The 57,671-nt window shown below is 47.2% G+C and carries 48 protein-coding genes (2 of these 48 only partly in view); 12 read left to right on the top strand and 36 right to left on the bottom strand.

The features are described 5' to 3' along the window. The 3 genes from E6W40_RS03000 to E6W40_RS02990 all read right to left on the bottom strand — a co-directional run. A protein-coding gene (locus E6W40_RS03000) for a Na-translocating system protein MpsC family protein (RefSeq protein ID WP_136604123.1) crosses the window boundary here: on the bottom strand, positions 1 to 265 show its beginning. It extends 413 nt beyond the left edge of the window; only the first 265 of its 678 coding nucleotides appear in the window; the start codon lies at positions 263 to 265; its stop codon lies off the left edge, out of view. 171 nt (positions 266 to 436) lie between these two features. Continuing rightward, positions 437 to 1,522: a DUF4349 domain-containing protein gene (locus E6W40_RS02995; protein WP_168928807.1), complete on the bottom strand. Its 1,086-nt coding sequence runs from the start codon at positions 1,520 to 1,522 to the stop codon at positions 437 to 439. A 129-nt stretch (positions 1,523 to 1,651) separates the two neighbouring features. Next, positions 1,652 to 2,404 carry an SDR family NAD(P)-dependent oxidoreductase gene (locus E6W40_RS02990; RefSeq protein WP_136604121.1) on the bottom strand — a complete coding sequence of 251 codons (753 nt, stop codon included), beginning with the start codon at positions 2,402 to 2,404 and terminating at the stop codon, positions 1,652 to 1,654. A gap of 309 nt (positions 2,405 to 2,713) precedes the next feature. Between E6W40_RS02990 and E6W40_RS02985 the strand changes: the two genes are divergently transcribed. After that, positions 2,714 to 3,367, top strand: a complete 654-nt coding sequence (locus E6W40_RS02985; protein ID WP_136604120.1) for a TetR/AcrR family transcriptional regulator — start codon at positions 2,714 to 2,716, stop codon at positions 3,365 to 3,367. Between the two features lie 89 nt (positions 3,368 to 3,456). Here E6W40_RS02985 and fba read toward each other — a convergent pair whose 3' ends face one another. From fba to E6W40_RS02910, 15 genes are all read right to left on the bottom strand, one after another. Then, entirely contained in the window at positions 3,457 to 4,323 is an 867-nt protein-coding gene (gene fba, locus E6W40_RS02980; RefSeq protein WP_136604119.1) for a class II fructose-1,6-bisphosphate aldolase, read from the bottom strand. 46 nt (positions 4,324 to 4,369) lie between these two features. Then, entirely contained in the window at positions 4,370 to 5,353 is a 984-nt protein-coding gene (locus tag E6W40_RS02975; RefSeq protein WP_136604118.1) for an ROK family protein, read from the bottom strand. Between the two features lie 30 nt (positions 5,354 to 5,383). Further along, complete coding sequence (locus E6W40_RS02970) at positions 5,384 to 6,172, bottom strand: DeoR/GlpR family DNA-binding transcription regulator (RefSeq protein WP_136604117.1); 789 nt, start codon at positions 6,170 to 6,172, stop codon at positions 5,384 to 5,386. A gap of 20 nt (positions 6,173 to 6,192) precedes the next feature. Next, positions 6,193 to 7,254 (bottom strand): SIS domain-containing protein, encoded by a 1,062-nt coding sequence (locus E6W40_RS02965; RefSeq protein ID WP_136604116.1) that lies wholly within the window; start codon positions 7,252 to 7,254, stop codon positions 6,193 to 6,195. 243 nt (positions 7,255 to 7,497) lie between these two features. Next, positions 7,498 to 8,478 carry an ROK family protein gene (locus E6W40_RS02960; protein WP_246072824.1) on the bottom strand — a complete coding sequence of 327 codons (981 nt, stop codon included), beginning with the start codon at positions 8,476 to 8,478 and terminating at the stop codon, positions 7,498 to 7,500. Between the two features lie 8 nt (positions 8,479 to 8,486). Beyond that, complete coding sequence (locus E6W40_RS02955) at positions 8,487 to 9,194, bottom strand: copper homeostasis protein CutC (RefSeq protein ID WP_136604115.1); 708 nt, start codon at positions 9,192 to 9,194, stop codon at positions 8,487 to 8,489. After that, the gene (locus E6W40_RS02950) at positions 9,191 to 10,651 is read right to left on the bottom strand and encodes a leucyl aminopeptidase family protein (protein ID WP_246072823.1); all 1,461 of its coding nucleotides are present in this window, start codon (positions 10,649 to 10,651) and stop codon (positions 9,191 to 9,193) included. Before E6W40_RS02950 ends, E6W40_RS02955 begins: the two co-directional genes overlap by 4 nt. 38 nt (positions 10,652 to 10,689) lie before the next feature. Continuing rightward, complete coding sequence (pepV, locus tag E6W40_RS02945) at positions 10,690 to 12,117, bottom strand: dipeptidase PepV (RefSeq protein WP_136604113.1); 1,428 nt, start codon at positions 12,115 to 12,117, stop codon at positions 10,690 to 10,692. Beyond that, entirely contained in the window at positions 12,104 to 13,138 is a 1,035-nt protein-coding gene (locus E6W40_RS02940; RefSeq protein WP_136604112.1) for an ABC transporter ATP-binding protein, read from the bottom strand. The genes pepV and E6W40_RS02940 overlap by 14 nt, the downstream gene beginning before the upstream one ends. Beyond that, positions 13,138 to 14,145 (bottom strand): ABC transporter ATP-binding protein, encoded by a 1,008-nt coding sequence (locus tag E6W40_RS02935; protein ID WP_136604111.1) that lies wholly within the window; start codon positions 14,143 to 14,145, stop codon positions 13,138 to 13,140. Before E6W40_RS02935 ends, E6W40_RS02940 begins: the two co-directional genes overlap by 1 nt. Before the next feature lie 12 nt (positions 14,146 to 14,157). Continuing rightward, on the bottom strand, positions 14,158 to 15,084 hold the full coding sequence (locus tag E6W40_RS02930) for an ABC transporter permease (RefSeq protein WP_136604110.1): 927 nt from the start codon (positions 15,082 to 15,084) through the stop codon (positions 14,158 to 14,160). Positions 15,085 to 15,088: 4 nt separating this feature from the next. Beyond that, positions 15,089 to 16,024: an ABC transporter permease gene (locus E6W40_RS02925; RefSeq protein WP_136604109.1), complete on the bottom strand. Its 936-nt coding sequence runs from the start codon at positions 16,022 to 16,024 to the stop codon at positions 15,089 to 15,091. Positions 16,025 to 16,131: 107 nt separating this feature from the next. After that, entirely contained in the window at positions 16,132 to 17,775 is a 1,644-nt protein-coding gene (locus tag E6W40_RS02920) for a peptide ABC transporter substrate-binding protein (RefSeq protein ID WP_136604108.1), read from the bottom strand. 121 nt (positions 17,776 to 17,896) lie between these two features. Next, positions 17,897 to 18,895: an asparaginase gene (locus E6W40_RS02915; RefSeq protein WP_136604107.1), complete on the bottom strand. Its 999-nt coding sequence runs from the start codon at positions 18,893 to 18,895 to the stop codon at positions 17,897 to 17,899. Between the two features lie 43 nt (positions 18,896 to 18,938). After that, positions 18,939 to 20,123 (bottom strand): ROK family transcriptional regulator, encoded by a 1,185-nt coding sequence (locus E6W40_RS02910; RefSeq protein ID WP_136604106.1) that lies wholly within the window; start codon positions 20,121 to 20,123, stop codon positions 18,939 to 18,941. Positions 20,124 to 20,405: 282 nt separating this feature from the next. Between E6W40_RS02910 and E6W40_RS02905 the strand changes: the two genes are divergently transcribed. Next, a complete protein-coding gene (locus E6W40_RS02905) occupies positions 20,406 to 21,635 on the top strand; it encodes an MFS transporter (RefSeq protein ID WP_136604105.1) in 1,230 nt (409 codons plus the stop codon). Positions 21,636 to 21,804: 169 nt separating this feature from the next. Here the strand turns inward: E6W40_RS02905 and E6W40_RS02900 are convergent, their stop codons facing one another. From E6W40_RS02900 to E6W40_RS02870, 7 genes are all read right to left on the bottom strand, one after another. Further along, positions 21,805 to 22,818: an endo-1,4-beta-xylanase gene (locus tag E6W40_RS02900; RefSeq protein WP_136606802.1), complete on the bottom strand. Its 1,014-nt coding sequence runs from the start codon at positions 22,816 to 22,818 to the stop codon at positions 21,805 to 21,807. Between the two features lie 92 nt (positions 22,819 to 22,910). Beyond that, entirely contained in the window at positions 22,911 to 23,870 is a 960-nt protein-coding gene (locus E6W40_RS02895; protein WP_136604104.1) for a carbohydrate ABC transporter permease, read from the bottom strand. Positions 23,871 to 23,872: 2 nt separating this feature from the next. Next, entirely contained in the window at positions 23,873 to 24,838 is a 966-nt protein-coding gene (locus E6W40_RS02890) for an ABC transporter permease (RefSeq protein ID WP_136604103.1), read from the bottom strand. 117 nt (positions 24,839 to 24,955) lie between these two features. Then, complete coding sequence (locus E6W40_RS02885; RefSeq protein WP_136604102.1) at positions 24,956 to 26,659, bottom strand: type 2 periplasmic-binding domain-containing protein; 1,704 nt, start codon at positions 26,657 to 26,659, stop codon at positions 24,956 to 24,958. 127 nt (positions 26,660 to 26,786) lie between these two features. Beyond that, a complete protein-coding gene (locus E6W40_RS02880) occupies positions 26,787 to 28,325 on the bottom strand; it encodes a response regulator transcription factor (RefSeq protein ID WP_246072819.1) in 1,539 nt (512 codons plus the stop codon). Positions 28,326 to 28,341: 16 nt separating this feature from the next. Beyond that, the gene (locus E6W40_RS02875) at positions 28,342 to 30,141 is read right to left on the bottom strand and encodes a sensor histidine kinase (RefSeq protein ID WP_136604100.1); all 1,800 of its coding nucleotides are present in this window, start codon (positions 30,139 to 30,141) and stop codon (positions 28,342 to 28,344) included. An 18-nt stretch (positions 30,142 to 30,159) separates the two neighbouring features. Then, complete coding sequence (locus E6W40_RS02870) at positions 30,160 to 31,698, bottom strand: response regulator transcription factor (RefSeq protein ID WP_136604099.1); 1,539 nt, start codon at positions 31,696 to 31,698, stop codon at positions 30,160 to 30,162. A 278-nt stretch (positions 31,699 to 31,976) separates the two neighbouring features. On the opposite strand from E6W40_RS02870, the gene E6W40_RS02865 reads away from it, so the two are divergent. The 6 genes from E6W40_RS02865 to E6W40_RS02840 all read left to right on the top strand — a co-directional run bounded on the left by E6W40_RS02865 (position 31,977) and on the right by E6W40_RS02840 (position 38,504). Next, complete coding sequence (locus E6W40_RS02865; RefSeq protein WP_136604098.1) at positions 31,977 to 33,749, top strand: histidine kinase; 1,773 nt, start codon at positions 31,977 to 31,979, stop codon at positions 33,747 to 33,749. Continuing rightward, positions 33,739 to 34,536: a response regulator transcription factor gene (locus tag E6W40_RS02860; RefSeq protein ID WP_211146960.1), complete on the top strand. Its 798-nt coding sequence runs from the start codon at positions 33,739 to 33,741 to the stop codon at positions 34,534 to 34,536. The genes E6W40_RS02865 and E6W40_RS02860 overlap by 11 nt, the downstream gene beginning before the upstream one ends. Before the next feature lie 120 nt (positions 34,537 to 34,656). After that, positions 34,657 to 36,000 (top strand): extracellular solute-binding protein, encoded by a 1,344-nt coding sequence (locus E6W40_RS02855; RefSeq protein WP_136604096.1) that lies wholly within the window; start codon positions 34,657 to 34,659, stop codon positions 35,998 to 36,000. 78 nt (positions 36,001 to 36,078) lie between these two features. Further along, on the top strand, positions 36,079 to 36,960 hold the full coding sequence (locus tag E6W40_RS02850) for a carbohydrate ABC transporter permease (protein ID WP_136604095.1): 882 nt from the start codon (positions 36,079 to 36,081) through the stop codon (positions 36,958 to 36,960). Positions 36,961 to 36,978: 18 nt separating this feature from the next. Continuing rightward, the gene (locus E6W40_RS02845; protein WP_136604094.1) at positions 36,979 to 37,863 is read left to right on the top strand and encodes a carbohydrate ABC transporter permease; all 885 of its coding nucleotides are present in this window, start codon (positions 36,979 to 36,981) and stop codon (positions 37,861 to 37,863) included. Between the two features lie 17 nt (positions 37,864 to 37,880). Beyond that, positions 37,881 to 38,504 (top strand): polysaccharide deacetylase family protein, encoded by a 624-nt coding sequence (locus E6W40_RS02840; RefSeq protein WP_136604093.1) that lies wholly within the window; start codon positions 37,881 to 37,883, stop codon positions 38,502 to 38,504. A gap of 147 nt (positions 38,505 to 38,651) precedes the next feature. Here the strand turns inward: E6W40_RS02840 and E6W40_RS02835 are convergent, their stop codons facing one another. The 3 genes from E6W40_RS02835 to E6W40_RS02825 all read right to left on the bottom strand — a co-directional run bounded on the left by E6W40_RS02835 (position 38,652) and on the right by E6W40_RS02825 (position 43,996). Further along, positions 38,652 to 39,179, bottom strand: a complete 528-nt coding sequence (locus E6W40_RS02835; RefSeq protein ID WP_136604092.1) for a YcxB family protein — start codon at positions 39,177 to 39,179, stop codon at positions 38,652 to 38,654. Between the two features lie 146 nt (positions 39,180 to 39,325). Beyond that, a complete protein-coding gene (locus tag E6W40_RS02830; RefSeq protein ID WP_136604091.1) occupies positions 39,326 to 42,751 on the bottom strand; it encodes a DUF5704 domain-containing protein in 3,426 nt (1,141 codons plus the stop codon). A 27-nt stretch (positions 42,752 to 42,778) separates the two neighbouring features. After that, on the bottom strand, positions 42,779 to 43,996 hold the full coding sequence (locus E6W40_RS02825) for an S-layer homology domain-containing protein (RefSeq protein ID WP_136604090.1): 1,218 nt from the start codon (positions 43,994 to 43,996) through the stop codon (positions 42,779 to 42,781). Between the two features lie 429 nt (positions 43,997 to 44,425). On the opposite strand from E6W40_RS02825, the gene yhbH reads away from it, so the two are divergent. Both yhbH and E6W40_RS02815 read left to right on the top strand, forming a co-directional pair. Further along, complete coding sequence (gene yhbH / locus E6W40_RS02820; protein WP_136604089.1) at positions 44,426 to 45,586, top strand: sporulation protein YhbH; 1,161 nt, start codon at positions 44,426 to 44,428, stop codon at positions 45,584 to 45,586. Continuing rightward, entirely contained in the window at positions 45,583 to 47,022 is a 1,440-nt protein-coding gene (locus E6W40_RS02815) for a SpoVR family protein (RefSeq protein ID WP_136604088.1), read from the top strand. The genes yhbH and E6W40_RS02815 overlap by 4 nt, the downstream gene beginning before the upstream one ends. 117 nt (positions 47,023 to 47,139) lie before the next feature. On the opposite strand, the gene E6W40_RS02810 is transcribed toward E6W40_RS02815, so the two are convergent. From E6W40_RS02810 to E6W40_RS02785, 6 genes are all read right to left on the bottom strand, one after another. Further along, entirely contained in the window at positions 47,140 to 47,712 is a 573-nt protein-coding gene (locus E6W40_RS02810) for a Uma2 family endonuclease (protein WP_425464907.1), read from the bottom strand. A gap of 191 nt (positions 47,713 to 47,903) precedes the next feature. Next, on the bottom strand, positions 47,904 to 48,482 hold the full coding sequence (locus tag E6W40_RS02805; protein ID WP_136604086.1) for a restriction endonuclease: 579 nt from the start codon (positions 48,480 to 48,482) through the stop codon (positions 47,904 to 47,906). Positions 48,483 to 48,722: 240 nt separating this feature from the next. After that, positions 48,723 to 49,415, bottom strand: coding sequence for a response regulator transcription factor (locus E6W40_RS02800; RefSeq protein WP_136604085.1), 693 nt, complete (start codon positions 49,413 to 49,415; stop codon positions 48,723 to 48,725). A gap of 131 nt (positions 49,416 to 49,546) precedes the next feature. Then, positions 49,547 to 50,557: a LacI family DNA-binding transcriptional regulator gene (locus tag E6W40_RS02795; protein ID WP_136604084.1), complete on the bottom strand. Its 1,011-nt coding sequence runs from the start codon at positions 50,555 to 50,557 to the stop codon at positions 49,547 to 49,549. A gap of 157 nt (positions 50,558 to 50,714) precedes the next feature. Then, positions 50,715 to 51,722, bottom strand: a complete 1,008-nt coding sequence (locus tag E6W40_RS02790; protein WP_136604083.1) for a globin-coupled sensor protein — start codon at positions 51,720 to 51,722, stop codon at positions 50,715 to 50,717. Positions 51,723 to 51,883: 161 nt separating this feature from the next. Further along, entirely contained in the window at positions 51,884 to 53,779 is a 1,896-nt protein-coding gene (locus tag E6W40_RS02785) for a PrkA family serine protein kinase (protein ID WP_136604082.1), read from the bottom strand. A gap of 333 nt (positions 53,780 to 54,112) precedes the next feature. Between E6W40_RS02785 and E6W40_RS02780 the strand changes: the two genes are divergently transcribed. Then, positions 54,113 to 54,862, top strand: coding sequence for a DUF2161 domain-containing phosphodiesterase (locus tag E6W40_RS02780; protein ID WP_136604081.1), 750 nt, complete (start codon positions 54,113 to 54,115; stop codon positions 54,860 to 54,862). Here E6W40_RS02780 and E6W40_RS02775 read toward each other — a convergent pair. Continuing rightward, on the bottom strand, positions 54,859 to 56,082 hold the full coding sequence (locus tag E6W40_RS02775) for an aminotransferase-like domain-containing protein (RefSeq protein ID WP_136604080.1): 1,224 nt from the start codon (positions 56,080 to 56,082) through the stop codon (positions 54,859 to 54,861). The genes E6W40_RS02780 and E6W40_RS02775 overlap by 4 nt on opposite strands. A gap of 103 nt (positions 56,083 to 56,185) precedes the next feature. Then, the gene (locus E6W40_RS02770; protein WP_136604079.1) at positions 56,186 to 56,842 is read right to left on the bottom strand and encodes a response regulator transcription factor; all 657 of its coding nucleotides are present in this window, start codon (positions 56,840 to 56,842) and stop codon (positions 56,186 to 56,188) included. Positions 56,843 to 57,272: 430 nt separating this feature from the next. Here E6W40_RS02770 and E6W40_RS02765 point away from each other — a divergent pair, with 430 nt between their 5' ends. Next, on the top strand, positions 57,273 to 57,671 hold the 5' portion of the coding sequence (locus E6W40_RS02765) for a hypothetical protein (RefSeq protein WP_136604078.1). It continues 9 nt past the right edge of the window; the window shows 399 of its 408 coding nt (coding positions 1–399); its start codon is at positions 57,273 to 57,275; its stop codon lies off the right edge, out of view.

The following is a 57,671-nucleotide window of genomic DNA, read 5'->3' as shown; positions in this document are numbered from 1 at the left end:
GTTTAATATCCATTTCACGCTCAAGGTATCCGGTCAGCTCAGGAAGTAAAGACTGCATCATCAGTTCCCGCGTATAACGGAAGACCTGCTCTTCCTTCTGATTTAGAAGAAATTGTTCCACAGGGCCGATAAAATTCCGCAGATGCATCGTAATACACTGCTTGTTTACAGATACATATATCGACTCAGGGCCTTTTCCAAATCTATCACGGAGAAGCTTGGCGGTGTAAGAAGCAATCTGGTTGGTATGATCTGTTGTATACATAACTAATCTCTCCTTCTTATAATAGTGCAATAAAGTTGTTAAAGCAATTAATTTCGAAGGATCACCACTTATATAGCATGCTCCGTCTCTAGACGTATATACCCAAAAAATAACCGTACACAATCATATTGCGTACGGTTATTTCGATATTTAATATGATAAGACCCATGATCACTGCTCATCCTTTGGTTCTTCGCTTATACTTGTTTCACCATTCGGCTCTGCCTTTGAACCAGCATTCAGTTCCCTTCGCCTTTTGGCCGCTTCCTCCTGGTTACGATGTCTCGATCTTCTCACCAGCCAAAGGACAAGCAATACGATTGCAGCGATAATCAGAATAGGCATAGATCCCGAGAGGATAACAACGATCCACTGAATGACCTGAGTGATGACATCTATACTTCCCTGAAAAGCAGTAGAAGCCCGTTTGCCAAGAGATGCCTGAATCTCATTTTCTTTTTGTTTTTCAGGTTCCTTAACCTCTTCAAAGATACGGATTTCTACGGTTGAATAGGATACATTCTGGTTGATATAACGCATCCGTCCCTTGATTTGCTCGATTTCTGATTGTATACGCTCGAGTTCATTAGCAAAGGACACAAGGTCATTGGTCTTGGTTGCTTTTTTCATAAAGGCGACATACTGTTCCTCCATGATCTGTTTGGCCTTGAGTCTGGACTCCAGATCAACATATTCTTCGCTTACATCCTGACCCTCAATATTCCGCTGAAGATTCTCATGCTTGATTTTCTCAAGGCTGTTTAAGAAAGGAGAAAAGCCGGTAGCAGGCACCTTGATGACAAACGTCCCGCCTTTTTCACTGATTGACTGGGTTTCGCTGAAATTGACGATATATCCGCCGGACAGCGTAACCATATTACGGATCTCCGACTGCGCCTTTCCGTAATCCAGAATCTCCATCACAATATTGGCCCTGTACATCAGCTTCTTATTCAGCCCGCTGGACAGGTCCTGGGAATTAAATCCTGCTGTCCCTTCCATGGTCTGAGCTGATGAATCAGGAAGCTTGGGATCTGGACTGGCAGGCGCTTCTTGCTTGCTTGCGCTATCCTTACTTGCAGCTTCATTTTTACTCTGAGAGTCTCCTCCATCTGCTTTACTGGCCGCTTGGTCCATGGAGGTCTCTACAGCCTTCGCTTCAGTTCCGCTGCTCTTGTCCTGTGAAGCCGATGAGCAGCCGCTAGCCAGCATGACAATAAACATTAACCCTGCAATCCATGACCCCCACTTTTTCATAAATAGCCCCCCTGAATATTTGTAGTTTTCTCTTATATTTACTAACGAAACCAGCATTTGGAAGGTTGCAGGGATATAAAAAAAGCCCCCCGGGAACATCCCGAAGAGCTTTGCTTATTATTAAAGAGATTATCGTGCAGACACGCCGCCGTCGATGGCAAGCTCAGCGCCCGTGATAAAGGAAGATTCATCGGAAGCCAGGAATAATACGCCTTGCGCGATGTTTTCCGGTTTACCCAAACGTGGGAGCGGAGTGTTGGAGATGAACCATTTGGTCATGTTGTCGTCAGCGAGCAGGTCTTTTGTCATTGGAGTTTCGATATATCCAGGGTGAATTGAGTTACAGCGGATGTTGTCCTTACCGTAATCAATTGCTACGGCTTTCGTCAACATGCGAACCGCGCCTTTACTTGCTGTGTATGGGCCAGCGCCGTTGCTGCCTGTCAGACCAGCGATCGAAGAAATATTGATGATAGAGCCGCCGCCGTTCTTTTGCATGACAGGGATCACATGCTTCAGTCCGAAGAATCCGCCAGTCAGGTTGATTGACATGACTTTGTCCCAATCCTGGGCAGTTGTGTCTACAAGCTTCTTAGCCAGAGAAATACCGGCATTATTAACGAGAACGTCAATTTTGCCCCATTTTTTCACGGTTTCGTCAACGATATGCTGCCACTCTTCTTCGGAGGTAACGTTATGACGGAATCCGATGGCTTCGCCGCCGTTTTTGTTGATTTCCTCAACAACCTCGTTAACCTTGTCTTCCTGAATGTCGGTTACAACGACCTTTGCTCCTTCTTGAGCCAAAATCATAGCGTCCGCTTTACCCATGCCGCCTGCTGCGCCTGTAACGATTGCTACTTTGCCTGATACTCTACCCATTATCAAAAACTCCCTTCAATGATTAGAACTATTGGTTAGGTTTACCTGTCTATACCGAAATATTTGTACAAATTTTAAGGATCCGGGTACAATATTCCGGAGTCGTGATATAATGACTATCATTACGATATCGATTATATCACCACATCAAAACAATAGCAATGACATAACTCGGCGCAAAACAGGGGATAATTTACAATTCATTGACTTTCAAAAATCTGTCTGATAGCATTCTACAAATCGAGCGCTACGTCAGGCACTGTATTATAATAAGTAAGAATTCATTCCAAAAGGTCGTGAACGTATATTATGGATCCAAAGAGCAGATGGGAGCAGGAGCGTCAGGAAGCCAAGCAGCAGCGGGAAATCAGCATTATCGAAGCGGCTGAACGTGTTTTTGTCAAAAAAGGCCTGGATAAAGCCACCATGCGTGACATTGCTGCCGAAGATAATGTTGGGATTGCCACGGTCTTCAGATACTTTCCCAAAAAGGATCGAATTGTGGTAGCTGTAGCATCAAGGATCATCGACATGGAGGCCGAAGCCTTTAAGTCCATATCTGAACAGTCCGAAATAGGTATCAAAAAAATTGAGATGCTCTTTGATCACTTTATTGCAGATACCTCCTCAGCATATCTTAACCGCAACAAACTGACCGAAGCATTTGAAAGCTATGCCGCCCAGCAGGCTGAGCCGCTGGATGGAATTGAAGATTACCATGAGGCTACCCGCAAGGTTTACCTCATCTTTAAAAAGATCATTCAAAACTGTATCGATGACGGCTCTATCCGTTCCGATATTCCAGTACACGAGACGCTGGCCACCTTGGTGAATGCTTTGGGCATTTTCTCCAAAAAGCTGTCTCTTCAGAGCAATATTGTCATGTTTGAGGCTGATCCGGATATGATCATACAGCTCACGATTGTGAAGAATATTTTTTTGGACTACCTGAAGCCGCAATAATTTAGTGTAAAATGGAAAAAGCCTGTCTCGCCCTGATATCGAATCAGGATGAGACAGGCTTTTCTTACAATACCATGCTTTATTTTTGATTAACGGAAGTCGCTAGCGCGTCCGGCACAGCCACAAAGCTGCATTTTTTCCATAGCCGCTTTTTTCAACGCCTGTTTTGCCGGCACCATATATTTACGCGGATCATTTTCCTCCGGATTTTCAGCAAAGACTGCTTTGATTGCATCCGAGAAAATGATGCGCAGCTCGGTTGCCACATTCATTTTGGCCATCCCCAGCGATACAGCGCGCTTCACCTGCTCCTCAGGAATACCGGAGCCGCCATGCAGAACGAGAGGAACGCTCACCACATCGGCAATGCGTTTGATACGGTCAAAATCAATGTTTGGCGTACCTTTATAAATGCCATGCGCCGTTCCGATCGCAGGAGCAAGCGTATGCACGCCTGTACGTTCCACAAACTCTGCACATTCAGCCGGATCAGCGAGCAGTGCGTCTCTTTCGTCCACGACGATATCATCCTCTACGCCGCCAACTTTGCCAAGCTCAGCTTCTACGTTGATACCAATCGCATTCGCGGCTTCCACAACCTTTTGCGTGATGGCTACATTCTCTTCAAACGGTGAATGGGAAGCATCAATCATGACGGAAGTATAGCCGGCACGGATACAGCTCATGATCACAGCAAAATCGGAGCAGTGGTCAAGATGCAGCGCGATGGGCACACTGGCACGATTGGACGCTACGGTTGCTGCGGCAGCGATATAGTCCGCTCCCAGATGCTTAACCGTACCTACCGTGGATTGAATGATCAGCGGAGACTGAGCTTCTTCAGCCGCTTCCACCACAGCCTGCAGCATTTCAAGGGTATGCACGTTGAACGCGCCGATTGCATATTTATTTTGTCTTGCCGTTTGCAATAAAGAAGTAGAAGAAACGAGTGCCATGTTAATTTCCCCTTCATGTTTGGATTCGTTTATATGATAGAACTACTTATATTGTTGTGCTGATATGCTTCTGCTTGGCATACATGGCGCTTCCGGTCACACCGGCATCGTCATTATTCAGAGCTGTTACCACTTTCAGATGATCTCGGTAGTCCGGCAAAATCCGGCTGAAAAGCTCCTCTTTCAGCGGCGACAGCAGACGGTCCCCAGCCAAGGCACCGCCCCCGCCCACGATGATCAGTTCCGGACTGACCATTGAAACAGCATAGGACAAGGCACGTCCGAGCAGGGTTCCGGCCTTTTCCATGATGGACTTGGCAAATGGATCACCAAGATCATAGGCGCGTGAAAGATCCGCTGCGGCAAGCTCCTCCAGTTGTTCACCCGGAAACCAGTTCTGCAGAATAGATGCTTCCCCACTCCGGAGTCCCTTCTTGGCCTGACGTACCATACCGGATGCCGAAGCATACGTTTCCAGGCATCCATGCAGACCGCATGGGCAAGGATCGGTAAGGCCTTCCATCACAATGTGTCCGAGTTCTCCGGACATATTGCGGAAGCCGTAAAACAGCTTGCCGTCATTCACCATAGCAGAAGCGATGCCGGTACCCACAGTGATTCCGAGTACGTCATTGTAGCCCTTGCCCGCTCCATACATGGCTTCTCCGTATACGTATGTGCGTACATCATTGTCGATATAGACCGGTAGATTCAGTCTGGCCTGCAGCCTCTGCACTGCCGGCAAATTCCGCCAGCCGAGATTGCCTGCAAACCGGGCGATTCCCTCATCAGGATCCACGAAGCCCGGCAGGCCAATGCCTGCTGCGACGACAGAAATATCCGAACCTGATTGTTCGGCATAACCAACCGCCGCCTCTTCAATCATGGCTGCGATTTTTTCCAAAACCGCGTCCGGTCCCTTCGAGACTTCCGTTGCGCGTTTGATTTGATACATGACCTCGCCGGAAGAGGTGACCAAACCGCATACAATGTTGGTTCCTCCAACATCCACGCCAGCATATACTTCCATCTTCACACCCGCCCTGCATTGATCGATATTTTATTTGGCTGTCACAAAGACTTTTACTTGCTCCGACGCGAGCCGTTCGCGAAGCTCTTCTCCGGGCTCCTCATCAATAATGATCCCGTAGAGGGCTGTCACCGGAGCTACCTGGAACAGGGAATTACGTCCGGCTTTCGTATGGTCAAATACGGCGATCGTTCGCTCTGTCCGCTTCATCATCATTTTGGCCGTATTGGCTTCGAGTTCCGAGTACGTGCTAACCCCTTGTTCAACAGAAAAGCCGTCAATGCCCATGAACATCGTATGGATATTCAGCGCTTCCAACGTCCGCTCAGCCAGCGGTCCGCATAACTCAAAGTTCTTACTGCGAAGCATACCGCCGGTCAATACGACTTGGACATCCTCATTTTCAGACAGTTCCATTGCAATATTCACGGCATTGGTTACCACAGTGATGTTGCGGCGGTTTTTGAGGGCACGGGCAATCAGATAGGTTGTCGTGCCCCCAGTCAAACCGATCACATCCCCTTCTTCGACAAGGGATGCCGCCAATTGGGCAATGCTTTCTTTTTCCCGATAGAGCTTGTTTTGCTTTTCGTGAAATGGAATCTCCCTTCCAGAGACCAGTCCCGCAGGCTTCGCTCCGCCGCCCATCGTCCGGATAACCCTTCCTGCCTTTTCCAAAGCTTCGAGGTCCCGTCTGGCCGTCGCCTCCGAACACTCAAAATGCTGGACGACCTCCTGAAGTGAGATAGAACCGTACTGTAGGATATATTCAAGTATTTGTTCCTGACGTTCTTCTTTCGATCCATTTCGTTCACGCAAAACTGTTCCGCTCCTTTAATTTAGATTTTGACCACCTGGGTCAAATTCCGCGGGCTATCAGGATTTCTTCCTTCCCGCAAAGCTGTATAGTAACCGATATATTGAACCAGCGGCATATTCAGAGCCGATCTGGCTTCATCGCTGAGGCTGCGGCCGCCTGTAGCAAAGACCAAATCGGCAAAGGATGTGTCTTCTCCCGCTTCGGCTGTCACAATAACCACAAACGCACCATATTCTTTCATTTCTTGTGCTACTTTCACTTCATAGGCTCTGGCATTCTCAGAGAGGAACAGGCATACCATCGTACCCGGTTCCACAACGGATTTAGGACCATGCCGGAATTCCATTGTACCAAAGCTTTCCGTCCATACACAGGACATTTCCTTCAGCTTAAGGCAAGCTTCCTGAGCAAGACCGTTATAAGCGCCCATACCAAGGTAGATAAACTTGTTAAGCTCCGGATGACCGTCAATAACCGCCTTAGCTGCTGCATCTCCATTAGGCACGATATCCTTGCTGAGCTCCAGCACTTCTTTCAGTTCGGCGAGATGAGCTTCGCTTCCGGCTGCCTTCGCCATCGCTGCCTGCAGCATGAAGGTCATACTGCTGAAGGATTTCGTCATGACGGTACTTTTTTCCTTGCCTAGCGGAGATACGAGACATGGCACATTTTTGGCCATTGTGCTCTCTTCATCACAGGTCATGCCGCAAGTCGTCCAGCCGGCAAGATCCTTAACCGAATTCAGCGCCAAAATCACTTCAGAGGATTCACCGGAACGGGAAATTCCAACGAGAAGCACTTCTTTCTTTGCAGCCACGGCCTGCTCTCTAAATAGATAAATTTCAGAAGACGGATGCGCGCTTGCGCTCTTTCCGGTCCATTTGCGGAAGGTGCTTGCCGCAGTCAATGCAAGATAGTAAGAGGTCCCCGATCCGATAAAGAGCACCTCGTCATATTTGTCGCTCTTGAAATATTGGTCTACCCAGTCCTGCTGCTGCTCCAGCTGCTTCCAAGCGGCAGCCAGTGCTTCGCTTTGTCCTCCGATTTCCGGATACGTCAATACACCATACTGTTCTGACACTAAATATCCACCCCAGTCTTTAATAATGTAATGATGAGTCGTTATAATGACATTATATTTCATCATTATGAAATATTCAATCATAAATATGATTTATTTTTGCATATGAAGATGAAAAGTGACCTTGTTGAACACTTTCCTAAACAATAAAAAAGGAAGCCGCAAGTTATGAACCCTTGCTGCTTCCTTTTTTGGTCATTCAACTTTATTCAAGCTTGTCATGAATTGATGTTGAATTGATGATTAATCAACAAATAATGCTGCTGCACCGATAATGCCCACATCATCACGCAGCTCAGCCGGTTTGATCGTACATGTTCCCCGGTAAGGCTCCAGGATCAGCTCCTCCGTCTTACGGATCAGCGGTTCAAAGAATGCATTCCCTGCCTTGCTGACTCCACCGCCAATGACGATCCGATCCGGGTTGAAGCTATGAATAATATTCATGAGTCCGAGCCCGGTGTAGTGGATAACCTGTTCCAGTGTTTCGGCAGCCACCTGATCTCCTAGCGCGGCAGCCTGAAACACATGCTTCGCACTGAGCGGCACTCCTTCCGCTTCAGCCAGCACCGTCATATGCGTTTCAATTCCGGCTTCCGCAATAGCTTCCCGGGCGAGGCGGGCAATAGCTGTGCCCGAGGAATAGGTCTCCCAGCAGCCCCGCTGGCCGCAGCCGCACTGAACGCCGGCTGGGTTAATCACCGTATGCCCCAATTCCCCGGCAAATGAGGATGAGCCTGTAAAGAGTCTGCCATCCAACACAAGACCCGAGCCGATTCCCGTGCTCAGCGTCACATAGACCATGCTCTGCGATCCGCGGCCCGCTCCGTATACATATTCACCCCATGCAGCGGCATTTGCATCATTAATCAAACAAACCGAAATGCCGAGCCTCTTCTCGAGCTCCGATTGCAGGGAAATCCCATCCCAATCTGGCAAATTGACTCCATTTGAAATGATGCCATTCTTGCTGTCCACCATACCCGGTGAAGCCACACCTACACCGGCAATATCTTGCTCTCCGCGTACTTCATTAATGGTATCTACAATCGTAGAAATGACTTCGTCAGCGCTTTTCAAGCCTGCTGTTGCCTTCTGGCTGCGTGCCAGCAGGCTGCCGGACTGATCCAGCATTCCCGTCGCAATCTTTGTTCCTCCCAAGTCTACACCGATAACCGCTCTGTTCTCTTTTTCCAATGTTGTATTCACCACAATAGTCATCATTTTTTTATCTATCCTGTCATTCCCTGTAGTAAGTCATTAATGATCTGTTTGGCTGCTTGGACCCGGAAAGGATCTACCGGCTTCAAGTTATCACCGTCAATGCGCAGGGCAGATCCGAAGTGAACTTCCTCCACACCTGTCGTTTGTACAAACTTCTGAAGCACCGGCACGCTAAGTCCATATCCAGCGAGAATGCGGATTCCCGTCCCTTGGGCTGTTTCTACAAGCCTCTCAATCTGCGGTGCAGATTTCGGAGCCGGCAGAGGGCCGCCAGAGGTCAGAATGCGGTTGATTTGCGGATAGCGGGAGAGAACCTTTAATGCGGGCAGTTGATCTTCTATCTCGTCAAATGCCCGATGAAAGGTCACATTCAATCCCGCCGTATCCTGAAGCAGCAGATCAAGTGCCTCTGTATCCACCGCTCCCGCAGGAGTCAAAGCGCCAAGTACAATGCCTGCCGCTCCGCTCTCCTTGATAAAAGCGATATCCTCCCGCATCGTTTGCAGGTCATGCTCATCATAAACAAAAGACTGACTATGAGGACGGACCATGACATGAACCGGAATATGTAAATGACGCACCGCTTCCTTGATTAGCCCAGGTCCCGGGGTGAGCCCTCCCTCCATAATACCGGTCACGAGCTCGATCCGGTCCGCACCGCCCTGCTCAGCTAAGATTGCATCCGTCAAATTCGTTGCAATGACCTCCAGCTTCATGAATTCCCTCCTCTTTCACCTGCCGAAATCTGTTCACATACAAAATCGGCAAGAAGTCTTACTCCATAACCTGTTGCTCCTAATACTTTATAGCCGCGGGTGGAAGGCACTTGTGCCGTATTAGCCATGTCAATATGGCACCAACGCGCTTTTGAATCTACAAAACGGCGTAAAAACAGCGCAGCCATATTCGCACCGCCATATGGATTGGATGCCAGATTGGCCAAATCCGCGTAAGGACTGTTCAGCAGCTCTTCGTCTTCATCCACAAGCGGCAGTCTCCAGATCCGGTCGCCGTTGCGTTCACCGATCTGCATCAGCTGTTCGGCATATTCCGCATCTCCCCACACGCCGGCAACCTTCAGCCCCAGCGCATGACCGACAGCGCCTGTTAATGTAGCTACGTCAATGACCTGCGTTGCGCCGCTGCGGATGGCATGCAGAATCGCATCTGCCAGAATCAGCCGGCCTTCAGCATCCGTGTTAACCACTTGTACAGTAAGTCCATTCGGATAGCGGACGACATCGGAAGGAAGAAATGCGCCTCCATCCGGCACATTGTCCACAATCGGGATGATGGCACTGATCCGTGCTCTAACCTTCAGGCGTGTTAAAACATCCATTGCGCCGATAATGGCTGCCGCACCGCCCATATCAAACCGGGCATCACTCAAATCACGGGCATCCTTCAGATTCATTCCGCCCATATCAAACGTGACGCCTTTGCCGATCAATGCAAGATGTTCAGCATCAGGATCACTTGTATAGCTAATCTCGACCATGGCAGGAGGATACTTGCTGCCTGCACCCACGGCCAGAAGTCCATTCATTTGCCGCTGCTTCAGCTCTTCGCCTTCATAAACATGAATCTTTACGTCGCGACCGGCAAAAATATGCTGGATGCGCGAAACAAAGGCTGCCGGATTCAAATCACTTGCTGCCTCGTTACACAAATCACGGGCCAGGGATGTCGCTTCGGCGCGGATTTGTCCCAGCTCAGCGGCATTGGCATAATCCTGCTGCTGGTCCGGGCTTAACTGAATCCATTCAACCGGCGGCTGTTTTTCGACGGACTTATATTTATTGAAGAGATACGTCCCGAGCTGCCAGCCCTCCACCCATGCAGTAACCGCCTCTTGCGGCCATAACGTGGAGCCAAAAAGTTCATGAAGACATGACGGATTTACCACAGCCGTCTTCTTCCCGATATCTTGAATCGCGCGGCCTGCACTCCCGGCGGCCTCGCGCAAAATTTCCATACTAAACCGATTGCGGGCTCCAAGCCCAATAATTACAATATCCTGTTCACCGGGACTGCGGCCGTAAAACCAGGCCTGAGCCCCGCGTTCTTTCATTTTTGCGGAGACCGGAAGTTCGGGCGCATATCCTCCATCACTGAATACCAGTTCAATCAGCACTTCTGCCTTCTGCTCTGTTCCCGTTTTAATTTCCATCATCCATGCATCCCTTTGCAAAAAGATTTGTTATCCCAAGCCTAAAGCTTCAAATTCCCGAGCTCGCTCACCGCTCTCGCATAAATGGCCGTCGAGCGAAGAAGCAGTTCAATTTCTATATATTCATTGGGCTGATGTGCCGTAGATTCCATCCCCGGAAATAACGGTCCAAAGGCAACACCCATAGGGAAATGGGCAGCGTAAGTCCCGCCTCCTGTGGACAACAGTTTCGCGGTTTGGCCGGTTTCCGCCAGATAGGTCTCCTGCAGCACCCGGATCATCGGGTGATCCTCCGGCACATGATGCGGCTTCTTCAGGCTTGGTGGCTCCATCTCCAATTGATGAACGGCGATTTTTGCTGATATCTTCTTCAGAAGCTCATCATAGGTGCCGCAGATCGGAAATCTCAAATTGATATGAAAGAAGCTCTCTCCATGCGGATCATACTGAAGAAGACCGCTGTTAACCGTGAGTGGGCCGCTGATGTCATCCTCCATGGCAATACCGAGTGCATGTCCATAGACATCATCATATAGAAGCGTATCGACGGTATTCAGAAAATGACCCGAGCCTTCGTTCCATGAGTAGTCCTTCAGAAAATGGATTAGCGCAAGGCCCGCATTTATTCCTAAATGGGGTTCCATGCCATGAGCTGCTTTTCCTGCCATATGCAGCACAATCTTTTGATCTACTTGCTCCATGCGGCCAATAAGCTTCATTTCGCCGCAGTAAGCGTGATATGCCTGCTCCAATGCGTTCAAACGATCCGCCTGGCCAGCCACAACGGCCTCAGCCGCTTCCGGAACCATATTAGCAACTACACCTGAATGAAAAGATACCAGCTTGTAGTCTCCGTTTATTTCTTGACCCTGCTGTGTGGTTGGGAACATGATCCTTGTATTGATCTGTCCCTTCTCGGCACATACAATCGGGAACTCGGCGTCCGGTGTAAAGCCGCATGCCGGCATCGGTTCAAGCTCCTTGTATTTCTCCATGCAGCGGTGCGTTCTTTCCTCATCGGTGCCAAAAATCAGGCGTATCCGGTGCTTGAGCGGCAGTCCAAGATCCTTCACGATTTTCAATGCATAAAAGGAAGCCATAGCCGGCCCCTTATCGTCAATGGCACCGCGGGCATATAATTTCCCATCCCGGATGGCAGGCTCAAAAGGAGGCGTTATCCATGCACCTGACACAGGCACCACATCCAAATGACTCAGTACTGCGATGTAATGCTCCGCATCTTCCGGTCCGTACTCGGCATACCCGACCAATCCATCATGATTGCAGATCCTGAAGCCCTCTGCTTCGCACAACCCCAGCATAAAGCGCAGAGCTTCGGCAATTCCCTCACCCATCGGCTGCCCTGGAGCTGCTGTTTCCGGATCAAAGATGCTTTTAATGCCAAGCAGTCCTTTGAGATCATGCAGAATGGCGGCTTCACGGCTAACTGCCTGCTCATACCAATTCATGTACGTCAACTCCTTGCGCTACCGGTTTAGAAGCCTTTCCATCCAAGTCGTTATTATAAAGATGACAGGCTACAAAATGTCCCTTGGCTGCCTCCTGCCACTTCGGCGTCTCAGAGGCACATACCTCCATAGCAAACGGACAGCGGGTACGGAAGCGGCAGCCGCTTGGTGGATCGATCGGGCTTGGCAAATCGCCCTGCAAAACCATGCGTTCCCGGCTTCGCTCAAGCTTCGGATCCGGCAGCGGAATAGCTGACAGCAGCGTTTTCGTATACGGGTGAAGCGGGTTATCGAACAGCTCGTCGCTTTCGCACAGCTCCACCATTCCGCCCAAATACATCACACCGATCCGGTCGCTGATATGCTTGACCATGGATAGATCATGCGCAATGAAGAGGTAAGTGAGACCGCGTTCGCGCTGAAGCTTTTTCATCAGATTGACGACCTGAGCCTGGATGGAAACATCCAGCGCGGAGATCGGCTCATCGGCAATGATAAAGCTCGGATTCACGGCAAGCGCCCGGGCAATCCCGATCCGCTGACGCTGTCCGCCTGAAAATTCATGCGGGAAACGTTCGGCATGACTGCGGTTAAGCCCTACCGTATCGAGCAGTTCATGTACCATTTGAAGGCGTTCCTTGCGGTTTTTGGCCAATCCATGGGCATCAATGCCCTCCGCGATAATATCGGTAACCGTCATCCGCTGGTTCAGCGAAGCATACGGATCCTGAAAAATCATCTGGATATCCCGTCTCAGCTGTTTCATCTCGGACTTCGATTTATGTCCATGTATTGGGCTTCCTTTAAACGATGCCGTACCGGAGGTAGCGTCATAAAGCCGGATGAGCGTGCGACCTAGTGTCGACTTGCCGCAGCCGGATTCACCCACGAGGCCAAAGGTCTCACCCGGGTAGATTTCGAAGCTGACATCGTCGACTGCCTTGAGAATCTGGCCCCTTCCGACATCAAAAAAACGTTTCAGATGGCTGACTTCCACCAGCGGTTTCTTTTCCATATGCATTACCGTTCACCTCCTGCAAGCGGACGCTCCACCTTCGGTGCTCTGCTGTCCTGCAGCCAGCACGCGGCTCGGTGGGTTCCTGAATGTTCTGTATAAGACGGCATTTGCTCATAGCATATTTCCATCGTGTATGGACAACGGGCCGCAAACGGACAGCCCTTTGGCGGATCGCTTAAGTCCGGAGGCGTACCCGGAATGGCCAGAAGCTCTTCGCTTTTCTCATGCAGCTTCGGCATGGAGGCCAGCAGGCCCCAGGTATACGGATGTTTCGGCTCATAGAATATTTCATCCACCGTGCCTGTTTCCACAATTTTGCCCGCGTACATGACCGCGACACGCGAAGCCATATGAGCTACAACACCAAGATCATGGGTGATCAGAATAATCGAGGTTTCCATCTGCTGCTGCAGCCGGTTCATCAGCTCCAGAATTTGAGCCTGGATCGTTACGTCAAGTGCGGTTGTCGGCTCATCGGCAATAATCACTTTAGGATTGCAGGCCAGCGCAATGGCAATAACGACACGCTGTCGCATCCCTCCTGACAGCTGGTGAGGGTATTGTTTCAGACGTTTTTCCGGATTCGGAATTCCGACCTGGTTCAGCAGCTCCACGGCTCTTTTCGCAGCTTCGTCCCTGCCCATGTTCCGGTGCTTGCGCAGGACTTCGGTAATCTGTCTGCCAATGGTCATCGTCGGATTCAGAGAAGTCATGGGGTCCTGAAAAATCATGGAGATTTCTTTTCCCCGAATGCCCTGCATCTGTTTCTCCGGGAGAGAAGCAAGCTCTTTTCCTTCAAACCGGATCGATCCATTCTTGATCTTCGCGGACTTGGCCAGCAGTCTCATAATACTTTTCGAGGTGACCGATTTACCGGACCCCGATTCTCCCACGATAGCCAGTGTTTCTCCTTTGCCGAGGGAAAAGCTGACGTCACGCACCGCCTGAATCTCGCCGGCATATGTGTAAAAGCTTACCTGCAAATCTTTAACTTCCAGCAAGCTGTTCATGGTCATTCCCTCCTATTTCCGCATTCTTGGATCGAGTGCATCCCGTAACCCGTCACCCAGAATATTAAATGTCACCATAATCAGGACAATGACGATTGAAGGATACAACAGCAAGTAGGCCTGCGTATTGAGTGATGCGAATCCGTCATTAATCAGCACGCCCAGAGATGACATCGGGGACTGAAGTCCGAGACCGATAAAGCTCAGAAACGCCTCTGTGAAAATCGCCGACGGAATCGTAAACATCGTATTGATGACAATAATGCCGATTGTATTCGGAATCAGATGCTTCCATATAATGCGGGTATTCGATGTTCCCAGCGTACGGGCGGCAAGCACGAACTCCTGGGATTTCAGCTTCATGATATGGGCCCGTACCAGGCGCGCCATATTCACCCAGCCCGTAATGGACATAGCGATCATAATCGTGATAATTCCGGGCTTCATAACCATCATGAGCAGGATGATAATGATCAAGCTCGGAATACCGGTCATGATTTCGATGATGCGCTGCATTACATTATCCGTCCGGCCTCCAAGCAGCGCGGATACCGCGCCATAAGCCACGCCAATAACCAAATCCAGCGCAGCAGCAAGCACCGCGATTAGGAGTGATATCCGCGTGCCCTGCCAAATTCTTGCCCACTGATCTCGGCCGAATTTATCGGTACCAAACCAGTGATCCGCGTTTGGCTTCTGGTACACCGCATCATAATCCGTAGCGTAATAATTGTGATGGCCAATCCATGGTCCGATGATAGCGAGAAGCAGCATAACTATTAGAATGACAAGACTGATAATTGCAGCCTTATTTTGTCTGAGACGTCTCCAGCTGTCCTGGAATGCCGTGAGAGATTCACGGGAGATTTTCTCCTTATCATCAGGCCGGGCTGCAGCTGGTTTAAATAACGCATCGATGTTTTGTGTGTCCTGCGGCATAAGCTTACCCCTTTCCTGAAGCCAGACGGATCCGCGGATCGACAAGGCCGTATAGCAAGTCTACAATGAGCATGACCAGTACATAGAAGGCACTGTAAAACAATGTAATGCCCATGATCGTCGAGTAATCATTCATTTTAATCGAATCTACGAATAGGCTGCCAATTCCGGGAATACCGAAAATATTTTCAATAACGAGCGAACCTGTCAGCAGATTGACAACGATGGGTCCGAGAATCGTGATCACGGAAATAAGCGAGTTACGAATGACATGCTGAAACATAATCCGTATCGTTCCGAGACCTTTAGCCTTGGCTGTCATTACATAATCCTGATCCAGCACTTCCAGCATTTCTGTCCGGACGAAGCGTGCAATCAGAGCAATTACGCCAACACACAAGGCAATGGACGGCAAAATCGAGCTCGGATAGCTTTCCCAAAATGCTACAGGCAAAAGCCCCCATTTCAGGCCGACATAATACTGCAGCAGTGCAGCAAGCACAAAGTTCGGAATCGAGACGCCCAGAACCGCGATAATCATTGTGGCGTAATCCCAGCCGGTGTTATGCCGGTAAGCGGCTACAATTCCAAGAATCATGCCAATGGCAAGACCCAGCAGCACGGCCTGAAGACCGATAAGGGCCGAAGGGAAAAGTCTGCCGGAGATGATGTTCGTAACCTTTTGTCCCGTATAGAAGAAAGAGGTTCCCAGATCACCTTGCGCCACGTTTTTGATATAGTTGACATACTGCGTGATTACCGGCTTATCGAGGCCGTAGCTCGTTAAAATCATCTGCTTCTGTTCCTGCGGAAGCTGGGCCAGCTTCTCCTCGTCAAATGGCGTACCGGGCAGTGCTTTCATCAGGAAGAAGGTTACGGTCGAGATAATAAACAGGGTTATGAGCAAATAAATAATTCGGATGCCGATATAACGTTTCAATGTCGCACCTCCCGGAAGATGGGGAATAAATCATACAATTCATAAGGGGTGGGAAAGGAAAGAGAGAAGCAGCGCTTCTCTCCTCTCCCTGAACCCTGAAACCTGCGTTATTTTACATCCGCATATTTGAAATCAACAGGGTTGCCATACGGATGATATTCCAAGTTTTGAACTCTATCGTTTAATAGGAAGGAGTAACCGCCGAAGTAGATCGGAACAACGACAACATCGTCATTCAAGAGCGTTTTCTCAGCGGCGAGAAGCATATCCAAGCGTTTCTTCTCGTCGGTTTCTTTCTTCGCACCGATGATCAGCTTATCGTAATCGGCGTTTTCATAGTTACCGCGGTAAGGCGTATGATTCGCCCACAGATCGAGATAAGTCATAGCATCATCGTAGTCAGCGCCCCAAGCGGTAATCGCCATCTGATAGTTGCTGTTGTCCATCAGTTGACCCCGTGCTTTGCTGGTTTTGGTATCAATGGTAACATCAATCCCGAGGTTCTTCTTGTATTCACTTTGCATGAATGTGGAGACGTCTTTTACTTCCGAAGTATCGGCTACCAGCATCGTGATTTTCGGAGCCTTACCAAGCTCTTTGACGCCTTGATCCCAGTATTCTTTGGCTTTGGCCGCATCGACGCCAACCAGATCCCCTTGTGTTTCGCGGAAAGACTTGCCGTCGATCCCGCTCATCTCGTCAGGAATCAAGCCTGTAGCTGCCTTGGAACCATTGTTGAGGACCTGATCTGCAAGCAGCTTGGAATCGAATCCAAATTCAAGCGCTTTACGGATATTAACATTGCTCACACCATCTGCTTTCAGGTTGAACTGCAGATACGTCGTTCTGAAATTGATTCCTGTTCCAAAGCCAGGATCCGATTTCGATGCATTCACATCCGAGGAGGCCAAGAGTACACGATCCAGCTGGCCTGCTTTGTAAGCGTTAAGCGCTGTACTTTTCTCTTTAATGACCTTAAGGTCAACTTTATCAACCTTTACATTAGCCGCATCCCAGTAGCCCTGGTTCTTTACCAGAACCGCGCCGCTGGCCGCATCAACCGAAGACAGGGTATAAGGGCCGTTATACAGCATGCTGTCAGCACCAAGTGCGTAACCTTCCCCTTTGGACTTCACGAAATCCTCTTTCATCGGGAAGTATGGAGCCAGCGAAGCCAGGCGCAGGAAGTAAGGCGTCGGTTGAGTCAGCTTGACGACAAGCGTTTTGTCATCCTTCGCTTCAATACCAACCTGATCTGCGGAACCTCCGGCTGCATAATCGGCAGCACCCACGATGTAATCGGTCATAATGAAGGAATAACCGTTGGTTCCGGTTTTCGGATCCATTTCACGAAGCCATGCGTATTTGAAATCTTGGGCTGTTACAGGCGTTCCGTCACTCCATTTTGCATTGTCGCGAAGCGTAAAGGTGTAAGTCAGCTTGTCCTCGGAGAGGTCCACCTTTTCAGCCATGGCAGGCTGCGGCTCATTTTTCAGATCCAGACGGTAAAGACCTTCATTGACGTTGTTCAGGACTGTAAATGACACATCATCAGATGCCTTCCACTGGTCCAGATCCTTGATCTCGTTCTCTACATACAGCTTTAATTCTTTGGCTGATCCTGCAGATGATGTCGTTTGACCGGACGCGCTGTCCGCCGTTTTGCTGTCACTGCCCGAAAACGAGCAGCCCGTAAACATTGCGGATACCACAAGCAGCGATACCAGTAAGCCCACCTTTTTCTTTTTCATAACATGTCCCACTCCTTTTGTTCCCCTTTAATGTATGATTGCACCGTCACTTCCGTTTACGGAAACAACGAACGAACCCATGTACAAGAAATCAAATCAGAATATAAATGATGAATGAAAGTTAAAAAGTAAAAGCAGCTTTCCGCTCGCCGACAACGATGTGATTGTCATTTTTGATTTCCTTCGGCACAACGGAGTAGAGTCTGTCGATCGTTTCTTGGTTACTGTAACCGATCTGCTCCAGAATCGAAGCGACAACAATCGGCCATGGAATTTCCGAACCATCAATCACCTTAAGTGCAAAAGCAACGCGTTCCCGGATTAAAGAGAAACAATACACGCCTTTGGCTCCACCTTTGGCAACGATGTTGTCGTCACGCAGCAGCTCGGAACAAATAAAGTTATGGCTTGCGATGCTGTCTGGTGCGGCATGCATGTAAGCAGTCATTCTTTTGACAGCTTCGCGGGTTTCTTCATCCTGGATCAGATCCGGGCAAGCGAGCTTCAGATAAGCCTTTGCAATATTTTGAAGTGGAAGCGCAAAGATCGGGAAACCGCATCCATCTACACCGATTTGAATTTGATCCACCGGATAGTCTGCCATATCAGCCAGCGTATGCAGGATATCCTGCTGAATCGGATGGGACAGCTGCCAGTATGTCTCGGTGTCATAACCCATCTCTTTGGCCGTGGCGATAATGCCAAGATGCTTGCCTGAGCAGTTATGATAGAGCTTTCTCGGTGGTTTGCCTTCTCGCATGCAAGCGAATTTCGGCTCGTCATTCAGCGGATATGTAGGACAACACAGCAGTTGATCCTCTGTCAGGCCGATCTTGGCCATAATAGATTCCAACGCTTCAATATGATAGGTCTCTCCGCGATGCGATGCTGCGAACATTGCCGCTTCGGTGTCGGTCAGACCGTACTTCCCAGCAATATTCTGCTTCATTACCGGAATCGCTTGAAATGGTTTTGCAGCGGAACGCAGGAAAGTCACATGCTCTGCGCTGCCTACTTCATGAATCAGCTCACCTTTGTCATTCACACCGCATAACACGCCCAAATGAACATTTTCGAGCACACCTGCACGAAATTCTTCAACTAATGGTTTGAAATACATCTCTATCCCCCGCTTTTGATATTATTCAAGATGATTTACTTCCTTAGACTTGTTCCACTTGCTCCATTTGACTCCCGATATCCAGGAACCGGCTTTGCGCCAGCAGGCCCGAACCGATCACGACACCATCGTTCTCAAAAGCCGAATATACGATTTGGAAGGTGCCCCGCAGCGGTTCCCATACGAATTGCTCCATACATTTCTCCGCAATAAACGCTCTGACCTCAGGAAATCTCTCTACGAGCTTACCTGTTAAAATCACGGTATCCGGATTATACATGCAGGCAATATTGCTGATCGTAACCGCAACAAAGGTCATTGCCCGGTCAAGCATGCTCGAAGCCCAAAACTCTCCATTATGCTTAGCCTGAAACAGTTCATCCAGACTCGTGATCGGTTTGATTTTATTGGATTGTTCAATCAATGATGCTTCAGCGATATAGGTCTGCAAGCAGCCCACTTTACCGCATTCGCATAAAATCCCGTTAGGATCAATGACCGTATGACCAATCTCCCCTGCACTGTTGGATTCGCCCCGGTAAATCTCACCATCAATAATGAGGGAAGATCCGACACCACTGCCGAAGCCAATTAGAACCGAGCGGTTCGAACCCTTGGCCGATCCATACATATGCTCTGCTAGTGATTTCACCTTCAGTTCATTGTCCACGGCAACCTCGAGTCCGGTATGTTTCTTCAGCACTCCGGCGATATCAGTCTGCTTCCAGCCCAGCTGTGCTGATAAAACGGCAGTACCGCTGGCGTGATCGATAATGCCCGGAAGTCCTACACCGATCCCCACAATTCGGCGGCGGTCAAAGCTTTCTTCTTCTATTAATTCATTAATTCCGCCAGCAATATGCTCCAGCGTAATTTCTGACGCTTCGCTCTTCTGTCTTTCTATCATCCTGCTGCCAATCACTCTACCATCCAAATCTATGACGCCGATCCGGATGTTGGCTTTATCAATTTCCACTCCGACAGATAGAACGGATCGCGGATTTACCTGAAGAAAAACCGCTTTACGTCCTACACTTGTCGTCTCCTGCTCAATTTCATGCATAAAATCCAGATGATATAGCTCGGAAACAATTCGGCTTACCGTGGTAGGGCTCATACCAGTCAATCTGGCAATGTCTGCACGTGACAGGGGTGAGTTGTTTTTGATCATCTCAAAAACAGTCGATCTATTTTTTCTTTTAATAAAATCCTGATCGTGCTTTTGCATCTTGTGGATTGCTCCTCCACTATAATTATTTTCACCCATGGAGAAATATATCTGACATAGGATGATATATTCACTATAAAGCTACTATTTTTCCGCTATTTCATCACCGAAACTTTCATTCCATTTTTAATTTCTCCAGTGATGTTATTAAAGAACTTTAATTGTTTTTAATAGGCCTGTCAATAACTTTACGGAAATATTGGTTCTTGAAAATTTTCATGAAAAATACAATAATTACATTAAATAAATCACGCCCGTTTGCAGAAAGGTTGGACCCACAGCATGAATCAATCACAAACCCTCCGCGGAAAGGCCCGAACCAAAGATCCCTTCCCGGTTTCCATTCTCTCACTGACGGTAGGCGCCTTCGCCATTGGCATGACGGAATTTGTCATCATGGGCATTCTGCCTAATGTCGCTGAAGACCTTCATGTCAGCATCTCCACCGCCGGGCAGCTCATCACCAGCTATGCTCTGGGCGTTGCCATCGGTGCCCCTATTCTCACGGTCCTCACCCACCGGCTCCCTCAAAAGCTGCTGCTCTGCCTGCTCATGGTTCTGTTCATTCTCGGAAACGGCATTGCCGTCATCGCTCCGAATTATGCCATACTCATGGGAGCCCGCTTGATTACCGCCCTTTGTCATGGCACCTTTTTCGGGGTCGGGGCCGTCATAGCCTCCAATCTCGTCAAGCCGAATAAGAGGGCGGGAGCGGTCTCCATCATGATGGCGGGACTCACCATCGCTAATATTATCGGCGTCCCGATTGGAACCTTCGTTGGACAGCATCTTGGCTGGAGAGCTTCATTTGCCGCTATTGTGCTGATGGGGATTATTGCCCTGATAGGTATTATGATCTTCATCCCCCGGATCCGGCAGGACCAATCTGCCAGCCTCACAAAGCAGTTTAAAGCTCTCGTTCAACCTAAGCTGCTGGTGATTCTGCTGGCCTGCGCTATCGGCAACTCCAGTCTGTTCGCGGTATTTACGTATATTGCACCTCTTCTGGAGCAGGTTACAGGATTCCACGAGCAAAGCGTAACCTGGATTCTAGTATTGTTCGGCATCGGAGTCACCCTCGGCAATATAGCCGGAGGTAAGCTGGCAGACTGGAAGCTCATGCCTTCGGTTTTGGGCATCTTTGCCTCCTTATGCGTGCTGCTTACCATATTTACATTTACCGTGAAAAGTCCCGTGCTTGCTGTCATTACCATCTTCCTGTGGGGGGCTGCTTCCTTCGCGGTTATGCCGGGCATCCAAGTAAAAATAATGAATATGGCGCAGGATGCGCCGGCTCTGGCTTCCACGTCCAATCATTCTGCAGGTAATTTAGGCAATGCATTTGGTGCTTTCTGCGGCGGGTGGGTCATCAATAATATGGGGCTGACCTCCTTGCCATGGGTCGGCGCGGTGCTGGTCAGCATTGCATTTCTGATCGGGCTGGCCATTTATCTTCAAGAGCGCAGGCAGCAAATCCCTCTGCCATTGCATGCTTCGGGCAAAGAGATTTAACGTACAATACCGGCAAACATTAAAAAACAGGCAGCACAAGGATATCCTTGTGCTGCCTGTTTTTGTTATGAGTATCAGCATTCCTTATATTCGTAAATTGTTCTTCCTTGTAAAGCGCTTCTTTCAAAGGCATGAGTCAGCAGTCCATCATGTTTGGAGAAGCTGAATGTTAGCCTTTTTTCACATGCAAATCGGCGATCCGGTAGAAGGCAGGCTTCGGTAGATGCTGCTCATCAAATAGGAATGGCCAGTTTTTACGCCCTTGTACAGGGAAGTTATCCAGCCAGGTATAATCGTCCGCCGCTCCCCAGAACGTTACAGAACTGATCACATCACGGTATTCCTTCAGCAGCCGAAACACGGATTCATACCTCTCTGCCTGCTGCTCCAGCATGCCATTCGTCGGCTCCTTCAGGTCAGATCGTTTGTCCTCGAAGCGGAACATCGACATATCCAGCTCCGTGAGCTGAAGCTGCATACCTAAGGAAGCATATTTTTCGATCGCTGTTCGGATATCATCCAGCGAAGGATCAGACAGATTCCAGTGTGCCTGTAAACCAATGCCATGAATCGGCACGCCCTGCTTGATCAGTGACTTGACCAAAGTGTAAATTTTATCGCATTTCTCCGGATGGGACTCATTATAATCATTGTAGAACAACTGGGCGCTAGGGGCCGCTTCATGTGCATATTCAAACGCTTTGGCTATAAAATCGGGCCCGGCAATATCCAGCCACTTCGACGGTCGGAGAAGCTCTGCTCCTTCATCCGTAATGACCTCATTCACGACATCCCATGCGTAAATGTCATCTCGATAGCGGCCAACCACCGTATGGATATGAGAATGAAGGCGTTCCAGCAATATCTTTTTGCTGACCGGCTGACCCTGATGATCCTGAAACAGCCAATCCGTCGTCTGATTATGCCAGACCAGTGTATGGCCGCGCATGGCCATCCTATGTTTGCGGGCGAAGGCAGCCAGACGATCGGCATCATCAAAGAAATAGATTTCTTCCTCCGGATGTATACTGGCGAACTTCATTTCATTTTCCGCTGTGATACTGTTGAAATGATAGGCAAGCAGCTCCTCCTGCGACCGGATCGTTAACGGATTTACAGCAGCTCCAATCTTGAAATCATCCGAAAATATACTTTTTAATGCTGTTTCTGTGCGTGTATTCATAGGGTTCAAGTCCATTGCCTCCTGCTTCAAAGTCTAATGCCTGACAAGCCACGCAAAATCGGATTCGTGTACGAAATAGATGAGACCGGTATTTACTCCTTAACGCTCCCCACATTCAATCCGACAACAAAGTACTTCTGCATAAACGGATACACCAGGAGGATCGGCACAGATGCTACGACCGTCACGGCGGCACGGATCGAAAGCGGAGTCACAAGCGATATCGCGCTGTCCTGAGTCATACCTACGCCTGCGGCTACATTCGGATTGTTATTGGAATTCATGCTGGAAGATAGCAGCTTCATCAGCTCATATTGCAGCGTGCTGAGCTCCTGCTTTGAAGATGTGTAGAGAAACGAGTCAAACCAGGAATTCCATGCCCCTACGGCCACAAAAAGGGCAATCGTTGCCAGCACCGGGGTACACAGCGGAAAGATGATCCGCATAAAAATTTTAAAGTCACCCGCGCCGTCAATTTTGGACGATTCAACAAGGCTTTCCGGAATCGTTCCAATATAAGTCCGGATGACGATCATGTTGAATGCGCTAATCATGGACGGGAAGATGTATACCCAGAAGCTGTTCAGCAAATGCAAATCCTTAATAAGAAAATATCCCGGAATCAGACCGGCGCTGAAGTACATCGTCAGCACAAAAATGATCGTGATCGGTTTACGAAAAACATACTCACGGCGGCTTAGCGTGTACGATAGCATCGTTGTCAGAAATATGTTAAGCAGCGTGGAAAGAACCGTCCGGGCAACCGAGATCCAGAAAGCGTTATAGATCGTTCCCGAGGCGAATACCGCCTTGTAATTCTGTATGGTCCACTGCCGTGGCCATAAGTAAATTCCGCCGCGGATCGTATCATTTCCCGCATTCAATGAAACGACGATCGTGTTCAGAAAAGGATATAGCGTCACAATAACCAGAACAATCATGAACACCAAGTTAAATGTATTAAAAAGAATCGGCTCAATCCGGCCCCCTCCGGGACCTTTTTTCAGTGCAATGCCTGTTGTTTTTTGCGGGCTGAGTTGATGATTTCCCATGATTATAACAGCCTCTCTTCCCCTAGCCGTTTCGCAGTCCAATTTGCAAGCAGCAGCATGGTCACACTGACGACCGTTTTAAAAATGCCCCCGGCAGTAGCAAGTGAATAATTTCCTTGAGCGATCCCGTATTTCAAAACGAAGATATCAACCGTCTCCGCCCAGTCCACAACAAGTCCGTTGCCGAGCAAATACTGCACCTCAAACCCGGCATCCAAAATATGGCCGATGGACATGATGAGCAAAATGACGATGGTGGATTTAATGCCAGGTATCGTTACGTAAAGCATTTTTTTGTACCGGCTCGCGCCATCCATTTCCGCTGCTTCATATAGCGCGGGATCAATGGATGCCATGGCTGCCAAATAAATAATCGTGTTCCAGCCGACTTCCTTCCAGACATGCGAGGCTCCAACTACACCCCAGAAGTACTTTCCTTCGCTGAGCCAAAGGATCGGCTCTTTAATGATATGCAGCTTCAACAGCATATCATTGATGATTCCATCCGAAGCGAGAGATGTCGCGACAATCCCGGTTACAATGACCCAGGACAGAAAATGCGGCAAGTAAGAAATCGTCTGCACGGTTCTTTTCAAAAAAACTTTCTTGATTTCGTTAAGCAGCAAGGCCAAAATGATCGCTGTGACAAATCCCAATACGAGATTGATCAAACTCATTCCAAGGGTATTTCGCAGCACTCTTAGAAAGTCGTCGTCCGTAAACAGGAATTTGAAATGCTTAAAACCAACCCATGTTTGTTCACCAAAGCTGCGCGCAGGCTTATAATTCTGAAAAGCCATCGTCCATCCCCAGACAGGTACATAGGCAAAAAGAATAATATATAGCGTCAAAGGAACCGACATCCAGATTAGCTGCTTCTGATTTTTAATAAGGGACCAGGTCATCGGATGTTTTTTTTGTTTTTTTGGATTACGGACGGCTCTTTTTTTCCCTAAAGTCTCCTCCATGCAAGTTGCTCTCCCCACAAACCTTTATTTCAGTATGCTGTATGATCCTTTACCGCATCCTGATTTTAGAAAGTGGAAGGCGAATGACGCCTTCCACTTTCTGCAACAAATCAGCACTTATTTACTCCAGTTATCGATTCTCCACTTGATCTGTTCATTGATCCGATCTTCATAGGCTTTGACATCCACCTTGCCGATTTGCGATGTATAGTCGGTCCATACAGAATCAAAATCAGCAGGTTTCGCCAGGATCGCCTTAGGCAGGAATTTAGTGGACAGATCATTAAGCTTCGTATTGACCACTTTTGCTTCCGAACCTTCATTCAAATCAATGGTCCAGGCTGGGTAATATACAGGGTTTTCAGGCGGGTCGCTGAAGAAATCAACGTAGCTGTTGTAACCGTAGGCTTGCAGGAATTTCTTGTCGTATTCTTTCAGGCCTGCTTGATATTCCTCAGGCTGGGCGGCGGCATCCGTCGAATTCCCATCGCTGAAGCTGCCTTCCATTTTCGGTGCAAAAGAGAAGAATGCGTCGGCTTTATTAGCCAGCTTCCAAGTGCCGTCCGTAAATTTATCCCGCTGTTCCTGTGTTTTCATGAATCTGCCTTTTTCATTCACCACGTAGTCTTCGCCTTCAACACCCCAGGTGAAGACCTTTTGCCAATCTTCCGTAATCAGCTTATCCAGCAATTTAATGATTTTCTCCGGATCCTTGGCGTTTACGCTGATTCCGAAACCATTATTTAAGTTGAGCGGTGCCCGGTCACGATAATAATCTTTCGTGCTTTCATCATAGACCAGCGGCAAGCCTACAAACGTTCTGTTATCTTTCTTTTGGGTAATCAGGGAGTTCTCTGCATTTTGGAAGTTCCAATGCTGGTCAAACATCCCGAGAACCGCTCCGCTGGACAGCTTAGCCAAGTACTGGTCATAGTTCTGTACGAAGGTTTCTTTATCGATTAAGCCCTTATCATTTACTTCGTTCAGCTTTTGATAGTACTGCTTGGCATAATCCTTATCCGCAAATATTTCTGCGACACCGTCTTTGACGACAACTCCGCCATCATTCGGGTGGCCGATCAAATGCTGCGGAGCGTTGAAGAGGCCCCAGTTTCTCCAGTCATAGTTCAGAATTTCAAATCCGATCGTCGGACTGCCGTCAATCTTCGGATTTTTTTCTTTATATTTGGCGATTAAGTCAAAGTATTCGTCGAGAGTTTTGACTTTCGGATATCCCGCATCCTCGAGCACGTCTTTCTGGATCCAGAAGGCTGGTCCCGAATACCATGTGCTGTTCAGCTTCCCGTTATATACCCCGTAGTTCGGCAAAATGTAGATATGTCCGTCATTCGGGTCCTTCATCATGTTCCAGTAATCCGCATAATGCTTCTTCAGGTTCGGTGCATACTTTTCAATCAAGTCCTCCAGAGGAATATAAGCCCCGGCTGCTGTCAGTTTGGTGTTACCGGTCATCAGGTCAGGATAGTCGGAACCAGCGATCATAACGCCCAGCTTCTGGTTAATGTCCCCTGCCAGAAATTCAAAATTAAAGGTTGCTCCCAGCTCGTCTTTGATCTTTTTGTATATCTTGTTGTCCGGAGTCGGCTGCTGACCGGCTTCCCCGATAAAAACACTGACATTAAACGGTTCCACCTTATCATCGTTATTCCCGGTTGCTGCCTGCTCTGTGGTGTTCTTATTGCTGTCGCTGCCGGAACTCGAACTCGTATCCTTGCTTCCCCCGCATCCCGAAAGGACGACGCTGAAGGTCAACAACAGCATCAAGCCAAGCCGGAACAGCGTTTTGGACTTACCCCCCATGTAAAGCACCTCCGTCAAATTTTAGCTACAGCAAGCTTTTGTAAGCCTTTTCAGTAACCTATCCTTATTGTAAAAGCGCTACCAAACTTGAAACTATAGCACAATTAAAGGAGTAACCCTAAAAACCTTAGAACATGGTCTTTTTGTATTCATTCGGAGACATATGCTTTCTTGCTTCGAATTGTTTGAGGAATTGGCTGTAGTGGCTGTAGCCCACTTGCTCCGCAATTTCGCTGTTTTTAAGCCTGTTCTCTCCAAGCAAACGGATAGCTTCCTCCACACGCAGGTCATGCAGCAGCTCATGAAAGCTGATTCCGTTCTTCTTCATAAGCAGCTGCCCCAGATAAACCGGATGCAGATAGAACACTTCAGCCAGCTTTTTGATGGAGAGGGGCTCGGCGAAATGTTCACGGATATAGCTGTTGATTGCATGAATAATCCCTTGTGAATGCTTGAGCTGCTCACTCAGCAGCCAATCGATGCATTCCTCACCGCAGGACAACAGATCACCCATGACATCATTCAGCGTCAGAAGCGAGCCCGAATTGCGCGACAGTCTGTATTTTTCATTGAGAGACTCTGCCTGTACTTCATCACTTGCTTCCCTCACGATCTCTATGATTCGGTACAGCATATGGATAGCAACCTTTTTTACAATTTCAGGTGCAATAAGCATTTCCCGAAAACTGCTGGCTGCTGATTCAACGGCCTTCTGAAAACCACTCTTATCCAAAAGGGTGATCGCTGCGATCATGCCTTCCATCAGCTGCATTTGGTCGTAATGGTAATGAAAGGGCTTATTCCGGATGCTCTTGAATGAGATCATGCGGTGATCTGCCTGATCATAAAATTGGTAACTTATCGCTTCTTTTGCAGTTTGATAGCATCGTTCGATCTGAAGCAGGGTGCTCTCCCCGGTACCCGTAGCCAAGAATACCCGGTATGGGGAAAACAAATGTTCTAGCTCATACATGATCCGGTATGAGCTGCCTTCCCTATTTGCACGGCCATCATAACCACAAACAATCCCGAAGGTATTCATATCCAGATCAACCAGATAGGCTCTGTCCTCTTGCTCCAGCATTGACGCCGCTCTTCCCCGCAGTTCTGCAAATGATGACGGCTCCATCTGGATCAGGCAGAAATTCCATTCCTCCATGTCCGCTGATACCTTGCTCAGAAGCGAGCGGTCGGACTCCTCGATCAACTGTTTATTCAATAGCCTTTTGATAAGAGAAACTACTTCTTCATACGAAGCAATCCGTGTCAGGCTTTGCTGCGCAGACGCATCCATCAGTTCTTGATGAATCTCCCTCAATTCCTCTTCGGCTTCTTCCGGGATAACGGGCTTCAGCAGATAATGATTCACGCCGAAGCGCATGGATCTCTGTGCATATTCAAACTCACTATATCCGCTTACAATGGCAAACCTGACCGGTTTGGACTCCATCTTCTGCCAAGCTTCTATCATCATCAGCCCATCCATCAGCGGCATATTCACATCCGTAACCACGAGATCCGGCCCAAGGTCCTGAATCATCTGCAAGCCTTCCATCCCGTTATTACAGGTACCACAGACTTCGAAGCCGAGCTCCTGCCAATTGATCCACATCTGCATGCCTTCAATAGCCCCCGGCTCATCATCAATTAACAGCACTTTGAACATCACGAGTTCCCTCCTGTTAAACGACCTGATCAAGATACTTAATCGGGATTTCGAAGAATACCGTTGTTCCTTGATTCGGTGTGCTCACGATATCGAAGCGGACCTGGTCGTTATAATACAGCTCCAGTCTCCGATACACATTACGGATACCAATACTTATTCCGGTAGAATTCTCCTTGCGTACGGACATGATGATTTCCTTGAGTCTGCTGGAATCCATGCCCTTCCCATTATCCGAAATCACTATACGAAGACGGCCATCGACGACAAAAGCGCAGATCTTCACCATGCCAACGCCCTGAATCGCCTGAATCCCATGTTTACAGGCATTTTCGACAAGCGGCTGAATACTCATTTTAGGAATTTTATAATGAACCGCATCCTCTTCAACCTCAAATTGATACTCAAATTTATCTCTAAAGCGGAATTTTTCTATTTTGAGGTACATCTCAATGAACATCAGTTCTTCCTCAAGCGTAACGATATCTTCTTTCCAGCTGAGCAGTCGGCGGAGAAGCTTGGATAAACTTTTAATAATATCCGTGACATCCGTATAGTTGTTTTTCGTGCATACAACCAAAATCGCATTTAGTGTGTTAAAAAGAAAATGGGGATTCATCTGGCTTTGCAAAAAGTTAAGCTCGGCGCGCACTCTTTCCATCTCCAGATTTTTCTTTTGAATTTCCAGTTTGTAGACGTTGTTGATGAGGAATTTGATTCTGGTGGTCATCATGTTGAAATTCTGAATCAGCCCGCCGATTTCATCACGGCCTTCATCAATTTGGATAAGATCAAATTTTTCGTTGGTGACCTTTTGCATGTGGCGGGATAAACGTTTAACCCGATAATTATAGGATCTGAGCATGATAAAGATAAATGTCGTAGTAAACAAAGTAACGACAGCCGCTAACGCACTTATGTATAGTCTCATTTCCATCATTGCCTTGGATATCCGGACGCCCTGGGTGATGCCGATCAGTTTCCAGCCTTTGACGTACTTCGCGCTGCCGATGGAAAGAGTATGAACATCCTGCTGATTGTCACCTTCCGCCAATTGAAAAACCGGATATGCATCCACTTTCCCTCTTTGGTAGCCGCTATCGGATGACATAATAATCTGGTTGTTCTCATTGACCAAATAGAGATTCAAATAATCCTTTTCCCGCATAATAACATCATAGATTTTACTGAGATCAATATCGATTCGGAGCAGCTTTTTGTATGTGTCAAAATAATCATAATAGTCCATTCTTTCGATGACGCTTAGATAGGGTACCGTTGAAGCCGTATTATTCGCCTCAGCCGCTCGATATGCCGCTACAAATACCGGATTGCTGGAGTTTTCCCACATTTTGTACCAGTCACTGTCCAGCACTCCTTCATCGATCACATGGTAATTCCCTCCGTTCACGATGGATTTATTGTCGGTGAATATGCTGATTCTCTGAATTTGATTATTCACCGGAATATAGCTGGTAACCCGGTTTCGCAGCTGCTCATCAAAGGTTTCATAAAAATCCAGTTGATCCTTATACTCCCGATCAAGCATTTCATAGAGTGTCTTATCCGTATTTAAGGCATGACTGACCGCCACACCTCCATCTATAAAATCGTGAATATCCTTTCTGGCTCTCTCCAGCGATATTTCCAGGTTTTGCTCTTCCCTCGCTTTGATCAGTTCCGACATCCGGTCCATCACCAGCAAATGAATCACGACGATCGGGAGCAGCACGCCAACGAAGAAAATCAGAAAAAATTTGTAATTCAAAGGGATATCATTAACGAATTTTCTAAGTTTAAATTTTCTTTTGAGCATTTGGAGCTCCTCCCGTTTTTACATCTGCTTGTTTCCGGCGTCATTTTTATAGACCGATGGCAGTACACCGGTTTGCAGCTTGAATTTATTAATAAAATAATCCGTGTTCGGATAGCCAACCTGGACAGCAACATCGGATATTTTCATCTGGGTCCGTTTCAGCAGCCTTTTTGCCTCCTCAATCCTTCTTTCATTTAGATACTCCTTAAACGGTTTCCCGGTATTTTTCTTAAATAGCTGTCCCAGGTAAGTAGCGTTCATATGAAAATGTCTCGCCAAATCCTGCAGCTGCAGTTTATTCCGATACTCGCGGTCTACGTACTGAATAACATGAAATATCGTATTACTCTCATTTTGCTGCATTAATTCAGACAAACCCTCAGCTGCCTGTGTACATAACCGGCATACATATTTCTCGAGTACCCCATATTCGCCTATACTGTCCAAATTCCCATGCGTATTCCGCAGCTCCTCCATTAACGCATCCGGTTTCCCATTCATTTCAGCAATCAGCCGGCAAAGCGAGAATTCCAGATCAGCCACATTCGCCTTCACGAATTCGATCTCAAGCAGACTATCCATCAAGCATGTAAAGGTTTCCTTCACACAAAAAGGGATATTCTCCGTCTTTCCAGCCTGCACCGTCTCATACAGCAATTTGAATTTATCCTTATGCAGGTCTTGTCTCTGCTTCGTTCTCCTGAGATCCTGAAAATAAAACACGCCGCCTCGCTCCTGACGGCGTTTCATCCTTCCAACCTCAAGGCCTTGCAAATACATCTCCCGGATGGAACGTATACCGCTCATTTTATTACTGACTGCGATAATAACCGGCTGGTTGGACATTTCCGACAGTTCCTTCTGAAGCCCATTGATTGCCTCTTCAAGCCGTCCTTCCGAGAACAAGATAGACGACTGAAGGATGATTCCCGTTTTTCCATCACGATCCTGAAAGCCAGTATCTACCCCAAAATGCTTTAATAGTTTCGGTCGCAATTCACGATAATCGAAAACGTTTTCAATTAAAGCGACTCCAATTTCCTCTTCCCATTGAAGCTTTAAAGTTTCATCAGCCTGTCCCTCTAAGTCCAGGTTATATTCTCCCTGCAGCAAGCGGTTGATCACATGATTTACAGCAAGAAGCTGTGTCTTCTTCTGATCCTCTTCTGCAGTGATTTCGTCATGTATTTTTCTGCTGAGTTTATGTAATAAAGCTCCCATTTCTTCATCATCAACCGGTTTGAGCAAGTATCCGGCTGCACGCTGGCGCATGGCTGCACGGGCATAGCTAAAATCATCATATCCGCTTAGAACAACAAATTTGGGAGGTTTTGATAACATCTGATTGGATTGCTCAATCAGTTCAATACCATTCAGAACCGGCATATGGATGTCCGTAATGACAAGCTCCGGATGGTATTCCTGTATCTGTCTGAGTGCATCGGTACCATTCAAGGCTTCTCCACAAACTTGAAAGCCGTATTTCTCCCAGGTAACCATTGTTCTTAAACCTTCCAGAACCCATGGCTCATCATCGACCAGAAGTACGTTCAGCATGCCTTTCGCTCCTCTCCGTCAAATCCCCAAACTGTAAGCGTATTCATTATTTTCGGAACATTCCCGTTATTAACTGCAAAGTAATCCTGATTTTAGCAGAGAAGCAACAAAAAAGAAGCTGTTAGTCATTCACTATATCATGCCGGACTCCTGCTGTCATTTGAAAAAAAAGAGTGGACAGATGGACGAAAATAAGGACAATGACAGATAACCGGAATCTGAAATTACATACGCAATTAGCCCAAAATAATGCATGGCAACAGAAAGGTTGATTCAGCGTGCTGAGAAAGATGAACAGGTTCAATACCCTCCGTAATCAAATGCTCCTCGGGTTTCTTTTTGTCATGCTGATTATCTTGTTCGTGGTCGGTATCGTCAACTTCGATTCGGTCTCCAGACTGCTGAAAAACAATGCGGAAAAACATATTCAGCAAACCGCTGTTCAAGCAAACGGCAGACTGGAGGCCATTCTGAACCAGATCGATTCTCTAACGATGCAGGTTGCCACAAATCAGTATGTACAGCAGGTTCTGCTGAATGAGCTTGGCGGAAAGCAAGCCACGTTCTCTGAACGCCAAGCACTGTTAACCAGTATCAAAATCGTGCAAACCTACGCCGATAGCGTCAATTCCGTCGAGCTCTACAGCAGCAGCAACCGTCGTCTCTTCCCTCTTGATGAGGGTGATCTCAACAGCAAAGTCAGTCAAAAATGGATACAAAGCGCCCAAGAAGAAAAAGGCCGAATCGTATGGATCGGCATCGATCCCTTGGATCCGGAATCCGTACTGGCCATTCGGAGCGTCAGTCTCATGGACCAGTGGTTCAGGCCGGGTGGATATCTGCTCATCCGGATGAAACGGGAGGTATTTAAAATCAACGAATCAATCTCGGGAGAGAACGGCCGTGAGACCATGCTTGTGGTTGACCGAAACTACAGTCTGATTGCAGCCAATGATGACCAGTTCACGCCATCCGAGATCAAGCCTCTGATTGAAGCCGATGAGCCGGTGGTGTCGATCGATAAGAATAAATATATGCTGGTTAAGCAGCAATCCGCAGTCACCGGCTGGACACTATTGATTCTTACGCCTATTCGTGCCATCACCAGCGGAATCTCGGTTTTGCGTACAGCGATTTTCGTCTCTGCCGGCATCGGAACGCTGCTCTTTATCCTGCTATCTTTTCTGCTGTCCACCATCATTACCCGCCCTGTATTCAAACTGATCAAGACGATGCGAAGTGCGAGGCTTGGCGGCCTGAAGCCGACAACCCAAATTTCCTCAACCATTGAGATTAACGAGTTGAACCACTCTTACAATCAAATGGTTGAACATATGAACGAGCTGATTGAACTGGTCTATGAAAAAGAAATTATACAAAGCCGTACAGAACTCAAGGCGCTTCAAGCGCAAATCCATCCTCATTTTCTGTTTAATACACTGGAAGCCTTGTACTGGTCTCTGCAGGAGAAGCAGGAGGAGGAGCTAGCCGAATATGTGGTGGCGATGGCTGACCTGTTCCGGTATACCATCACGGGGCCTAACAAAGAGGAATGGGTTACGCTCGGGGATGAACTTGAGCATATCGAACGTTATTTGCTGATTATGAAAATGAGGCTTGGCGAACATATGACATGGTCGATCTCTTCCCCACCTGCCTATGCTTCTGTCCCCATGCCCAAGCTGCTGATTCAGCCGCTAGTCGAGAATGCCGTACTCCATGGGGTCGAAAGCAGGATCGGACCGGGAGACATATCCGTTAACGTCGTGCTTTCCGAGGATGCCAAACATTTGGTGGTCACGGTAGCCGACAATGGAAAAGGCATGGACGAGGACATGTTGAACAGAATTGTCACCGCGCTCAGTACCGGAAAGATGCCGTCCACCAAGGGATCCGGCTTGGGCATTTTTAATGTTCAGCAGCGGATCAGGCTCTACTACGGCAGAGCCGGGCGGGAACATCCCGGTCTAACCATCCATAGCGGACATAACGAGGGGACAATGATCAGTCTTACCATTCCAATCCAGATGGGAGAGTTTCATGTTGTTTAAATCCAAAACGATATTAATCGTTGATGATGAGCCCCGTACAAGACGGGGTTTAAAAACGATGCTGGATGCCTGGAGCGGCGGATGCTGTGAGATCAGAACGGCGGACAATGGCAGGGATGCTCTGCAGATGCTGATACAAGAACCGGTCCACCTGCTCATAACGGATATCCGGATGCCGGAGATCAGCGGACTGAATCTGGTTCAGCTGCTCCAAACAACGTCTCTGGCCACAAAACCGTCGGTGATTCTCATTTCGGGATATGCCGAATTCGATTATGCGCATCAAGCCATTCAACTGGGAGTCGTCAATTACCTGCTCAAGCCTATCCGCAAGGATAAGCTGATTGATGCTGTGGAGATAGCTCTCGGGGCACATGAGGAGCGCATGCGGATCACTAAGATGCAGCGGATCGTCGATAGCAAGCTGGTTCAAGTGACGGAAGATCTGGATAACCGGAGCGAACCGGTTAAAGAAGCCATCCGCTATGTGGAAGAACATTTGAATCAGAGCTTCGGTCTTCGCGAGGTGGCCGATCATGTACATTTGAATCCCAGCTATTTCAGCGTGCTGTTCAAAGAACAGATGCAGATGACATTTATTGAATATGTGACCCGTATGAGGGTTCAAAAAGCCAAGGAGCTTCTACTGCAAACCCGGCTGCCTGTCGTCGAAATTGCCGAGCGTGTCGGCTACCAGACAACCAAATATTTCAACAAGGTCTTTAAGGAATATGAAGGGAACAGTCCGGGTCTTTACCGGAGAAACAATGACCCAACACCCAAATAAAATGGAATAATACCTAAACGCTGTACCCTTATGTCTCTATGCAAGGGGGTGCTACACTTGTTCCAGAGAGAGAGAAAGCGCATACATCTCTCGCAATGATGAGAAGGGGGAACGGCCCGAATGAAAAGAAAAACGTTTTCTGCATCCATGCTTCTGCTCGCATTGACGCTGGTGCTGGTAGCTTGTGGCGGTGGAAGTAAAAGCAATACTGACGGAACAAACAGCACCGCCTCCGGCGATGAAGGCAGCAAAGCATCGTCTGGTGAAAAGGTAACGATCAAAATGATGCATCTGTGGCCGGATGGCAGCAACTCCGCACAGAATAAATTGGTCAAGCAAATTATCGGAGAATATGAGCAGGCCAATCCGAACGTGAAGATTGATACCGAAGTACTCGAGAACGAGCAGTACAAAAATAAAATCAAAGTACTCTCCGCATCAAACAGCCTGCCGGATGTCGGATTTACCTGGGCTGCCGGATTTCTCGAACCTTATGTCAAAGGCAATATGTTCGCCCCGCTCGATGATCTGCTACAGGGCGACCTGAAGGATAAATTCGTATCCGGAACCACAGAAGCTTATGCCGTTGACGGTAAAACGTATGCGCTTCCCGTAGAGCTCAATATCGTACCAGTCTATTACAACAAGGAAATCTTTGCAAAGTATAATCTGAAGACGCCTCAGACCTATGAAGAATTCAAAAATATTATCAAGACGCTGAACGACAACAAAGTAACACCGATTGCGCTCGGCTCCAAAGATGCGTGGACCGGCTCTTTCTGGTACATGTACCTGGCAGACCGGATTGGCGGACCGGATGTACAAGATCAAGCCGTTGCAAGCAATACATTCAGCGATCCTAATCTGATCCAGGCAGCCAAGGAAGCTCAGGAGCTGGTGAAAAGCAATGCCTTCGTTAAAGGCTTCAACGGTCTGTCGAATGATGAGGCCAAGTCTGAATTCATGAATGAAAAAGCGGCCATGTACGCCATGGGGACCTGGGAAGTGCCAAACTATACGACCAACCCGGATATTCCGCAGGAGTTCAAGGATAAAATCGGCTTCTTCAAATTCCCTGCGTATGATGGCGGGAAAGGCAATATCAATGATTGGGTAGGTGGCGTAGGCGTCGGATTATTCGTATCCGAGAACTCCAAAGTGAAGGAGGATGCCAAGAAATTCGTCAGCTTCTTCGTGAAACGATGGGGTGAATTGTCGGTGACCGATGCCGGCATTATTCCTGGAACGAAGGTCGATACCTCCAGTGTCAAATTGCCGCAAATGTTCATTGATGTGCTGAACGAACTCAACAATGCCAATAAAGTCATTCTTTATCTGGATGTTCAAATGAAGCCGGTTGCTTCCGAAGAACATCACAACCTGATCCAGGCACTGCTTGGGAATGCCGTCACACCGGAAGAGTTCGCAAAGAAACAGGAAGACGTGCTCAAGGCCGGAAAATAAAAGCTGCGGCAGTAGAGCCAAAGGACGGACCTCGGTCCTGTCCTTTTCTCTATCCGCTAGGTGAGGAGGCAACGCCTTATGGATAAAGTCATGTCCCACAAAGGAATCATCGCCCTGTATGTGCTGCCATCCCTGCTTCTCATTCTGGCCATCATCTATTTTCCAATCCTGTTAACTGGATATTATGGCTTGATGAAATGGGATGGCGTCAGCAGTATGTCGTTCATTGGGCTGGAGAATTACGCCGCCTTGATGAAAGACGGGGCTTTTTGGAACAGCGTATATCATTCCTTTTTATTCGCATTACTGTCAACCTTGAGCCTCGCTGTTTATATGCTGGTTGCGCTTGTGCTCGCTGGCAATATTAAAGGCGCAGGCTTGCTCCGGAAAATATATTTGATACCCATGCTGCTCTCTTCGGTCGCCATCGCACAGCTATGGCTTAAAATCTATCATCCGACCAACGGAATTCTGAACTCTTTTCTCGTTTCGATTGGCGTTGAAGATCCTCCTGCCTGGCTATCCGATCCCAAGCTGGTGTTGGCCGCATTATTTATTCCGATTCTTTGGCAGTATGCGGGCTTTTACATTTTGATCTATTACGCCGCCCTGAAGAACATTCCAGCCTCTTTAGTGGAAGCGGCCCGTATCGATGGGGCAAATCCATGGCAGATTGCACTTGGTATCAAGCTGCCGCTGATTTCAGAAGTTGTTAAAGTCACGATCGTGTTAGCTGTTGTGGGATCGCTGAAATACTTCGACCTGATCTACGTCATGACGGACGGAGGGCCCAATGGATCTAGTGAGGTTATGGCATCCTATATGTATCATAAAGCTTTCCGGGGCTTTGATTTTGGATACGGAAGCGCCATCGGCTTCTTCCTTCTAATCATCTGCATGGTCGCGACATGGGGAATCCGGAAGGCGACGGCCTCCAAGGACACGATCCAATATTCCTAAGACAAGGAGGTGCATCGTATGAAAACCGTAAATCAAGTCGTCTTAAGTACCGGCATTCCGTCTCCGTTCCGGATAGCCAGCTCCAGAATCGGCTATGGGCTCCTTTATTTCATTCTGATTTTCGCTGCCGTGATTCAAATTTTGCCGCTCATTTGGCTGCTTCTCTTCTCGCTGAAGAGCAACCAGGAGGTGTTCAATCTCCCTCCATTCGCCCTGCCCAGTCATCCGAAATGGGTAAACTATGAAAATGTATGGCTGCAAGGAAACATCGGGCGATATTTTATGAACAGCGTCCTCATCACCATGGTTTCCGTGATCCTAACCATTCTTTTGGCCAGCTTTGTTACCTTCGCCATTACGAGAATGCGCTGGAAGCTTCAGTCGATGGTTCTTGGATTATTCATGATCGGGATGATGATCCCGGTTCACTCCACATTAATTCCGCTGTTCAGCCTGTTCCAAAAGGTAGGGTTGACGGACTCTCAGCTCAGCCTTATTCTTTCTTATACGGCCTTTAATCTGCCCATCACAATCATGATTCTGCTCGGGTTCTACTACGCCCTGCCGCGTGAGGTAGAGGAGGCCGCCATTATGGATGGCTGCTCCGTGAACCGGATGTTTTTCGGGATTATGCTGCCGATGACGATCTCGGTTATTGTGACTGCAGCGATCATCAATATGATCTATAACTGGAACGAATTTATTTTCGTCAATACCTTTATCAGCTCCGATCATTTGAAGACACTTACCGTAGGTGTGCAGAACTTCGTCGGTCAATACACAACGGATTGGGGTGCCATCGGAGCGACATTAATGATTAGCATTTTGCCGATCCTCATCGTATTCCTGCTGCTCAGCAATCGAATTGTGGAAGGAATCGCTGCCGGATCTGTGAAAGGCTAATAAGGAGATGGACTAGTATGCTGAGCAATACAGTAATCAACCGGATTGAAACGGAAGAAAAAGCCGTTGCATTCACTTTTGACGATGGTCCAAATGCAGAGTACACGCCGCAGATCCTGGATATTTTCCGGGAGTCAGATGCGAAAGCAACCTTTTACATGATCGGTACTCAAATGCAGCACAATCCTGCGCTCGTGCGTACGGTCTATCAGGAAGGGCATGAAATCGGGAACCACACCTTTTCCCATCCTCATTTAACCGAGCTGTCTGAACAAGACTACATGCATGAAGTTGTGAAAACTGAAAATTTGTTATCGGATATCATTGGAATCAAGCCTGCAACGTTCCGGCCTCCATACTTTGATCACAATGAGCAAGTTGACGGTTTGGTGAGTGGTCTTGGATACCCGATGATTGGAGTCGTAAATTCGGAAGCAAATGATTGGGATCTGCCGGGTGTCCAGCATATTTTGGACAAAACCAGAGCTCAGGTTAAGCCTGGCAGCATACTCTTGTTCCATGACGGATTCGGAGACCGCTCGCAGACGGTTGAGGCCGTTCGTATTCTGGTCTCCGAGCTGGTGGCTGACGGGTATAAACTTGTTACGGTTAGCGAGCTATTAAAGCTTGCAGCTGTTTAGCTACAGACAATAAACCCGTACCTTGGAGGTACGGGTTTCTCATTCTTGATGCACTTTTATTGTGGTAAGACTAGCAGGTTCAATATTTTTTTGCAACCGTTTACATTTATTTATAAAAAGCAATCAGGGCATTGTAGCAAACCATGCTTAACATGCTCTGCTCCAGTGATATTGACCCGCCTCCAGACTGTTTTCAACAATCTGTCTGAATGTCATCCGATCCTTTTCCGATGCAAATGATTCTTTGGGAACAATTAATGATCTGCTGGTCGATAGGAGGATAAGAAACAGATTGGGTGATTCGCGGACCTCGTAGATATCTGTCCAAAGCATATTCCCGGTTTCCGATTCCGAGGAATAATGAATATCTCTCCCCGTAAATACAAATCGGTAGAGCTGCCGGATTAATTTATCACTGACGAATGCTTTCATTGATTTCTGACGAATATTCCATCGATTCACAAACCATAAAACAACGCTGACGAGCATATCCAGCAGCATGATGATCACAAATTCAGTTCCTGTTCGCTTCCCGTCGACCAATAGGACAATCCCAATGAAAACCATAAAGAATATTACGGCCAGCATCACTCTGGATGTTCTCGTAAAAAAAAGATTAAGTTCCTGAACATCCTTGAGCTCCAGGGTGGCTTCAACGATGATTTCATGATCCAAACGGTTCTCCTCCTTTGGTTCAAAAATCCCCCCTCTTCTAGAACAGCATGAATACCCAAGAGGTTATGGATCATAACGAAGAAGTTTATAGCAAACCTGTGGCAAATATGATAACCACAGGTTTGCTGCCTTCATTGGTGCCTTGCTTAATGCGGAACCTGGGAGCTGAAATCATCCCGGCTGGATTGATCCGCGTTGTAGAAAATGATATCGCCATCCGTTACCTTGAATCGGTTGCCATAAGCATCCTGGATATCACGGTTGAAGCCTTCCATCTTCCACTGATTCATCAATGGTGCATAAATGTACTGCAAATGAGGCCTTTTTAGATCTCCCTGCTGAATGGATTCAATATTGAAATTGACGATGATATAGCCGTTTTTGAGAAAGATCGGTGACTTGCTGTCCAGCCCGCCATGTGTTCGTCCATACTCAGCCACGTTCGTTCCTGCTATTACGACGAACGGTTCTGCAGGTAAACTGTATTCGCCATACCATTTTTGAATGGAGACATTCGCACGTTCCTGATCCACCGATGCCGGGATACTGCTTGTAAGCCTGAGGAATGTCCTTACCTGCTCCGGAAGAATCATTAGACTGTAACTGCCGACCGGCGTTTTTTGCTTCGTAAAGACATTCATATAATTTTGGACGTATTGATTTTTGCTCAAGCTGCCCGTTTGGCCGTAATGATTGTATTTGTAGCTGGCCGTATCGGTCAATTCTGCAGCAGGTACATTCCGTAAACGATCGTTCAAGATCACGTAGCGTTGAACCTTATCCTCAGCGGAACCCACCTTGACGAAATTATTTTTGCTCGTGTTGTAGTAAAGGTCCACCGGTACACGAGAATCGCCATTGGCATTTAAGGTCTTGCCATCCTTGCTGACATAAAAAAAGCTTGGCGTGATCCGGATACCATCCAGTGCTTCAAACATATTTCCCTTCGTTTTAAAATCGAATTTGAAGTGATATCCCGTTTTTACCGACACATTTTTATACCCCTGCAGCGGATTGCTTCCCGGTCTGATCGGCAGGGTAAATGTTGCCTTGTTCCCTCGGGGATCGCCATCGATAAGATTTTGGCCTACCCAGTAGGACATGCCTGTCTGATTAGCACTGCCGGATTGTGTACGGAATACCTTCTCCCAATTGTAGTCGGCAATATCCGTGATATGGAAGTCGTACAGCCGCCCTATGACCTCTACAGGCACCTTCAATTCAGCCGCATGATGCGATAAATTCGTGTTGGCGTTCGTTTGGGAGGTAAATCCATTAGGCGCATTTTCAGCAATATTGCGGAATGTAACCTGATAATCCCCTTCGTTCACCCATACTGGTAAATAAAAGGTTGTGTCGAGCTGACCGACAGGAATATCCACCCATGTTTCTTTGGGTATAAACTGTGTCTTGTTGGCGTTGTAGACGTCAAAAGGGAATTGCACCTGCTTGATCCGAAAATACTTTGCGTAATCACGATTGCCATAACCAGGATAATTGGTATGCTGCCCGCTGGTTGGAATCGATACCGTAAATGGACGCTCCAGAATCAGGGCAGAGCGACTCCCATTCGGATAGGTTTTCTGGTTATGTGCTGCGTCATCAGAAACCGTGGAATAGTTCACGACAGGTGTGTGGACCGTCACCGGATTAATGCCTTGGATCGAAAAATCCTGGTCTGTTCCGCCGTTAATATTGCCAGTCATTATGTTATAAAAGATTTGTCCGGTACTTTCCTCTTTGCTTTTATTCGTCTTAGAGCTGCTGATCATATGCCCGGGACTATAAAGTACATTGTCGTTAATAAGCTGCGGAGCAGGTATCTGCGATGGGGTTGGTCCCGTTTCCGGTGTTCGCTGGTTGTTCATGATCTTTTGTCCGTTAAAATCCAGTGAATCATTCTCAACCTCTACCTTGCCAACGGATTGTTCGGCCATCCCTTGGAAAGCTCCTTGTTCATTAGGAACGGTCGGCCTGGACTTGCCTCCATTTAGCGTTTGCGACGGCGCTTCCTGATCCTCCGGCGGATCAGGCGGGTAATATTTGCCGTCCTGGTTGGCCTGGAATACAGGCGGATTATAACCAGAAGGATGAATGGATATTTCATCCCAGGCATAATTTTTAAGCGTTGCGTGGTTAATATCGTATACTTCCAGATTATCTATTTTCCAGAAAGAATACGGCCGCTGAATGCTGTAGCTATATACTTTTTCATCTTTATCATGCTGTGGGTCCGGCTCGGTATGTGTTCCTTTCCCATCGGGATTGGCTACTGTTTTTCCAGGATCCCATTCCAGCATATATGTCTTTTTTACATTTACCGTATAGGTGCATACGCCCTTCATCTGATTGAACTTATCCTGGTACAAATACTCCTTCGCTTTCACATTTCCATACAAGCTCTCGGAAGTCGGAATTCCCTGTAGAACATCAAACTTCTCGCTGCCACGGCTGTCTGCCTTGATCACAGCTGTCACGACCGGATCCATGTATTTGCCGCTTATCGATTGAGCAGGCTGCGGCTCCGTGCATGTTACATCTCCTGGTTGAGGCTCGGGGTCTGTTGGAGGAACCTCTCCGTCTTCTACTGAAATCAAGATCTTATCGTACAGCGTATACATGCCACTTTCCCACTTCACGGTGATCGTTGCCTTCCCTTTGGCCTTTGCCTTGACCTGTCCGGAATTAGGGTCAACGACTTCCACCACCGCTTTGTTGTCTGAACTCCATGTGGCTTCAGGACGAGTGGTAACATCAACGGGAGATTTAAATCCGGTATCACTTGGCTCGGAAAACGGCTTGGTTTTCACCGCGGCTGTGAAGTTTTTGGTTTCGCCAATAGCCATTTGGTTGGAGCCGGATAAGCTGATTTCTTTGATTTCTTTGACGGTGCCCTCCCATACAAAATCAATTGCGACATTATAGTTAATTTGATATTTCACGTAACCATTTGGCCTTGGTTTGATATGACTAAGGGCAACTTTATCAGAGAATGGCTCTCCACCTGTAGTAACGGTGAATTTCACATATCTTTTATCAGGTTCAATTGTAAGCGATCCATTCGAATAAAACATTTCATCGGATCCGGGTTTAAATATTGTACTTTTCGTTAAAGAAGATTTAACAGAATCAAAAGGGTAGCTCTCAACATCCGTAGGTATGCTATTGTTGTCGTCAAAGGTTCCTGGCTTATAGTTGTAAGAATCTACTCTTCCTGTAACTGCCTTTTTAGCAGGTATAGGATTATCTCCATTGTCTCCAATATTTTTAGTTTCTACTTTAGTTCCATCATACTGATCAGCTTGGAAGCCTCCATCATCCATCTGATACCAATAAACCCCAGGCCTACCTGGATTCGTAGCTTTTACGGATTTCGTTACTGTTTGTTTCTTTTGAAATCCTGTTGGATTAATCTTGGCATCATATGGATATCCTTTAGATTCGTTAGGATTTTCTCCGCCAGCTGCCGCAGCTGCATCAACCGACAATAAATTATTGGATTGATCGTATTGAAAAAACAAGAAAATGAGAGCGAAGGATAGTAATGTTAATAATATCCTTTTAATGTACATACCGACTTTTTCACTTCCTTGTAATTTCTATTTTTTATAAACAATTCTTATTGTTGTACCATCATTAGCTGTCACAGCATTAGAGTACCGATCTTCATTGTCATTAAGTGTCTTCATAAACATACCCGCGGACCAAAATCGGATGCCTTTACCTTTATCAAAAAAGTGGGAGCCATCGTTCGGAGGGGTTTTGTAACCGAATTTCTTAGTAACATCACCATCGATTCTTAGCCCGGCTTTTAAATCATTATCGATAGCCCCTAGATATCTTTGATATGTGAAATTGTCCGCATTAGGAGTTAAGGTTTCATCAATTAGCACAAGATAAGTCTTTGGATTAACCATGTATTCTTTATCTACAAACATTTTTCCATACACACTTCCAAGATCGGCCATACTTGAACCAGGAATAAAGATATAGTGGTGAATTTGAAGTACAGCAATTCCATTTCTCAGATTTATATTCTTGTTATAGATTTCTTGAAGACCCCCATCGGTAATTGAGAGTTTCGGAGCAACCGTCTTCACATTCGTGCCTGTTAATCCTACCTCTCTCAGCTCACTCAAATCCCGAAAAGAACTCGCAGCCTTCTCCTGTGTCCCCTCATAGCGCTGTAAAATAACTGCTACTTCCGCCCGAGTTGTCGTCTTACCAGCCCCGAAACTATCATCCGGATATCCGGACATGAGGCCGGTCCCAAGAACAACGGATACATATGGATAGTCAGCCTTGTTCAAGCCGCCTTTGTAATACTCCGTAACCGGCACAATCGTCTCCTTGGTATCGGACAGTGCCGTTTTGTAATCCTCATCTTTGGCCGCCAAGCCGGAAGCCATCCATTTCGCCATTTCCACGCGTGTCAAAGCCGTACCTGGCTTAAACCCATTGGAATAATCGCCAACACTCAAAAAACCTTTTGCTGCAGCTTCGCTTACTTCTTTTTCGCTCCAATGACCTGCCAGGTCTGAAAAGGAACCCATATTCGCTTTCGCTTCATTCGTGGATACCCGGTCCAAAATGGCGGCAAATTCCGCCCGCGTAACAGCCGCGTTCGGTCTGAAGCTCCCGTTTCCTTCACCTTTCAAATATCCCTTAGACACCGCATAATCAATAGCTTTTTTAGCCCAGTGATTGGCTGGAACATCTTTAAATGAGCTTTCCGCTGCTGATGCGGGTTTCCCCCATCCAAGACAAGCGCCCAAAATTAGTGCTATAGCCAACAAAGTGATCATTCTCTTTTTCATATGTACACTCCCTATCAATCACATTTTTTCGTCTCCGCCCACGTCTATCGACGTAACTTCCCAGAAGATAAACCGCGCTGCTTCCTTCCTCACAATCCACTTCTTCTTGTCTTATCCTACGGGACTGCTTGCCCACGTGAATGATCTGGAGCACACCTCCCTCAAAACATATGTATTAGAAACTATTACTGCGAAATCTCTCATCCTTTGTAACTAGGACAATTGCAGTATACTATAACATTTTTGAAATATTTGTCATAAACAGTCGAATACTCACTTGAAAATCCTGAATATGGATTAAATTACAATCAATTGAACTCGTTATTTTACTTCATCCTCATCACATATCATCCCTGCGCGTGAATATACTTGATTAATAATGACTCATGACTTTTGAAGCTGATTATGCGTATAGGGGAGGTGCTGAACATGCCATCTGACGATCATTCGCTGTTTGTCGTGTCCAAGGAGGACTGGTCACTGCACCGTAAAGGGTATCAGGATCAAGTCCGCCATCAGGAAAAAGTGAAAGAAATGATTAAGCAAAACCTGCCCGATCTCATTACGGAAGAGAGTATTGTCATGTCGGACGGTAAACAGATCATCAAGGTACCCATCCGGAGTCTGGACGAATACCGTTTTATCTATAATTTCCAGAAGCAAAAGCATGTGGGGCAGGGTGATGGTGACAGTCAAGTAGGTGATGTACTCGGACGTGATCCGGCTCAGAAGCCTGGTCAGGGCGAGAAAGCTGGAGATCAGCCTGGCCATGATATCATGGAAGCCGAAGTCAGCATGGAAGATCTGGAGAATATGCTCTTTGACGAAATGGAGCTTCCTTTTATGAAGCCGAAAGAGCAGCAGGATGTGGAGACCGAATCCATTACTTTTAACGATATCCGCAAAAAAGGAATGCAGTCCAACATCGACAAAAAGCGTACCATTCTGGAAAACCTGCGCCGCAATGCCACTTCCGGAACTCCCGGCATCCATCATATCAGCCCTGATGACCTGCGCTACAAAACCTGGGAGGAAATCGTGGTGCCTCACTCCAGCGCTGTCATTATCGCTATGATGGATACCTCAGGCAGTATGGGATCCTTTGAAAAATACTGTGCGCGCAGCTTCTTTTTCTGGATGACCCGTTTTCTGCGGCGGCAGTATGAAAAGGTAGATATTGTTTTCCTGGCGCATCATACCGAAGCGAAGGAAGTATCCGAGGAGGACTTTTTTACACGCGGCGAAAGCGGCGGCACCATCTGTTCTTCTGCCTATCAAAAGGCGCTTGAAATCATCGACCGGCGCTACCCGCCTTCCAAATACAATATTTATCCGTTCCACTTCTCAGACGGAGACAATCTAACCTCGGATAACGAACGCTGCGTGCGCCTGATTGGGGAACTGCTCAAGGTGAGCAATATGTTCGGATACGGAGAGGTCAACCAGTACAACCGCAGCAGCACACTCATGTCGGCCTACCGCAATATTAAAATGGAGCATTTTATGTATTATGTCATCAAGGAAAAAGGAGAGGTCTATCAGGCCCTGCGCACATTCTTCCAGAAACAGGAAGGAGCAATCCAAACATGAGTAACAGTGATGAAATCAAGCAGCTTGAATATGCCATCAGCGAAATTATGGAGATAGCCGATGGCTTCGGGCTCGATTATTATCCGATGCGTTACGAGATCTGTCCTGCTGATATTATCTACACTTTCGGCGCATATGGCATGCCAACCCGCTTCTCGCACTGGAGCTTCGGAAAAACCTTTAATAAGATGAAAATGCAATACGACTTCGGACTCAGCAAAATTTACGAGCTGGTCATCAACTCCAATCCCTGCTATGCTTTTCTGCTCGACGGCAACTCGCTGATTCAGAACAAGCTGATCGTCGCACACGTTCTTGCCCATTGTGACTTCTTTAAAAATAATTACCGTTTTTCGACCTCCAACCGCAATATGGTCGAGAGCATGTCCGCCACAGCTGAACGGATCAGCCATTACGAGATGGAATATGGAACCGAAGCTGTCGAGAGTTTCATTGACGCCGTCCTGAGTATACAAGAGCATGTGGATCCCCAGCTGGCTAGACCACAGCATCTCGGCAAGCAGCGATACATGGAATACAAGATCAAGGAACAGAAAGACTCTCACAAACAAGAGCCTCCAGCTGGCGACTATGATGATCTTTGGAATCTGGATGAACCCAAAACCAAAGACAGGGACGCAGTGGCTTCACGCCATTTCCCTCCCGAACCGGAAAAAGATATCATGTGGTTCATCCAGGAATTTTCCGAGGTGCTGGAGGAGTGGCAGCGGGATATCATGAGCATGCTGCGCGAGGAAATGCTGTACTTCTGGCCGCAGATGGAAACCAAAATCATGAACGAAGGCTGGGCTTCCTACTGGCATCAGCACATCATCAGGGAGCTGGATCTGACCAGCGAGGAAACCATTGAGTTCGCCAAACTGAACTCCTCTGTCGTACAGCCATCCCGCAACAGCTTGAATCCCTACTACCTGGGCCTTAAAATTTTCGAGGATATCGAGCGGCGCTGGGATCACCCGACGAAGGAAGAGCAGGAACGTGGCGGAAGAACGTCCGGCCGAGGCCGAGAGAAAATTTTCGAGGTGCGTGAGTACGATTCCGACACCTCGTTTATCCGCAATTACTTAACAAAGGAATTAACCAATGATTTGGATTTGTATGTATTCGAGAAAAAAGGACCCGAGTGGAAAATTACCGACAAAGGTTGGGAGCGTGTCCGAGATCAGCTGGTTGTCTCCAGAGTGAACGGCGGTAATCCATTTCTGGTTGTATCCGATGGTGATTTCATGCGAAACGGAGAGCTGGTAGTGCGGCATGAGTATGAAGGCACCGAGCTTGATCTGAAATATATGGAACGGACCATGCCGCATGTCTATCAGTTATGGGGCCGGACCGTCCATCTGGAAACCATTATCGAAGATAAAAAAGTCATGTTCACCTATGATGGCAAAAAGCTGCACCGCAAATTTGTTTGAAATTGCCCACAAAAAAAGCGGCCTTTCACGGTGCTCTACCGGAGAAAGGTCGCTTTTTGCACTGAAATCTTCGTTGTTATCGTCAGATGAACTCGCATATCATTTCAATCATTTATTTTATTGCTGCTCAAACCTGAATAATCTGTTCATAGACACCTGCAGGCCTTCAAATAGAACGGATTGGATCTTTTCCTTCTCCATGTACAGTTCACGCACAGAGTATGTGCCATTCTGCAAAGCATATACATGAACCGTTTGATTGCCGGGGTCGACGATCCAGTATTCTTGTACGCCATAATTTTGATATAGGTTGAATTTCTCATTGAAATCCTTAAGTGCTGTGGATGGTGACAGCACCTCTACTATCAATGTCGGTGCGCCATGACAACCACTTTTAGAGATTTGGTCTTTGGAGCAAACTACCGAGAGGTCCGGTTGTATGACGTGATCAGGAGAAGTATAAATATCCCTCTCACTGAAAAATACATCAAATGGAGCCACAAACACATAACAATTCCGATTTTGAAAAAAAGTCCGCAGCGCAAAATAAAGCTCTCCAACAATAAATTGATGCAGTGAGGTCGGAGCAGGAGACATATTATATGCTCTGCCGTTAATTAACTCCCATGGACCATCCCATGTCAGCCACTCCTCATACGTATGAGTTTTCTTTTCATCCGGATTTGACACAATGTTCGACCTCCTTTGAGTACAAATAAACATAATTTATTATATTGTAGCATGGTCATACAGATTATTGCTCATATTCATTCCACATTATAATAAGCACGATGCCGGAGTAAAAGAAGATCGATCTATGAAGAATAAATGCCAAGAAATATACAGCGAAAGCTGATTTTCTTGACACCATATTTAGTTTCTTAGGTAGCTGGGCTCAAAACTGTAACTTGCTCTCTCTTCTCCTCTAAATGCTGCAACCATAACTCCACCAGCTGGGTTCCGTTAATAAGCTCAATATCTAAACCGCTTGCATAAGTATAGGCATTGTGTGTAAATTTACCTGTTGTAATCACATAGCCGCCGACGGCATTTTGTTTAATCATCTGAGAATGGACTATCGCGATAGGTGTATAGCCCAATGGATTCTGGTCATGGTAACATTTAACTTGTCCAAGATAAAGCCCTTCCTCAGTATGCTCTTCAATATCAATGCCAAAGTCACCTGAGCTTTGAGTTACAACAGTCCTTCCACCACGTACAGATTTTAGAATGTCGGCGACAAAATGCTCGAACAACCATGGATTCTCTTCCTTATCTTCCTCCAAATCTCGTTTAAATCGGTTATATAAACCTATTCGCAGTGTCTCCTTCATATCTTCATGCGACGAAAAAGCATCAAGAGCATTAGATCGATATCTTTCCACCTGTTTCTTATAGTCGTGCAAAGAATACAACAAAGCAAAATTGATGATGATCGAAAAGCTTAATAGAATAGCCATGAATATACCTCCTCCTTCTATTTCTAATCATTTCCAACTTGCTTTGATTTCAATACAAAAAGACCCGGGAACCCACCGGGTCTTTTCATTACCTCTTATTTACCAACGTACTCGTATAGAACTAATTCTAACCTGCTCTGTATCTCTTACCTGTTAAAGCGAGAAACTCTTCCCTAGCGCAATTCATATGTTATACCGCAAATATATCCATGATATTTCAAAGTGTTTCCAACTTGTAAATTATTTTTCCATCGCTTTATATCCAATGCCGTACACGGTCTGGAGAAGATACTGCGCATCCCCCAGCTTCTTGCGCAGACGCTGGATATGAATATCGACAGTGCGAGTCCCGCCAAAGTACTCCATCCCCCACACGAGTTCAAGCAAATCCTCGCGGGTATAGACACGCCCCGCATGAGAAACCAGCAGCGCCAGCAGATCGAATTCTTTAGGTGTCAAATCCATGGACCCGTCATTAATATCCGCCGTACGTCGTACCGTGTCGACTTTAAGACCCTCAAGACGATAAACCTCCGAGTCAGCAGATGGCGTTGGATCACTGCCTTTTTCTAATCGGCGAACAATGGATTTGACCCTGGCCACCAGCTCCCGGATATCAAATGGCTTGCTCATAAAGTCATCCGCACCGAGCTCCAGTCCCAGCACTTTATCTACAATATCGTTTTTAACGGTCAGCAAAAGGATACCGATCCCCTTGACGTTTTCTAGCCGGCGGCAAACATCATACCCATTCAGCTTTGGCATCATTACATCCAGGACAAGCATGTCCGGCCGGAAGGAGGCTACCTTCTGCAGTGCTTCCTCCCCATCCGCTGCCGTTGATACCTCAAAGCCCTCGCGTTTCAAGGCGTACGTAATAGCACTTCGAATGCTTTCTTCATCGTCGACCACAAGTACTCTTCTCTGGTCCATATTATCACTTCCCGTTTCAAACCGAAGTTTTTCTAATTTCATTTATTATAAAGAATAGTGCCCAGTGATGAAACAGCAGCCAAAAATAAAGAGCATGCCTTTACAAGCATACTCTACCATTTATTATTTATTCACAATTGTTCCGAATAGCGTGCCGTTGATTCGCGGATAACCAGACTGGAAGGCTCGGTAACGACCGGAGGCGGATATTCAGTGCTCTTAATCATCGAGATCAGCTCTTCAATCGATTTCACGCCGATGGTGTGAATATTCTGGTTAATCGTCGTCAGGGCTGGCTTGAACAGCTCAGCTTCATAAATATTATCAAATCCCACGACTGAAATATCACCGGGAACGGAAAGCCCATGAGCTTCAATAGCGTGAATGACTCCAAAAGCAGCCATATCAGAAGTACAAACTACGGCCGTCGGCGGCTGATCCAGCTGCAGCAGCATTCTCATGCCTTGAATACCGCTATCGTAGGAGTAATCCCCGTTCACAACATAATCCTCACGATATGGAATGAAGGAAGTCTCAAGACCGTCACGATATCCCGCCAAGCGGCTTTCGTTAACGGGCTGACCTGGTACACCTGCCAGATAGGCAATCCGTTGATGTCCAAGCTCGTATAAATGCCGGACTGCCATATGTACGCCATTACGGTTCTCCGTCGTTATATTGCCTGCCCGTTGACCGGTCACATCCATATCTACAAACATGGTTGGAATTCCGGATTCGATCAGCTCCTGAATGCTGTGATGATCCTTTTCCACTCCGAACACGACCACTCCGTCCAAATTACGGCTCTGACAGTGATCAACGAAAGAGTAACCGGGATCATTCAACCGGGCCGACAACCGCATCAGATCATATCCGCTGTGTTCCAGTGCCGTCTTGATGCCTTCCAGCAGCATCGACACATATGGATTAGTAAAAGGTATATTAATGAGGACCCCAACGGTCCAGGACCTCCCTGTCACCAGACCCCGTGCAATGACATTGGGTCTGTAACGAAGCAGTTCGATCGCATTTTTTACTTTTTTTCTCGTCTTTTCACTAACATCCGGATAGTGATTAATCACTTTGGACACCGTTGCTACCGAAACTCCTGCTTCTTTTGCTACATCATGAATTGAAGCCAAATCAGATCACCTCGGACTACGGATTGCATATACATGCTCAATCAGTTCTTCTATCCCTATAACTCATGATGTGTCCTCTATTATACTTGAAATGATAAGTCAGAGATATAGAATTTTCTGCATGAAAATGGAAAAAAGGGTAGTCCGTTGAAGGAATCTAGCTTTTATTTTGAATTTCCGCCAGATCCTGCGTCAGTTTCTCGATCATCGTCACAAATGAAGCGAGTTCCTGTGAGCTGCTGGCCTGTTCTCTGGCATGAATAGTCGTTTTTTCCGTTTCATTCTGCACGCGGCTCAGCCGCTGCATAATGCCGGACACCTTGTCCTGAATCTGCTCCAAGGCTTCACGCGAATGCATCGCTAGTTTACGCACTTCTCCTGCCACCACGGTAAACCCTCTGCCCATATCTCCCGCATGCGCAGCTTCAATTGCGGCATTCAGACCAAGCAGATGTGTCTGATCTGCGATCGCTTTAATGAGTACACCCATATTTTCAATCTGCTTCACATCCTCGTGAAGCTCGTCCATCAATACATGAGCCGTTTCCTGTGAGTCCGCAGTGACCTGTGCAGAAGTCGCGATTTGGCCTGCGCTCTCATTCAGTTCCGCAACCATGCCCGTTAATTGCTGCACAACCTCTGTAACCGCTTGCAGCACATGTTCTTTTTCATCGGCCAGGTCTTTCAGTTTTTCTTTCTCTTTCAGTTCATAGGCTTCCAATACGAGCTGTGAATCAAGATTGAACATTTTGCTGAGTGAATGGATAACTGAAACCCATTGATCCGGCATCACCTGGCGCATCAAGTCTGTTGCGATATCCAGGTATGTCATGTAGCTGCCAAGATAATATTCGACACTCAGGCCCACGCGAGAGTGTACAAGACCGATCGCAATTCTTTTCTCCAGATATTCATCATCAATTTTACCGTCAGCCAGTGACATCCAATATTCTCTTTGCGTTTCCTTTAATCTCTCAATCGTCGTGGTTTTCCCGATAAGCTCCATCAGTTCCGGTTCGGTGGCGATATGCTTGTAAAAATAGTTCACGACTTCCTCTACTACTTTCGCGAATACCGGACGAAATTGCAGAAGATTCTCCAAGTCTTTCTCGGTCAGCCTGATATAATCAATCTGTTTCTGCCGTTTAGGGGATACATTAATCATGTAAAAAGGCACTCCTTCTTTATACCTAAAATTTTCCGTTGATACAGCAACTTTGTATATTATAGACTATATCGACAGCTTATCCACTAGATTTGACCTGTTTTTTTATATTTTACAGCAAACAGCGAAAAACCGCCCTCTTCTGAGGACGGTTTAATTGTTTATCGGTTCAGCAGGCTTCCCACATATTTCAGCAACTCATTCGCACAGACCGGGCAGTACCCGTGATCATCCATAAGACGTTTGCTGACCTCATTAATTCGCTTGAGCTGGTTCGCATCCGGGGTTTTCGTGGAAGTGGTGATCTTGACGATATCCTTCAAATCTGTAAACAGCTTTTTCTCGATGGCTTCACGCAGCCGGTCGTGATTATGGTATTCGAATTTCTTTCCTTTACGTGAATAGGACGAAATGCGGATCATGATTTCTTCCCTAAACGCTTTCTTGGCATTTTCCGAAATGCCGATCTGCTCTTCAATCGAGCGCATCAACCGCTCATCCGGATTCATCTCCTCGTCTGTCAGCGGATCACGAATTTTGGACATATTGCAGAATGCCTCGATATTATCTAAGTAATTTTCAAACAGCGTCTTAGCAGACTCATCGAAAGAGTAGACAAACGCCTTTTGCACTTCTTTTTTCGCGAGCTCGTCGTATTCCTTACGCGCAACCGCGATAAAATTCAAATAACGCTCCCGCTCCTCTTTGGTGATGGAGGCATGCTGATCCAGTCCGTCCTTAATCGCTCTCAAAATATCCAGTGCGTTAATGCACTGAAGGTCCTGCTTAATCAAAGCACTGGAAATCCGGTTAATGACATAGCGTGGATCCACGCCGGACATACCCTCTTCCAGATATTCGGTCTGCATTTCCTTCAGATCTGCTTCCTTGAACCCCTCAATCTCTTCCCCGTCGTACATCCGCATCTTTTTGACGAGATCCATTCCATGCTTTTTCGTTTCCTTCAGACGTGTGAGTATGGAGAAAATAGCAGAGGATCGAAGCGCATGCGGCGCAATATGCACATGCTTCATATCACTTTGTAAAATCAGCTTGTTGTAAATTTTCTCTTCATCTGAAACTCTAAGGTTGTATGGAATTGGCATGACAATCATCCGTGATTGCAGCGCCTCATTTTTCTTATTGGATATAAACGCCTTGTACTCGGATTCGTTGGTATGGGCCACAATGAGCTCATCCGCCGAGATTAACGCAAATCGCCCTGCCTTGAAATTACCTTCCTGGGTAAGTGACAGCAGATTCCACAGAAACTTCTCGTCACACTTGAGCATTTCCTGGAACTCCATCAAGCCGCGATTGGCCTTATTCAGCTCTCCATCGAAGCGGTATGCCCGCGGGTCCGACTCCGAGCCAAATTCCGTTATCGTTGAAAAATCGATGCTGCCCGTCAGGTCTGCAATATCTTGCGACTTTGGATCTGAAGGACTAAATGTACCAATTCCAACACGGGCATCCTCGGATATGATCACCCGGGTCACAGGTACCTTTTCGATATCACCGCCGTATTCCTGCTTCAGCCGCATTTGGCAGGATGGGCATAAATTCCCTTCAATGCGCACCCCCAGCTCTTTCTCCACTTCTTGCCTAAGCTCGAGCGGAATCAAATGCAGTGGTTCCTCATGCATCGGGCATCCGTCAATCGCATAAAAAGCCCCCTGCTCTGTCCGTGAAAACTTTTCCAATCCTCGCTTCAGGAGTGTCACCAGTGTAGATTTACCGCCACTTACCGGACCCATCAGCAGCAATATCCGTTTGCGGACATCGAGCCTGCGCGCGGAAGAGTGGAAATACTCCTCTACGAGCTTCTCCACAGACCGGTCCAATCCGAAAATCTCCTGTTCAAAAAATTTATAGCGTTTATGGCCGCCCACCTCCTCCACACCGTACGACTTGATCATGTCATACACGCGCGCATGAGCAGTGATTGCCGCTGAAGGATCTTGACGGAGCAGTTCAATATAATCTTTAAAAGTGCCGTTCCACGCAAGTTGATCGCTTTCTGCCCGATAGGCCGCTACGCGTTCGAAAATATCCATGCTAGTACCTCCTATGACTACGTTTTGAGTTGTCAAAAATTCGATCAAAGCGTCAAGGGTCAACTTCATCCCATTTGATCCCGGTTTTCACATAATCCTAATCAAAAAGTGTATTACATACCTATGCTGATTATGGGGATTAGTTGACCTATTTTTTCGCAAAAGGAGGATTGTCTTTTATCAAATGTTATAATATAGGAAACGAAAAATAACCCCACAAAGTGGGAACTTTGCTTCGGAGCTAATTCAGGTACTTTGTGGGGGCCCCGGAAATTATAGATCTAGATTAAAAAAAGACGAGTCTTGGCCGACTTTTAGCAAAGGGGAATGTTCATGACCGTACAGCATGAAACCGAGCTGTATGAGCCGTTGAAGGCTTTTTTCGAACAGCAAGGATATGAAATCAAGGGAGAGGTTAAGAACTGCGATCTCGTCGGGGTTCATCCGGAGAGAAGCGAGCCTCTGATTATCGAAATGAAAAAAACGTTCAATCTCGCACTGCTTCTGCAGGGGATGGAACGTCTACAAATGAGCTCACAGGTATATTTGGCGGTAGAACGCAGCAGAACCAAGCGCGGAGCAGTGAACCAGCGTTGGGGCGAGATCACGAGGTTGTGCCGCAAGCTGGGCTTCGGACTGATTACCATTACCTTTTTCAAAACAAAAAAACCTTTTGTCGAGGTTCTATGCGAGCCGGATCAACAGGAACCAGCCAAAAGCATCAAGAAAAGACGTAAGGAACGTCTCTTATATGAATTTCATGAACGCAGCGGCGATTACAATATCGGCGGCAGCAGCCGTGCGAAGCTGATGACCGCTTACCGTGAAAAAGCACTGCGGGTTGCGCTCGCACTGGCAAGTGCTCCGCCGGAAGGCGCTTCTCCCGCTTCACTGCGGGATCTGACCGGGATAGGGAACACAGCAAGTATCCTTCGAAGCAATTATTACGGTTGGTTCGACCGGATCGGGCGCGGACGTTATGCACTTACTTCAGCCGGTGCGGAGAGTCTCAATCTGTATGCGGGGGTACTCGAAACCGCCCCTGCATCTCCTGCCGTTGAACAGAAACCTAAAAAGCGTTAGCTTCGGGCTGTGAATTCTGAGATAGCCTCTCCGATCAGATTCATCCCCAGGAGCAGTTCATCCCTGCCCGGATGGGTAAAGTTCAGCCGGATATATCCGCTGCCTTCCCCTTTTGCATAGCAAAGCGTTCCAGGTAAAAAGGCCGCTCCCTTATCCAGAGAGCATTTTAACAGAGCTACACTGTCCAGTGCCTCCGGGAGCTTCACCCAAATGAACATACCGCCCTTGGGCACATCGAAACGGGCACCTTTCCAGGCCGGACGTTTCAGAAGCTCTGTCATCAGCTTCAGCCGGGTCTCGTATTCACGGTTCAGCATCTGAACATGCTCGTGAATATCAAACGTTGAAGATTCGAGCAGATAATGCAGCAGGCACTGGTTAAAATGGCTCGACTGCCAGTCGGCCAGCTGTTTGGCCATGACCATGGTTTCGATCATCGCCTTGTTCCCCGCAGCCCAGCCTGTACGGAGCGCCGGAACCACCGTCTTGCTGAAAGAGCCGATATACAATACTTGACCTCCATTACCCGAATCATCAAGCGAGAACAAGGAAGGATACTCGGTATAAAACTTCTTCTCGGTTATTCCCCCGAAGTGTAGATCTCCATATGAATTGTCTTCCACAATCAGAAGCTTATGTGATTTGCAAATCTCCAGTACTTCCTTGCGCCGCTCAAGACTCCACAGAACTCCAGTGGGATTCGTGAAATTTGGGGATACCAGCAGCAGCTTGGGTCTTAAACTCTCCAATTGCTGGAGCAAATGCTCCGGACTGATCCCGTCCTCATTACCTTCCACAGGAACGATGACAGCCCCCTGCATTTTCAGAATCTGCAGAAATCCCGGTGATGTCGGATGTTCGACCAGTACAGGATCCCCTGGCTCCACATATACACGGGCAAGGAGATCCACAGCCTGCTGGCTGCCTGTAGTGAGGAGAATCTGAGCCGCATCCACATCCATATGTTTCATCTGCTTGAAGTTTGTGCATAGCCACTTCCGCAGCGGCAAATAGCCCTGAGGCTCGCCGTACTGCAGCGCCGCAGGGCTTTTCGATATGACGGCTGCCGCAGCAGCCTCCAGTGATGATACCGGGAACAGCTCCTCCGCGGGAAGCTCCTCCGCAAAAGAGATAAATGAATCCCGTGTAGACAGTGATCTCATGAAGTGAAGCGGTGACGACAACATAGCCTTCGTGCGTTCCGCAAAGGAATACTGCATGATATCTCCTCCTTCTTCCAGTTCCAATCCACCGTTTTCTGCTTTGTATCTAAAGCCCCATATCAGGATTCCGTAAAATCCTCACATGTATATATATCGTGGTTTAACTGAAAACAGGACTTTTTTGACGCGTGGTAAGAGCAAACTTTTCAATGGCCTGCGCCCGGGTGGATACTCCCAGCTTCACATATATCTTACGCAAGTAATTATCGATGGACCGCCGGCTGACCGCAATTTCTGTCGCAATCTTGTCATAGGTAATCCCCTGAACGATCCGCTCCATAATGAAAATCTCCGTATCTGTCAAATGATACAGTCCACCGTCGATAACCGGTTGCTGGACCTGCCAAATACCATTCTTCAGCCAATCCATCGGAAGTGTTGCGAGTCCTTCGCGCAGACCGTCAATCATAAGCATCAGCTGAGCCGCGGACGCCTGTTTCGACAAAATACCGCTTCCTCCGAGATTTACCACCGAATGCAGCAGCTTGATTCCATCTGTATCCGTCAAAATAATAATATGGCTCGATGGGGATGAATGCGTCATTTTTTCAAGCAGAGTCTCTGCTGTTCCTTCCGGCATTTGGTAGTCCAACAGCACCAATTCCGGCTGCTGCTCCATGACGAGTATCAGTCCTTCATCCCAATTTGAAGCCATGCCTGTTACTTTTAGCTCTTCTTTTTCTTCCAAAATTAATTTGGTTCCCAGCATACTCGTGGGGTGACTGTCTATAATCACGACCCGCCAAACCTTCGTCATTTCAATTGAAACCCCCTGCTAAATAGAGTGGAATGATTACATAAACGTATAATTCAGCTATGTTGAAAAACGCGTTAAATGCTTGTTTCAAGACGTATGAAGTGTATAAAATGGTGTCGGAGGTGTTTTTTAGTAAATTTTGTTAAAGTTTCGCTTTTTCATGCCTTTGCTGCAAATAATCTAACAAGATTGTATCGCAACGCTTCCATATGGTGCAATCTCTTTTTAGGCTTTTCTGTGACTTTAGATTCATTTTTGCGAAAAGAGCAGGGGAATGTTAGAATGAGGACTGGCAGAAAAGGCTCTTTTAGGAAGTTCCACAGAAGACAGGGCGCGTTTAACGGAGTTTTCTTGCGATACCAGGATGTCTGGTCAAGAAGTGTATAGTTCTGATATTTTAAAAAATCCAGTTGTACCCGAGGTGATGATAATGCAATCTTCGACACAGCCTTCCGCATCTTATCAGAACCGGACAAAACGGGAAAGATCCCCTTCGGTGAAGTTCGTTTTACTTATTTGGATATTGCTCATAGCTGCAGGAATTACAGCCGCTTATTTATACAGCAATCATGTAAAGCATGAAATGCTCCAGCAGCTTCAGGCAGATTCACATAAACAGATGAATGAGCTGAAGATGAGCTACGAAGCAAAATTCGAAGCTTTGTCCGGTGAAGTAAAGGAGCTTGAAAGCAAGGTGCAGTCGTTTAATGAGCTGCTGACGTTTACCAAAGACAATGCCACCAGCAAAACGGATAACAGCAATAAGCTGTACACGCAGCTGAATGAAGTCAAGAAACAGCTGAATACATTGCAGCAGAAAATGGATCTG

It is taken from the genome of Paenibacillus dokdonensis, assembly GCF_004916975.1.
Taxonomy (GTDB): Bacteria; Bacillota; Bacilli; order Paenibacillales; family Paenibacillaceae; genus Paenibacillus_AQ; species Paenibacillus_AQ dokdonensis.
Note: the sequence above shows the minus strand (reverse complement) of the source record. Positions and strands in the feature narration are given on the sequence as shown.

Excerpts from the sequence above, each read along its gene's own strand:
- E6W40_RS02800 (WP_136604085.1), bottom strand. The coding sequence starts at position 49,415 with ATGGACCAGAGAAGAGTACTTGTGGTCGACGATGAAGAAAGCATTCGA.
- E6W40_RS02990 (WP_136604121.1), bottom strand. The coding sequence starts at position 2,404 with ATGGGTAGAGTATCAGGCAAAGTAGCAATCGTTACAGGCGCAGCAGGC.
- E6W40_RS02920 (WP_136604108.1), bottom strand. The coding sequence starts at position 17,775 with ATGAAAAAGAAAAAGGTGGGCTTACTGGTATCGCTGCTTGTGGTATCC.
- E6W40_RS02985 (WP_136604120.1), top strand. The coding sequence starts at position 2,714 with ATGGATCCAAAGAGCAGATGGGAGCAGGAGCGTCAGGAAGCCAAGCAG.
- E6W40_RS02955 (WP_136604115.1), bottom strand. The coding sequence starts at position 9,194 with ATGAAGCTGGAGGTCATTGCAACGAATTTGACGGATGCAATCTTAGCT.
- E6W40_RS02995 (WP_168928807.1), bottom strand. The coding sequence starts at position 1,522 with ATGAAAAAGTGGGGGTCATGGATTGCAGGGTTAATGTTTATTGTCATG.
- E6W40_RS02840 (WP_136604093.1), top strand. The coding sequence starts at position 37,881 with ATGCTGAGCAATACAGTAATCAACCGGATTGAAACGGAAGAAAAAGCC.
- E6W40_RS02780 (WP_136604081.1), top strand. The coding sequence starts at position 54,113 with ATGACCGTACAGCATGAAACCGAGCTGTATGAGCCGTTGAAGGCTTTT.
- E6W40_RS02850 (WP_136604095.1), top strand. The coding sequence starts at position 36,079 with ATGGATAAAGTCATGTCCCACAAAGGAATCATCGCCCTGTATGTGCTG.
- E6W40_RS02915 (WP_136604107.1), bottom strand. The coding sequence starts at position 18,895 with ATGTATTTCAAACCATTAGTTGAAGAATTTCGTGCAGGTGTGCTCGAA.
- E6W40_RS02775 (WP_136604080.1), bottom strand. The coding sequence starts at position 56,082 with ATGCAGTATTCCTTTGCGGAACGCACGAAGGCTATGTTGTCGTCACCG.
- E6W40_RS02890 (WP_136604103.1), bottom strand. The coding sequence starts at position 24,838 with ATGGAGGAGACTTTAGGGAAAAAAAGAGCCGTCCGTAATCCAAAAAAA.
- E6W40_RS02905 (WP_136604105.1), top strand. The coding sequence starts at position 20,406 with ATGAATCAATCACAAACCCTCCGCGGAAAGGCCCGAACCAAAGATCCC.
- E6W40_RS02770 (WP_136604079.1), bottom strand. The coding sequence starts at position 56,842 with ATGACGAAGGTTTGGCGGGTCGTGATTATAGACAGTCACCCCACGAGT.
- E6W40_RS02935 (WP_136604111.1), bottom strand. The coding sequence starts at position 14,145 with ATGAACAGCTTGCTGGAAGTTAAAGATTTGCAGGTAAGCTTTTACACA.
- E6W40_RS02870 (WP_136604099.1), bottom strand. The coding sequence starts at position 31,698 with ATGCTGAACGTACTTCTGGTCGATGATGAGCCATGGGTTCTGGAAGGT.
- E6W40_RS02790 (WP_136604083.1), bottom strand. The coding sequence starts at position 51,722 with ATGATTAATGTATCCCCTAAACGGCAGAAACAGATTGATTATATCAGG.
- E6W40_RS02855 (WP_136604096.1), top strand. The coding sequence starts at position 34,657 with ATGAAAAGAAAAACGTTTTCTGCATCCATGCTTCTGCTCGCATTGACG.
- E6W40_RS02845 (WP_136604094.1), top strand. The coding sequence starts at position 36,979 with ATGAAAACCGTAAATCAAGTCGTCTTAAGTACCGGCATTCCGTCTCCG.
- E6W40_RS02815 (WP_136604088.1), top strand. The coding sequence starts at position 45,583 with ATGAGTAACAGTGATGAAATCAAGCAGCTTGAATATGCCATCAGCGAA.
- E6W40_RS02910 (WP_136604106.1), bottom strand. The coding sequence starts at position 20,123 with ATGCAAAAGCACGATCAGGATTTTATTAAAAGAAAAAATAGATCGACT.
- E6W40_RS02825 (WP_136604090.1), bottom strand. The coding sequence starts at position 43,996 with ATGAAAAAGAGAATGATCACTTTGTTGGCTATAGCACTAATTTTGGGC.
- E6W40_RS02950 (WP_246072823.1), bottom strand. The coding sequence starts at position 10,651 with ATGATGGAAATTAAAACGGGAACAGAGCAGAAGGCAGAAGTGCTGATT.
- E6W40_RS02960 (WP_246072824.1), bottom strand. The coding sequence starts at position 8,478 with ATGATGACTATTGTGGTGAATACAACATTGGAAAAAGAGAACAGAGCG.
- E6W40_RS02875 (WP_136604100.1), bottom strand. The coding sequence starts at position 30,141 with ATGCTCAAAAGAAAATTTAAACTTAGAAAATTCGTTAATGATATCCCT.
- yhbH (WP_136604089.1), top strand. The coding sequence starts at position 44,426 with ATGCCATCTGACGATCATTCGCTGTTTGTCGTGTCCAAGGAGGACTGG.
- E6W40_RS02785 (WP_136604082.1), bottom strand. The coding sequence starts at position 53,779 with ATGGATATTTTCGAACGCGTAGCGGCCTATCGGGCAGAAAGCGATCAA.
- E6W40_RS02975 (WP_136604118.1), bottom strand. The coding sequence starts at position 5,353 with ATGGAAGTATATGCTGGCGTGGATGTTGGAGGAACCAACATTGTATGC.
- E6W40_RS02830 (WP_136604091.1), bottom strand. The coding sequence starts at position 42,751 with ATGTACATTAAAAGGATATTATTAACATTACTATCCTTCGCTCTCATT.
- E6W40_RS02895 (WP_136604104.1), bottom strand. The coding sequence starts at position 23,870 with ATGGGAAATCATCAACTCAGCCCGCAAAAAACAACAGGCATTGCACTG.
- E6W40_RS02805 (WP_136604086.1), bottom strand. The coding sequence starts at position 48,482 with ATGGCTATTCTATTAAGCTTTTCGATCATCATCAATTTTGCTTTGTTG.
- E6W40_RS02930 (WP_136604110.1), bottom strand. The coding sequence starts at position 15,084 with ATGCCGCAGGACACACAAAACATCGATGCGTTATTTAAACCAGCTGCA.
- fba (WP_136604119.1), bottom strand. The coding sequence starts at position 4,323 with ATGGCACTCGTTTCTTCTACTTCTTTATTGCAAACGGCAAGACAAAAT.
- E6W40_RS02885 (WP_136604102.1), bottom strand. The coding sequence starts at position 26,659 with ATGGGGGGTAAGTCCAAAACGCTGTTCCGGCTTGGCTTGATGCTGTTG.
- E6W40_RS02860 (WP_211146960.1), top strand. The coding sequence starts at position 33,739 with ATGTTGTTTAAATCCAAAACGATATTAATCGTTGATGATGAGCCCCGT.
- E6W40_RS02940 (WP_136604112.1), bottom strand. The coding sequence starts at position 13,138 with ATGCATATGGAAAAGAAACCGCTGGTGGAAGTCAGCCATCTGAAACGT.
- E6W40_RS02900 (WP_136606802.1), bottom strand. The coding sequence starts at position 22,818 with ATGAATACACGCACAGAAACAGCATTAAAAAGTATATTTTCGGATGAT.
- E6W40_RS02880 (WP_246072819.1), bottom strand. The coding sequence starts at position 28,325 with ATGTTCAAAGTGCTGTTAATTGATGATGAGCCGGGGGCTATTGAAGGC.
- pepV (WP_136604113.1), bottom strand. The coding sequence starts at position 12,117 with ATGAATTGGTATGAGCAGGCAGTTAGCCGTGAAGCCGCCATTCTGCAT.